Genomic DNA, 57,671 nt, shown 5'->3' on the forward strand with positions numbered 1-57,671 from the left:
CATGCCGATGCCGATCATCACCCGCATCACGGCGCGAAGCCGGGCGGGATGAGATCGGATGAACGTGAGTGAGTTGAGAGCAGAAGGGGTGACGTCATGTGGCGTGAAATGAAGACGCGAGAGCTGACCGCGACGGCTTTGATGCTGATCGCGTGCGCAGCCCCCGCCGCGGCGCAGGACGACGGCATGCCGCAGGGCAAGCGTCCGACCGTGTCGCGCGACGCGCCGCCATCGTCGAATGCGACGGTCAACCTGATCAACCTGCTCGTGAAGCAGGGCACGCTGACCGAGGAGCAGGCGGCGACGCTGGTCAAGCAGGCCGACGACGAGGCCTATGTCGCCCGCCAGGCCACGCGCGATGCGGCGGCCAAGGCGGAAGGCGCGGAGAAGAAGGCCACCACCGCCGCCGATGCAGTCTCGCCGCCCGGCACCAAGCGCGTCACGTACGTGCCCGAGATCGTCAGGAAGCAGCTCCGCGAGGAGATCCGGGCCGAGGTGATGGACCGCGCGCATAAGGAGGGCTGGGCCTCGCCGGGAAAATATCCGGAATGGGCGCAGCGGATCAGGTTCTACGGCGATATCCGCGCGCGGTATGAGGGGGACTATTTCCCGGCGGGGAATGGTGCTCTCCAAAATTTCAACGCCATCAACACCGGCAGTCCATTCCTGGAGGAAAACACCAACGCTCCCACCAATCCGTACTTCCCACCTAGCTACAACACCACACAGGATCGCAGTCGTTTTCGCTTCAGGGCTCGGCTCGGAGCTGACGTCGATCTGTTCGACGGCTTCACTGCCGGTTTGAGGATTGCGACTGGAGAAAGCAGTTCGCCGGTCTCGACCAATCAGACATTCGGGGGTAACGGCGGAAATTTCTCGAAATATGCGCTCTGGTTGGACCGCGCCTTTATTAGATATCAGCCGGTGCAGGACTTCGTCGGCTCGGTCGGCCGGTTCGATAACCCGTTCTGGTCGCCGACAGATCTGGTCTGGTACAAGGATCTTGGCTTTGACGGCTTCGCGATCCAGGCCAAACAGGAGGTTGCCGATGGGTTTACGCCGTTCTTCGTTGGCGGTGCATTCCCGGTCTTCAATACTGACCTGAATGCCGGCCTCAACACGGCGGATATAAACCTTCCCGCGCCCGCCAAGGTCCCCAGCCGGGACAAATGGTTGTTCGGCGCGCAAGGTGGCTTCGGTGCGAGAATCGACTCCGACACCATGCTCACCGTGGCAGTCGCGTACTATGATTTCACCAACATGCGCGGCAAGCTGTCGAGCTCTTGCTATGTCGTTGCCGCAAGCGACCTCTGCGATACGGATTTGTTGCGCCCGCTCTTTGCACAGAAGGGCAATACCTATATGCAGCTTCGCAATATTCCCGTGGTCCTCTCGCCCGAACCGAGCCTGAACTACCAATACTACGGTCTGGCCAGTGATTTCCGCCCCGTAGTCGCGAGCGCCCAGCTGGACCTCACGCAGTTCAATCCTATTCACGTCATCCTGGATGCGGAATACATCTGGAACACTGCGTTCAATCGTGCGGCAGTTTCTGCCGTTGCGGTCAATAATTTCGCACCAACGGCAGATCCAAACGTGCAAGGCCCCTTCAACGGCGGCAACCAGGGCTGGCTCGCGCGTCTCACCGTTGGCAACAAGGAGATCAAGCATCTCTGGGACTGGAATGCGCATGTCGGCTACAAATATCTCGAGTCCGACGCGATGGTGGATGCGTTCGTCGATTCCGACTTCGGACTCGGCGGCACCAACCTCAAGGGCTACTTCATCGGCGGCAATGTCGGTCTCGGCGAGAATATCTGGAGCTCCGTGCGCTGGATGAGCGCGAACAGTATCGCTGGCATGCCGTACAGGGTCGATATCGTCCAGTTCGATCTCAACGCGAGGTTCTGACCATGCGCTTGTTGCGTCTGTCGTCCATTGCCGCATTGGCGCTGATGATCTCGTCGGCCGCCCAAGCGGATCAGGAAAGCGACCGCCTGCGCGAGGCGCTGCGCAGCGCCACCGCGCAGGCCCGTGCCGCCGAAGACCAGCGCGCTGCGGTTCAGGCCAAGCTGACCGCGGCCGAGCAGGAGCGGGACCGCTTGCGCAAGCAGAACGAGGCCTATCGCGCCCAGGTCAAGGAAGCCGAGCAGGCCTATCGCCAGGCCGTGAAGGATTTCAACGAACGCATCGCCGAGCGCGACGAGTCCCTTGAGAAGTGGAAGGCCGCCTATGGCGAGGCGGCTGGCGTGGCGCGGACCAAGGATGCCGAGCGTTCCAAGTTCGAGGGCGAGGCGACCACCTGGAAGGCGAGCACCAAGGCCTGCGAGGCCAAGAACGTCCGCCTCGTCAAGATCGCCGACGATGTCGTCAAGCAATACGAGAGGATGGATCCGTTGGAGAAGGTGATGCACCACGACCCCGTGATCGGGTTCAAGCGGGTCGAGCATCAAAACGCCGCCCAGGACTTCCGCGACCAGATCATCGAACAGAGGGCGAAGCCATGACGTACAGAATTTTCACGCTCGCGCTGCTGGCCGGCACGCTGTACGCCGCGGTAGCGTCGCCTGCGATGGCGCAGACGCGCAATCCGCCTCAGCCCGCAGCCCCGCGCGCAACGCCGGCGCCGGCAGCTCCCGCCGCGGCCCAGCCGGCTCCCGCAACGCAGGACAATGCGGCGGTGAAGGGCGGCGAGATCATCGCTCGGGTCGGTGACAGCGAGGTCACGGCGGAGGAGGTGCGTGCCACCATTCAGCTGCTCGAAGCACGCCAGCAGGCGGCGATGGCGCGCGATCCGGCGCTGCTGAGCCAGACCGTGCGCGCCATCCTCGCCAACCGCCTGGTGCTCAAAGAGGCTGCGGCCAAGAAGTGGGACCAGCAGCCCGCGGTGGTGACGCAGCTTGCGCGCGCCCGCGACACCTTGATCGTCGAAACCTATCTGCAATCGGTCACGGCGGTGGGCGACAGCTATCCGAGCGAGGCCGACGTCAAAGGCGTCTACGAGGCGAACGCCAGCGCGTTTCTCGTTCCTCGCCGTTTCCGTCTGGCCCAGATCCTGGTCAACCTCGCCAAGGATGCGGACAAGGCTGCCGAGGACACGGCGCGCAAGAAGCTCGATGACATCGTGCGGAAGATCAAGCAGCCCGGCGCCGAGTTCGGTGCGATCGCGAAGGCATCGTCAGAGGATACCGCGAGTGCAGGGCGGGACGGGGAGATCGGCTGGGTCGCAGAGCCCGATCTGCGCACCGAAATCCGCGGTCAGGTGACAGGCCTGCCGAAGTCGGGCATCACCGACCCGATCCGGCTCGAGGACGGCTGGCACATCCTGAAGCTCATCGATACCGAAGCGTCGCACACGCGGCCGCTGGCGGACGTGCGGGAGGCGCTCGTGCAGCGGATGCGGGCCGAGCGCGTCGAGGCCAACCGGCGCGCCTATGTCGCGGAGCTCTTGAAGCAGACGCCGCCCGTGGTCAACGAGATCGCGCTGTCCAGATTGCTCGAGTCCAGGTCCGACGCGAAGCCGGACGCTGCGCCGTCGCGCTAAGGTGCGGCGGATTGCAGATTCATGACCGTTCAATGACGGCGCGGATGCGCCGTCACGCATCCGCGATACATTGGTTAATCAACAATAAAGTATCATAATTATGGTACAATGCCCGTGATATCGGGGTCGCGACACCGATCCCGGGGGCGAATTGTGACCGACCTGACCAATGCGGGTGAATCGACCTCGTCATTCGAAAGCCGGTCGCGCGTCCGCCTGGCCATCCCGTTCAGCCTGATCGAGCCCCTGTTCGCGGCCGTCGACTGCTCGATCATCGTCGCAGCGGGTGCCGTCGGCGGCATCGCCTATCAGCGTGCGCTCGGCGGCACCGGCGAGGACGCCTCCTTCTATGCCGGCCTGGGACTGGTGGCGAGTTTCGCCTATGTCCTGGTCGCGCACTTCCTCGGTCTCTACCGATTGAACCAGCTCCTGGATGACGAGCTCGACGGCGGGCGGGTCTGGGCCGGCTGGTGCCTCGCCGCGCTCGTGCTCGTGGTCGTGCTGTTCTTGTTCAAATCCGGCGGCGACACATCGCGCGGCTCGGTCGTCTGTTTCTTCGCGATCGGCGGTGCCGGCCTTCTGCTGGCGCGCTGGCAGGGCAAGCGGCGCCTTCGTTCGGCACTCGTCGCTGGCACGATCCGCGGCCGGCGCGCGGTGGTGATCGGAACGCAAGGCGAGCTGGCGCAGTTCGCCCGGGCCGACCTGCTTGCCAGATTTGGCCTGCATGAGGTCGAGCGCATCACCTTGCCAAGGGATGACGCCGCAAGGCTGCCTCTCTCGGGCTCGGTGCAGCACGGCGATGCGTTGATGAACCGCATAAGGCGGGCGGGGGCCGAAGAGATCGTGCTGGCGCTGTCCTGGTCCAGTCCGCAGGACATCGAGTCCCTGCTCGACCGGTTGCGCGTGATCCCGCTTCCGGTGCGCCTGCTGCCCGATCTCGCGGTGTCGACGGTGCTGCGTCACCAGACCTCGATGCCGCAGCGGGTCTACATGGTGGAAGTTCAGCCGCCGCCGCTGTCGACCCTCGATCGCCTGACCAAGCGGCTGCTCGACGTGAGCGTCGCGGCGACGTCGCTGCTTCTGCTGTTGCCCCCGCTGATCGTCGTGGCGATCGCCATCAAGCTCGAGTCGAGGGGGCCGGTGATCTTCCGGCAGCGCCGCCACGGCTTCAACGGCAAGCCTTTCGTGATCTACAAGCTGCGCAGCATGAGCGTGCAGGAGGACGGCGGCGCGGTGGTGCAGGCGACGAAGCAGGATCCGCGCGTGACCCGGGTCGGACGCCTGATCCGGCAGACCAGCATCGACGAGCTGCCGCAATTGCTCAACGTGCTCCAGGGCCACATGTCGATCGTCGGACCGCGGCCGCACGCGCTGGTGCACGACTACGAATATGGCCGCATGATCGCGAACTACGCGTTCCGTCATCACGTCAAGCCGGGCATCACCGGCTGGGCCCAGGTGCATGGCTACCGGGGCGGCACGCCGCAGCTCGAGCTGATGAAGCAGCGGATTGCGCTCGATCTATGGTATATCGATAACTGGAGCCTGATGCTCGATATCCATATCATGTTCAAGACGGCAGTCGAGTTGATCCGGCCGCGTAACGCCTACTGATGTGATCCGCAAGGCGCGCCGCGTCTCGAAACGATACAGGATCACCGGCGCCTGGACTCTCCTGTCTCCGCCTTCCCGCAACAGTTGGCAGCGGGCACAATTGCTCGTCCGGGAAAAGTTGGAAGAGGGCGTCGGGAGGCCTATTGAAAAGGTTCACGATTCGCGCTTACTAGACCCGGGCGGGCGCAGTTCGGGCCTGAGGGGACCGGTATGGTTGGCAAGAGGCATGCCTCGGAGGAGATTTCGGCCAAGCTTGCGCAGGCCAATGAACTCGCGGCCAAGGGCAAGACCCAGCGCGAGATCTCCAAGGCGCTCGGCGTTAGCATCATGACTTACCATCGCTGGAAGAAGATGCTCAAATCGTCTCCGCCGGCCATGGATCATGAGCGTCGCGTGATCGAAAGCGTCCCGCGCGCGGCATCAGCCGATGCGAGTTCCGAGGAGACGATCAAGCGGCTGGAGTTCGAGAACGCCCAGTTGCGGCGTCTCGTCACCGACGTGCTGCTTGAAAAGCTGAAATACGAAGAGGAGCTGCGGGCGCGGCAGGGGACGCGGATGCGTCGGCCCGACAACGGCTGATACGCCGCGGTCTGCTTCAGCCGCCTCTCATATAATATCCGTTCTGGTAGATGCCGGGCTGCTCGAACCGTTCGAGCATCCGCAGATTCGCCTTGTTCAGGACCACGCCGAGCAGGCGGTCGTGAAGCTCGGTCTCCGCCAGCAGGTGACGCCGCACGGTCTTGACGCTGGTCGCGCCCCATTCCACCACGAAGACGAAGGAGTCGATCGCCGGGACGATGGCCCGGACGTCGACGACGGGCGCGAGCGGCGGCAGGTCGACGATGATGTAATCGTAACTCTGGCGCAGCCGCTCCAGAAGGTCGCGGAATCCCTGCGAGGCCAGGACCTCGTCGGAATGAACGGGCGCCTCGGTCAGGAGTAGCGGCAGCAGCGCCAGTCCGGTCGTCGGCTCCCGGCCGGTGGCCTGCGCGAGGTCGAGCTTGCCGCTCATGACCTCCAGCCATCCCGCCTGCGGGCGCGGGGTCAGCGAGCGGGCGAGTGTCGGGTTGCGCAAGTCTGCGTCGATCAGGACCACGCGCCGGCCGGCATCGGCCATCAGCGCCGCAAGGTTGGCGGCGACGGTGGACTTGCCTTCGCTCGGGAGGGTGGAGGTGATGCCGATCACCTTGTTCTCGCGGACATTGGCCTGGAGCCACGCGCTCACCTTGATGGCGCGAAACGCCTCGGTGAAGACGGAAATGGGATCGTCGACCGCGCGCCGTTTCAGCGAATCGCTGAACGCGTAGCGTTGCTCCTCCGTCACCGCAGGCTCCAGCGCGCCTTGCGGCGGGGGAAGGGCGGCAAGATCCGGCGGATCGGTCACCATCGCGGCGCCGGATCGCGGCAGCACCGGCGAGGCCGACGCGGAGGCAAGCGGAATCACGGACAGACAGCGCGCGCCGAGCTCCTGCTCGGCCTGCCGCGCCGTGCGGAACACGCCGTCCACGGCCTCGCGCAGCGCCGCGATGCCGACGCTCGCCATCAGCCCCAGCGAGAGCGCGATGGCGAGAACCAGCGACGTCACCGGCTTGCTCTTCTTCGTCGGTGCGACCGCGGGGCTGATGATGCGCGCGTCCGTGATCGGGAACGATTGTTGCTGGATCGCCTCCATGTAGCGCTGGAGGAAATTGTCGAACAGCGTGTGATAGACCTTGGCGGAGCTCTCGAGCTCGGCCAGGCCGAGCTTGTCGCGATTGGTGAGCTGTCCCTCCGACACCAGCGTGGCCAGTGACCGCTCGAGATTCTCCTCGCGCGTCCTGGCGATCTCGTAGTCGCTCCGGTAGCTGCCGGCGATCCGTCCAAGCTCCGCGCGGATGTTGCGGCGGAGCTCTTCCATCTGATCGCGCAGGTTCGCCGCGGCCGCATGGTCCGCGCCGTAGCGTCCCGAAATATTGGCCTCGCGCGCGGAGAGGTCCATGTACTGGTTGCGCAACCGGGTGATGACTTCGTTCTTCAGCGTGTCCGCGACGGCGCCTTCGCTCACGTCCATCTTGCGGACCTGCTCGATGCGGTCGAGGCGTGCCTTGGCCTCGCTGGTTGCGCCGCGCGCGGTCGCGAGCTGACTGTTCAGCTCGTAGAGCTGCTGCTCGCCGATCAGCCGGCTGAACGTGTTGGCACCGGCCGCCGATGTGCCGGCGCCGCCGAGGTCGACGATGTTGTTCTTTTCCTTGAAGTCCAGCACCGCGCGGTCGGCGGCCGCCGCCTTCGACTTCAGCTCGTTGATGCGGTCCTGCAGCCACGCGCCGGCGCGGGTGACCGTCTGGTATTTGGCGCCGAGCTGGTCGTCGATATAGGCTTCCGCGATCGCGTTGGCGATCTTTGCCGCGGTCGCGGCGCTCTTCGACGTATAGGAGATGTTCAGGGCATAGGTCTTGTCGGCGCGCGCGATGCTGCGATGGGCGAGAAACTCGTCGAGCGCGTGCTGCTCGCGATCCTCCGTCGCGCCGGAGGATGCGAACGGATTCCAGCTGCCCGCTCCCGCGAACTCCGGATCGTCGGCAAGATGGAGATCCCTCACGACGGCGAGGCCCAGCTTGCGCGAGGCCAGGATCTCGACCTGCGATCCCACCTGGAGCGTGTCGAGCGGGACGTCGCCCTGCGGCTGGAGCTGGTTCTGGAGCACCCGCAGCGTGGTGCTGTCGATCAGCAGCGTGGTGGTGGCGGTGTATTGCGAAGGCGTGACCAGCAGATAGAGCAGGCCGATCGCGAGCGCCACGGCGGGCACGATGATGAAGACCCGGTATTGCCGCCGGGCGAGACCGGTGACCTGGTCGATCAGGGCGGACATCGAGCCCGAGGCCTCGTCCCGCCCATGGTCGACATGCGTTCTGCGCACCAGCATATCCATCGTCGATCAGATCCTCGGCGCCTGGCCCGGCCGGCACATGTGACTCAATCCTTCCCGCCGCGCGGACGGCGACGGCGTGAACTGGTCGGACCGGCAGCCTGGAGGAAACGGCATGGCCTCGGTTTTGGGCGCGTTTCAACCGCGCCGTCAGACCGGGGCCTTCACGCTCGTCGCGTTACCTGTAACGAAGAAATAATACACAATTGCAACAGGCGGTAAGGTCAAGAGCTCCGGCAATCGCGTGATCCGATGCTTTAGGTGAATTGCAATATCATTCATTCACATGACGCCAGCCATTTGGCTCCGTCCGGATATTCCCGCAGTCGTTCGATGCGCCCGGGTTCCCCGGGGAGCACACGAGGCGTGACACCGGGACTGTTCCGGCCCGCCCAGCGTACCCGGCGGGCGCCAATCTCCCTCGCCCGCGATCGCGGCGGGGATATGGCGAAGGGAAAATCGACCTTGCTTCAAGCCAGACTACTCGGCGCAGAATAATCGGAACGTACACCGGCTAAAGTCGTTTAGCTGGTGTAAGTTTGGACCTGGCGCGTATCCATTGCTGATCGTCACGCGGCGCTGCGTTCGCCGCGCTTATGCTTCTGCCCGCCTATAGGAGGGACTCAACTATGCCTACCAAGCCTACCATCGCGCGCATCTGGCGCGGCCGCACCCGCCGTGACGTTGCCGACATGTACGAAAAATATGTGCGCACCGAGGGCATTCCGCCGCTCGAGAGGACGGCGCTCGGCGTGCAGTTGCTGCGCGAGGACCGCGAGGAGGAGACGTGGTTCACGACCATCTCGTATTGGCCCGACATGCAGGCGATGACCGCCTTCACCAAGGGAGAGCCCACCAAGGTCCATCACCTCGACCGCGATCCCGAACTTCTGATCGAGCTTCCCCAACGGGTCGAGATCCACCGCATCCTGGTCGATGAGCAGGGCCTGCGCTGAGCCTTGCCGCGATGGTGCATAACCTCGCCCTCTTCGCGGTGATGTCGTTGATCTGGGGGCTGACCTGGGCGGCCATCAAGGTCGGTCTCACCGAACTGCCCCCACTGCTGCTGGCTGCCGCAAGATACCTCTTGGCTGCCGCGCTGCTGGCGCTCGCAGTGCGCGGGGCCAGGGTCGCATTTAGCGAAGGGCGCGCCGCGCGAACGATAGTTTCAGCGCTGCTGGTCAACACAGGCACCTACGGCTTGCTGTTCTGGGGAATGCAGCACGTTCCCTCAGGGCTGTCGGGCTTGGTCAACCTGGCCCTGATCCCGGTTTTGCTGTTTGGCCTTGCCGCGCTCTCCGGCGAGGAGCAGCCAACCTGGCGCCACGCCGTAGTGCTCGCGATAGGCTGTGCCGGCCTCGTCGGGCTGTTCTGGACGCGGCTCGGCGTTGGGAGCAGTGCGAGCGGCGTCGGACTAGCGGCGATCGTCGTTGGGACCGCCAGCTACTGCGTCGGCAGTGTGGTCGCGCGTCCATTGATCGGTCCGGTTAAGCCACTCGCGTTGACGATGGTCCAGGCGGCGATCGGAGGTGCGGCACTCCTTGGCTTGTCGCTGGCGCTGGAGCCGATATCGATATACATGCTCGACGCTTTCCTCACCCCGGCGGCAATCGGCAGTCTGTTGTTCCTGGCGCTGCTCGGCACGATGGTCGCCTTTACTATCTATCTCGTGTTGCTGCGCGAATGGGGTACCATGCGCGCGGGGTTCTATGCCTTCGTGTCGCCGATCGTCGCACTCGGCGCCGGCGTGTGGTTCTTCGGAGAAGCAGTCGGCTGGGTCGAGGCGGCCGGTGCTGCCCTCATGCTGGTGGCGGCCGCGGTGACGCTGCTTCGGCCCCTGGAAAAGAGCCTCGGATGAAGCGTTTGCGCAGTATGGAACATCGGCCGCCCCTGCCTCGCCGCATCGCGGGAAATCTGGCACTCGATTTCGCCAATACGATCAGCTGGCGAGGTACGGACCGCGAGGTCGATCACCTAGGCGACGCTGAAGGAATGCTGGCTTGGGCGAAGGATGCTGGACTTGTGGGCGCGGACTTCTCGGTCAACGCAACCAAGCGGGCGGTGTTGGTCGACGACGGTCGGCGTCTGCGCAGAGCGATCGACGAAGTGGGCGCTGCGATCGCGAGTGGCGGGGGACCGGCGGCGCGGGGCTTGGCGGTGATCCACGATCTCGCGGCCCGCACTTTCGCGGCCGCAACCCTGACCGGCACACCAGCCAACATCGAGTTCGCTCATGGCGATCGGATCATTGGCCCGATTGCCTGGGCCGCGGTCGACCTGCTGCGCAGCGGCGAGCTCGGTCGATTGAAGCGATGTCCGCCGCAGGACTGCCGCTGGCTGTTTATCGACCGCACCAAAAATGGATCGCGCCGCTGGTGCGAGATGGCGACCTGCGGAAACCGCGCGAAATTGCGATTGAGGCGGTAAGGCGCCCGCCGCCTCTAAGCGATACCGGGGACACGACCAGGAAAGGTTGGTTTGCCAATCGCTGATGAGTAGGGGTGAGCTCATTCATCGATGAGCCGTGATGAAGTTGCACGGCTCGCTTCGCGGGTTGCTCCCGCGAACGGCCGCCGCGCGCCCATGGCACGCAGGTGACCGCCTCATGGGCCAAGTCTTGTCGCCCGTCTTACGCGGGCCTTTCCAGGAACCATCGCTGGAAGCGTGAGTTGGCCGGTCGGGCAGGGCGAAAAGTCACACGAGGCCGACCGTGCAGCAGGACATGCGCGTGCGTTCCACCGCGCAAATCGCAGGCCATCCGATTCATCCGATGCTGGTGCCGATACCGATCGTGTGCTTCATCGGAGCACTGCTGACCGACATCGCCTATGTCGCCAGCGCCGAGATGATGTGGGCCGATTTTTCCGCCTGGCTTCTGGTCGTCGGAGTCACCTTCGGCGTGCTGGCGGCGATCGCAGGTCTCATCGATTTCCTCGGCAACCGCCTGGTGCGGGCGCAGACGCCGGCCTGGCCGCACCTGATCGGCAACGCCGTGGTGCTGATCCTGGCGATTGTCAATCTGCTGATCCACACCCGTGATGCCTGGACCTCGGTGTGGCCGACCGGGCTCGTTCTTTCGGCGATTACCGTGCTGATCCTGCCTGTGACCGGCTGGCTCGGCTGGGCCATGGTGTATCGCCACGGTGTGGGAGTTGCGCGATGATATCGAGATTTGCCCGCGCGCTGTTGTGCTCTTCGCTGCTGTGTCTGGCCGGCTGCAATGACGGCAGCGGCGATCCCAGCGCGCAAGTCGGCGCCAACCCGGTACTGCCCGACATCCAGCAATATCTTCTGCCGCCGGTGCACATCGCCCGCATCGTCGGCTGGAAGAAGGACGAGACGCCGACCGTTGCGCAGGGTCTGCAGGTCAAGGCCTTTGCAACCGGCTTGCAGCATCCGCGATTCCTCTATGTGCTTCCCAACGGGGACGTGCTGGTGGTCGAATCCAAGGCGCCGAAGGGCGCCCCGATCAAGCGGCCGAAGGAAATCGTGATGGGCTACATCGAGTCCTGGGCGACTTCCGGCGGCGATACCGGGGCCAGCAACCGCATCACGCTCTTGCGCGACAGCAATGGCGACGGCGTGCCGGACACGCAAAGCGTCTTCCTCGACCATCTCAACTCGCCGTTCGGCGTAGCCCTCGTCGGCAATGATCTCTACGTCGCCAATACGGATGCGATCGTGAAATATCCCTACACCGAGGGGGACACCAGGATCACGGCGCCCGGCACTGTCCTGACACCGCTGCCGGGCGGGCCGATCAATCATCACTGGACCAAGAGCCTTGTCGCAAGTCCCGATGGCTCGAAGCTTTATGCCGGCGTCGGCTCCAACAGCAACATCACCGAGAACGGCATGGAGGCCGAGCACAATCGCGCCGCGATCCTCGAGGTCGACCGGGCCAGCGGCCGCTGGCGCATCTTCGCGGGCGGCCTGCGCAATCCGAATGGCCTCAGCTTCGAGCCGCAGACCGGCGCGCTGTGGACCGTGGTGAACGAGCGTGACGAGCTCGGCCCCGATCTCGTCCCGGATTACATGACCTCCGTGAAGGACGGTGGGTTCTACGGCTGGCCCTACAGCTATTGGGGCCGGCACGTCGATCCCCGCGTCAAGCCGGAGCGGCCGGATCTCGTCGCCAGCGCGATCGTGCCCGACTATGCGCTGAGCTCGCACGTCGCGCCCCTTGGGCTGGCCTTCTACACCGGCACCAGCCTGCCGGGCGCCTATCGCGGTGGCGCCTTCGTCGGTGAGCATGGCAGCTGGAACCGGCAGGTGCTGAACGGCTACAAGGTCGTGTTCGTGCCGTTCGCCGACGGCAAACCGAGCGGTCCGGCGCAGGACGTGGTCACCGGCTTCCTCAATAGCGACAACCAGGCGCGCGGCCGCCCCGTCGGCGTCGCCATCGACAAGACCGGCGCGCTGCTGGTGGCCGACGACAGCGGCAATACGGTGTGGCGGGTGAGTGCGGCGCATCCGCAGCTCACGCAACGTTAAGCTCGCCGGCGCGTTGTCTGGCAGACGATCTCTGAACGCCAAGTCAGGAGTGGACAATGGGTCTTGCTCAATACGCCATCGTGCCGGTGCAGGACGAGTGGGGCGTGCTGCATGACGGCGACGTCAAAAGCAAATACGCCACCAAGGAAGCCGCCTTCGAGTCGGCGGTCGCCGCCGCCTCGCTGGCACTTCGTCAGGGACACGAGGTTCATGTCAGCGTCCCGGGCCGCGAGGCGGGAGAGACCGCGCTGGGAAGCTAGCTTCGTCATACGATCAGCCGCCTCGCGCGATACGCGCCATTTCGCGCTGACCTTCGATCCGCCAGATTGATTTCCTGCGGACCGGCTCGCGAGCCGGTCCGCACGCATGACCGCGGCCGGCGCTTGGAGCCCCCGGGCGCCAAATAACATCATGTTAGGTTTATTGCATAACTGGGTAATTGTGTTAGCCCGGCGAAAGCCTATTGTCGCGACCAATCAGACATCAATCGGCAGTGACGAGCGCGCGGAAACTCCGCAGAGCGCCCGGAGATTGCTGCCCAATTTTCGACGAAGCCCGCCAACGGGACACCGACAAACTAGGTTGGAGGAATTGCCGAGATGGTCACGACCCGCGCTATCAACGACATGAGTCAGTCCAGGAAGGCTGCAGCAAGCGGCTGGATCGGGTCGGCTCTCGAATATTATGACTTCTTCATCTACGCGACCGCCGCGTCTCTGATCTTCCCGCAGATCTTCTTTCCGTCCGACAATCCCACCGTCGCAATCGTCGCATCGCTGGCGACATATGGCGTTGGTTATGTGGCCCGCCCGATCGGCGCCTTCGTGCTCGGACATTGGGGCGACACCCACGGCCGCAAGACGGTTCTCATCGTCTGCATGTTTCTGATGGGCATCTCGACGATGGCGGTGGGCTTTCTGCCGACCTATCAGCAGGTCGGCATTCTGGCGCCGATCCTGCTCGTCATCCTGCGCCTCGTGCAGGGATTTGCCGTGGCCGGTGAAATCTCCGGTGCGAGCTCGATGATTCTGGAGCACGCGCCGTTCGGTCGGCGCGGCTTCTATGCAAGCTTTGCCCTTCAGGGCGTGCAGGCCGGACAGATCCTCGCGGCAGCCGTCTTCCTGCCGCTGGCGGCCTATATGCCGGTCGAGGCTTTCAATAGCTGGGGCTGGCGGATTCCCTTCCTGCTCAGCTTCTTCGTCATCGTCGCGGGTTACGTCATTCGCCGCGAAGTCGACGAGACCCCCGTCTTTGCCCGCGAGGGCGAGCGGGGAGAGACGCCGAGGGCGCCCATCGTCCAGGCCATCAAGCTGAGCTGGCGCGACATGCTCAGGGTCATCTGCATGGCGCTGATGAACGTCATTCCGGTCGTTGCGACCATCTTCGGCGCGGCCTACGCGGTGCAGCCGGCCTATGGCATCGGCTTTGCCAAGGACGTCTATCTGTGGATCCCGGTGCTCGGGAACATGCTGGCCGTGTTCGTCATTCCCTTCGTGGGTCATCTCTCCGACAAGATCGGTCGCAAGCCACCGATCATCGTCGGTGCGCTTCTGTCCGGCTTGCTCGCCTTCGGCTACCTCTATGCCATCAGCATCAGGGACGTGCCGCTTGCGATCCTGCTGTCGCTGCTGATGTGGGGCGTCGTCTATCAGGGCTACAATGCGGTCTTCCCGAGCTTTTACCCGGAGCTGTTTCCGACCCGCACCCGTGTGTCGGCGATGGCGATCTCGCAGAACATCGGCACGACGATCACCGCGTTGCTTCCGGCCCTGTTTGCCACCGTGGCGCCTCCCGGCGCGGCCAACATTCCCTTGACGGTCGGGGCGATCGCCTTCGGCATCACGGTCATCGCGGCGCTGGCGGCCGTCACGGCCCGGGAAACCTATCGGACCAGCATCGATGATCTCGGTAACCCCAAGGCCGTTCCGATGGCGCGGGCCGACTATGAGCGGCAGCGCGCGGCTGCGGCGAGCGGTGCGGCCGCAATTCCCACCTGACGCGGATGCAGGAAAAGCCGTGCCGCTGCGATCGATGATGTTTGCACCGGCATGGCTCGTCGCGCTACGTAATCGTCTGGTCGAATTCGGTGCGCGTGAGCGCGATCATCATGAGGTTGCAGGATGAACCCCGTCGTCGTTGCTGTCGCTATCACCGGCTCCGTTCCGCGCAAGAAGGACAATCCCGCGGTCCCGATTCTGCCGTCCGAACAGATCGAGTCGACGCACGAGGCCTTCGCAGCCGGTGCCACGCTTGCCCATATCCATGTTCGCAACGATGACGAGACGCCGTCCTCCGATCCGGAGCGTTTCGCCCGGGTGCAGGAGGGGATCAGGAAGCATTGTCCGGGGATGATCGTTCAGTTCTCGACCGGTGGGCGGGGCCGCGATCCCTCGGCGCGGGGATCATCGCTCTACCTGAAGCCCGACATGGCTTCGCTCTCCACCGGGTCGGTGAACTTTCCGACGATCGTCTACGAGAACAGCGCCGCCCTGGTCGAGACGCTCGCTACAAGCATGAAGGCGGATGGCATCCGGCCGGAAATCGAGATCTTCGATCTGTCGCATCTGCATGGTGCCCGTCGCCTGATCGAGACGGGGCTGATCGACGCGCGACCGCACGTGCAGTTCGTCATGGGCGTCAAGAACGCGATGCCCGCCGACGAGCACGTTCTCGACATCCTGCTGGGAGAGCTGAGGCGGCTGATCCCGAAGGCGACGTGGACCGCGGCCGGGATCGGGCGCCACCAGGCCGAGGTCATGGGTTGGGCTCTCGCGCGGGGGGCCGACGCCGTTCGCACCGGGCTCGAGGACAATATCAGGATCGACAGGACGCGCCTGGCTCGCAGCAATGCGGAGCTCGTGACCATCGCCGGCGAGGCTGTCGCGCGCCACGGCCGGCGCGTCGCGACCGCAGCCGAGGCGCGATCCCTGCTCGGGATCGCGGGGTAGGGACGGCCGTCGTCCGATTGACATGCTTCCCGCCGACTTCTGCCATTCGGCAGCCGGCATTCCCGTGCGCCAAGACTCCCGCTATCAATGCTCCCGCTATGACGTGTCTGTGCGCAGGCATGCAGCAGGGGCAGGCGACGATCGGAATGCGGTTCTTGAAATCTGACGGCAGGCTCATCGGAGTCCTGCTGGTGCTTGCGGTCACCCAACTCATCGGCTGGGGTACGATCGGTCTTCCGCCCATTGTCGGCCGTGACCTCGCGGCCGATCTCGGCATGAGCCTGCCGATGGTGTTTGCCGGCACCTCCACGCTTTATGTCACCATGGGGCTCTGCGCGCCCTGGCTCGCCAGGGCGTTTGCGCGGCATGGTGCGCGCAAGGTGATGATGGTGGGCACTGTCGTGGCCGTGCCAGGTTTCGTCGCTCTGTCGCTTGCCCACGAGCCGATGCTCTATTTCGTGGCATGGGTCATTCTTGGCATGAGCGGAAGCGCCACGCTGTCGACCGGCTCCTATATCATGCTCAACGAGGTCGCCGGGCGACAGGCCAAGAGCGCCATTGGCGCGCTCATGCTGGTGACGGGGCTGTCCGGCAGCATCTTCTGGCCAACCACCTCGTTCCTGAGCGGTCATTTCGGTTGGCGCGGCACCTGCCTCGTCTACGCCGCAATGCTGATCCTCGTTTCGCTTCCGCTTTATGCTTTCGCAACTCCGCGCCGGGCCGTCGCGAAGGAGGGGGGCACCGTTCCCGCAAAGCGAGCCAATGCGCTGTCGATTCCGCGGAGCACGTTCGGCCTCGTCGTTGCCGCGATCACCGTCAATGCCTTCGTCACTTTCGGCCTGAGTGCCGTCTTCATCGAACTGCTGCGGGCCGAGGGACTGGCGCCGGCGCAGGCGATCGCCTTCGGCTCGATGCTGGGCGTGATCCAGGTCAGCGCCCGCGGGCTCGATTTCCTCGGCGGCGGACGGTGGGACGGCATCACGACCGGGCTGGTCGCCGGCACGGCGCTGCCGGTGGCCATGCTGATCCTCATGGTGAGCGAGGGCGCGACCTGGGCTGTTGCGACCTTCATCCTGCTCTACGGCGCCGGCAGCGGCGCGATGGCGGTGGCGCGGGCGACGATACCGCTCGTGTTCTACGATCAGGCCGAATTCGCCAAGGCGTCGTCGATGATCGCGCTGCCGCTCAATCTCGCTTCCGCCGTCTCGCCGCCCGTTCTTGCCGGCCTGCTCACCCAGTTCGGCAGCCGCGGCGCGCTCGGTCTCACCTTTGTCTGTTCCTGCGCGGCCGTGATGATCCTGGTTCTGCTCAGCCGCCGCCGTCCGCAGGTAGCCGCAGCTGCCGCGACCTGACCGGCTAATATTCGCAGAGCGGAAATTGGCCGGCGCGGGCGGCCTCGCTGCCGGGCAGGGGATGGCCGTATGCCCGGAGTGCAGTGCTCAGTGCATCAAAATGGTGTATCCGCAGAGAGCGCGTCCCGCGATATCGCCGCCGCGCCAAGATCAGCTCTAAGATCCAGTTCCCCGGAGGAAACCTACATGTCGGCCTTGCCGCTTTCAGGCATCAAGATCCTTGACCTCACGCGTGTGCTCGCCGGGCCGTTGTCCGCCCAGATGCTGGGCGACCTCGGTGCGGAGGTCATCAAGATCGAGCGGCCGGGCACCGGCGACGACGCGCGCGCCTTCGGCCCGCCTTATCTCGCAGATCCCGACGGCAAGGCGAACAACAACAACTCGTTCTACCTCTGCGCCAACCGCAACAAGAAGTCGGTCACCGTCAACATCGCCAAGCCCGAGGGGCAGGCGATCATCCGCGAGCTCGCCAAGGACGCCGACGTCTTCATGGAGAACTACAAGGTCGGCGATCTCAAGCGTTACGGTCTCGACTACGAGTCGATCAAGGCGATCAATCCCGGCATCATCTATTGCTCGGTGACCGGCTTTGGCCAGACCGGGCCTTACGCGCCGCGCGCCGGCTATGACGCGATCCTCCAGGCCATGGGCGGCCTGATGAGCGTCACCGGCCATATCGACGGCGAGCCCGGCGAGGGCCCGATGAAGGTCGGCCCCTCCATCGTCGACTACATGACCGGCATGAACTCATCGATCGGGATTCTCTCCGCGCTCTACCATCGCGACGCCAATGGCGGGGAGGGACAGCACATCGACGTCTGCCTGTTCGACACCGTCATCGCATCCCTGTCGCACTGGCTCCAGATCTACCTCGTCAACGGCAAGACGCCGCCGCGCCGCGGCACCTGGGGCAATGGCGGCATGCCGGCCGGCGTGTTCCGCTGCACCGACGGCGAATTGATGCTGGTGGTCGGCAATGACGGCCAGTTCCAGCGCACCTGCGCCGTGCTCGGCGAGCCCGAACTCGCCAGTGACAAGCGCTTCGTCAAGAACAACGACCGCGTCGTGCACGGCAAGGAGATCATGGCGATCTTCGCCGGCCTGTTCCTGAAGAAGCCGGTGGCCTATTGGCTGGAGAAGCTGGAGGAGGCCGGCGTGCCATCGGGGCCGATCAACAATTTCGAGCAGGTGTTTTCCGATCCACACGTCCAGTCGCGCGGCATGCGGGTGAAGGTCAACCATCCCTTCGAGCCCGATCTCTCGCTGGTTCGCAACGCGCTCACCCTCTCGCAGACCCCGATCAAGGACTACCGCGCCCCGCCGCTGCTCGGCGAGCACACAAGGGAAGTTCTCGGCGGCAAGCTCGGCTATGATGCCGGGAAGATCGAGGCGCTGAAGCAGCAGGGTATCATCTAGCTGGTTCCGGCCCTCTGCCGTTGTCCAAGGGGAGGGCGCTCGCGGCGCGTTGCACTGGGGACTGCGCATAGACTGGTGACGGAAGCATGACCTTCGCGCGGCTTGCGCGAGGCTTGCGCGCAATCCCCAGATAAACCCGGTCCGTAGTCGCACAGGCTTCCGCTTCGCGCGCGACTCTGATTCGATCCCGCCACTGGGTTCGGGAGGGAAGCGAATGTCCTACACCATCGGGTTTCAGGCCAAGGACCAGAAGGCAATTCTGGCGACCGAAGCGGCCACGGCCAATCAGGCCGTCGCCATCATTGCCGCGCTGCGGCAAAGCGCCGACGAAATCAAGTTCATCCGCTCGCCGCAGGAAGGCGAGATGGGCATCGAGATGCTGCTGCTGCTCGCCAAGGAAGAGGCCGAGGAGATGCCGCAGCGGGTCTAGAGCATGATCCGGAAAAGTGTGCAGCGGTTTTCCGGCAAGATCATGCTCAAACGATAAGCTGCGGCGATCATGCTTCGATCAAAAGCGAAACATGCCGGCTACGGAATAATGTAGTCAGCGGTCAGTCTCGCTCGAACCGAAGGTGGCCGCCATGAAACGCGAAGCGCTCCGCGTCGAACCGATCTCGACATTCCTCGACCGCTGGAAGGCACCGACCTCGCCGGTGACGCGCGCCGGCAACATGATCTTCGTCTCAGGCCTGCCGCCATTCGATCCCGAGACCGGCGAGATTGCTTCCGCGCCGATCGAGCGGCAGAGCGAGATCGTCATGGAGCAGATGAAGCTGTGCCTTGAGACGGCCGGCGCCTCCCTCGACAACGTCATGAAGTGCAACGTCTATTGCACGTCGACGAAGCACTTCGCCGCCTTCAACGCGGTCTATGCGCGCTACTTCCCGCTCGATCCGCCGGCACGGATCTTCGTCTGCACGCCGGAATGGTTCGCCCCCTTCGACGTCGAGATCGACTGCATCGCGATGATGTGAGGGGCTAACCCGCGTCTCTCGCCAGCGCGCGCGCCGGCGCCTTGGCCGCCTTTCCCGCCGTCAGCGCCATCGTCGCGACGCTGACGACGCGCGCGACCACGTCCTCGACGTCGTCGAGGTCGCATTTGCCTTCCGACAGTTTCGTCAGCCGTTCGCTCTCGCGGATGGTGTGATGCGCCATGGCGAGCGCGAAGTTCAGGCCCCAGTAGATCTCGACGTCGCTGCGGTCGGGCAGGGACCTCCGCATCGCACCGGCAAATTTCCGTAAGTGGTCGATCTCGCGGTTCTTGATGCGGCGGATCGGCGGCACGGATTCGATCGAGGCGCGGATCATGAAGCGCGCCGCGGTGGAGCGCTGGTTCTCCGGGCCGAGGCAGCCGCGCAAGGTGGGGCCGACGAGGGCGCGCAGGATCACCTCGATCGGTGCGCGCCCGCCGCCTTGTTCTTCCGCCGCCTTCAGTTCGCGCAGGCGCTCGCGGTTGGTCGCGATCGAGCGAGTGACGAACAATTCCGCGATCAATTCGTCCTTCGAGCCGAAATGATAGTTCACCGCGGCCAGGTTGACATTGGCCTCGGCGACGATGTCGCGCAGCGTCACGTCGCCGAAGCCGCGATCGGCATAGAGCCGCTCGGCGGCGGCGAGAATGGCAGACCTTGTATGATCGCTGGCCATGGTTTCGGACCTCGTCATTCCGGGGCGCGACGATAGTCGCGAACCCGGAATCTCGCACCACAACTTCGGGATTCCGGGTTCGACGCTTTGCGTCGCCCCGGAATGACGTGCAGGGCGCGCAAGGCGGTCGAGGGTTGCAATTCAAACAGTTGTATGAAACTATCGTTTGAAGGCCGGAAAATGTCAATCCGCAATCGGGACTCGTTCGCAACTGCGGTCCGGTTCCCAGTCCGCGAGGCTCGCGCATTCGGGCTTGCGGGCCATGCTCTGTGGCAGGACAGTCCGGCGCAAAAGCGATTTGCGAGAGAGAAACGAGGAGCGTCCCATGGATTTCGATCTGTCCCCCAAGCAGAAGGAATGGCTCGATCGCGTGCGGTCCTTCATGGCCAAGCACGTGCGGCCGGCGGTGCCGGTCTATGACGAGCAGGATCACAGCGGCGAGCGCTGGAAGGTGATCCCGGTGCTCGAGGACCTGAAGAAGAAGGCGAAGGCCGAAGGCCTCTGGAACCTGTTCATGCCGCCGTCCGAGCACGAGGACGACGAATTCCACGGCGCGGGATTGACCAATCTCGAATACGCGCTGCTTTCCGAAGAGATGGGCCGCATCACCTGGGCCTCCGAAGTGTTCAACTGTTCCGCCCCCGACACCGGCAACATGGAAGTGTTCATCCGCTACGGCACCAAGGAGCAGAAGCGCAAATGGCTGCGTCCGCTGATGGACGGCGAGATCCGTTCGGCCTTCCTGATGACGGAACCGGCGGTCGCCTCGTCCGACGCCACCAACATCGAGACCCGCATCGAGCGCGACGGTGATCACTACGTCATCAACGGCCGCAAATGGTGGTCGTCGGGCGTCGGCGATCCCCGCTGCAAGATCGCGATCCTGATGGGCAAGACTGACCCTTCGGCCGCCAAGCACCAGCAGCAGTCGCAGATCCTGGTTCCGCTCGACACCCCCGGCATCAAGGTCGAGAAGATGCTTCCCGTGTTCGGCTTCGACGACGCGCCGCACGGTCACGCCCAGGTGCTGCTCGAAAATGTGCGCGTGCCGAAGGAGAACATCCTGCTCGGGGAGGGGCGCGGCTTCGAGATCGCGCAGGGCCGCCTCGGTCCCGGCCGTATCCATCACTGCATGCGCACCATCGGCAAGGCCGAGGAGGCGCTGGAGAAGATGGTGAAGCGGCTCGCCTCGCGCACCGCGTTCGGCAAGAAGATCATCGAGCATTCGGTGTGGGAGCAGCGCATCGGCGAGGCGCGCACCGACATCGAGATGAACCGCCTCTTGTGCCTCAAGGCCGCCGACATGATGGACAAGGTCGGCAACAAGACGGCGCAGCTCGAGATCGCCATGATCAAGGTCGCAGGCCCCAACATGGCGCTGAAGATCATCGATCAGGCGATCCAGGCCTTCGGCGGCGCCGGCGTGTCCGACGAAGCGGGCCTCGCCAAGGACTACGCCCACATCCGTACGCTCCGTCTCGCCGACGGTCCGGACGAGGTGCACAATCGCGCCATTGCCAGACTTGAACTTCGGAAGTATGCAAACTCTCCAAGTCACTAAGAACGGTGGAGAGTGCATCTCGTGCTCTCCTCACCGTCATTCCGGGGCGATGCGTAGCATCGAACCCGGAATCTCGAGATTCCGGGTTCGCCTCTTCGAGGCGCCCCGGAATGACGGAAAATAAAAAGAGGGAGCGTCATCGTGGCTGACGGCGTCAGGAAAGACGAGGAGTTCTCGGGCACCAAGCCGGTCGAGGAGCGGCATCGTTTCGACGAGCTGCGCCTGGAAGCCTGGATGCGCGAGCATGTCGAAGGCTATGAGGGCCCGCTCGTCGTCCTCCAGTTCAAGGGTGGCCAGTCCAATCCGACCTACCGCCTGAACACGCCGAAGCGTTCCTACGTGATGCGCAGAAAGCCGTTCGGCAAATTGCTGCCGTCGGCGCATGCGGTCGATCGCGAATACCGCGTGATTGCGGCCCTTGGAAAACAGGGCTTTCCGGTCGCGCACGCCTACGCGCTGTGCCAGGACGACGGCGTCATCGGCGCCGCCTTCTACATCATGTCGATGGAGGAGGGGCGGGTGTTCTGGGATCCGACGCTGCCGAGCCAGGATGCCGATGCGCGCCGCAAGATCTTCACCAGCAAGATCGAGACGCTGGCCAAGCTTCACATGTACGATCCCGTCGCGATCGGCCTCGGCGACTTCGGCAAGCCCGGCAATTATTTCGCGCGCCAGATCGACCGCTGGACCAAGCAGTACCGGGCGTCCGAGACCCAGCACATTCCTGAGTTCGAGAAGGTCGCCGAATGGTTGCCCAAGACGGTGCCGGAGCAGGCGCGCGTCTCGATCGTCCACGGCGACTATCGCCTCGACAACATGATTTTCCACGCGACGGAACCGCGCGTGCAGGCGGTGCTGGACTGGGAGCTGTCGACGCTTGGCGATCCCATGGCCGACTTCACCTATCTGTTGATGCAGTGGATCATGCCGGGCTTGCACGGCGTCGACCTCAAGGCGCTCAACATCCCGAGCCTGGAAGAGGCTGCGCAGATCTATTGCAATGCGACCGGGATGAGCGTGCCTGATCTCAACTGGTATTTTTCGTACAATCTCTTCCGCCTCGCCGGCATCACGCAGGGTATCGCCGGCCGCATTCGCGACGGCACCGCCGCCAACGCCAAGGCGCTCGAATCCGCCAAGCGCACCGTGCCGCTGTCACAGGCCTCATGGGACTACGCGCAGAAGGCGGGCGCGGTGTAGGGACGACGAAGGCGTGGCCGATGTGGCCGCGCCTTTTGTTTTGTGCTTCGTAGCCCGGATGAGCGTAGCGATATCCGGGGAAAGTGGTCCCGCATGTCGCTGTGCTGATGCGGGCTACGCGCCGGGACACACGGCGATGAGAGAGCCAACCACATGATCGACCACGCCACACTCATCACCTACGTCCTCATCGTCCTCGGCTTCGTCTTCATTCCCGGGCCAGCGACCTTGCTCACCATGGCGCGCGCCGCGAGTTCGGGAACGAAGGTCGGCATCGCGACGGGCGCCGGGATCGCGGCTGGCGACGTGATCCACACCAGCATGGCAATCATCGGCCTCTCGGCGATCATCGCCACCTCGGCGCTGTTGTTCAGCGTCATCAAGTATGCAGGCGCGGCCTATCTCATCTACCTCGGCATTCGCGCTCTTATGGAGAACGGCCCCGGCGAGTTGACGAAGTGCACGCCACCGATCAGCGCCGGCCGGGCATTCCGGCAGGCGATCCTGACCGAAGTGCTCAATCCCAAGACGGCGCTGTTCTTCCTCGCCTTCCTGCCGCAGTTCGTCCATCCCGAGCACGGCGCGACCGCGCTTCAGCTCGCCATCCTCGGCATCGTCTTCGTGCTGCTCGGGCTCGTCAGCACGATCGTGTTCGCCGTCGGCGCCGGCCGTCTCGGCAATTTGCTGCGCCGTCACCCGGCGGTCGTGAGGTGGCAAGGCAAGGTCGTCGGGGTCATCTACTGCGCAGTCGGCGTAAGGCTCGCCTTGCAGGAGCGCTGAGGCGTGATCCCGTAGCCCGGATGAGCGCAGCGATATCCGGGAACGGTGGTCCCGCATGTCGCTTCGCTCATGCGGGCTACAGATGTCCCCGCACGCCTCGTCATTGCGAGCCAAGCGAAGCAATCCAGAATGTTTCCGCGGCGGCAGTCTGGATTGCGTCGTCGCCAGTGCAAAATTGCTTCGCAATTTTGTCACGGGCTCCTCGCAATGACGACGAGACGCTCTACGCCTTCGCGCAATGTGCGATCAGCTTCTCGACAAACCCCGCGCACTTCTCCAGCTCCGCCATCTCGACGAACTCGTCCGGCGTATGCGCCTGCGCGATTCCGCCCGGTCCGATCACCACCGAGGGGACGCCGGCCATGCTGGCGAACAGGCTCGCCTCGGTGCCGAAGGCAACCTTGGCGTGGTCGTTGCGCCCCGCGAGGCTCTTGGCCAGCGTGACGATGGCGGCATCGGCAGCCGTGTCGAGCGCGGGATAGTCGAGGATCTCCTCGAAATCGATGCCGCACTCCGGATGCCTCGCCTTCATCGTTGGCTCGAGCTCGGCCTTGGCCCAGGCGACGATCGCATCCGTCACCTCCCTGGACTCGGTGATGCCGATGCCGCGGCATTCGAAGTCGACCGTGCAGGTATCGGGCACGATGTTCAATGCGGCGCCGCCATGCACGATGCTGGTGAGCAGCGTCGAGTGCGGCACGTCGTAGAGGCTGCCGCGCTCGGCCTCGCTTGCAAGCTTCACCGCACGGCGGCGGATCTCGACGATCAACTCGGCCGCGTATTCGATCGCGTTGACGCCGTCGGGTGCGATCGACGAATGGCGGGCGAGGCCGCGAAAGGTCGCGCGCACGCCGTGCTTGCCCTTGTGGCCGATGATGACCTTCATTTCGGTCGGCTCGCCGATGAAGGCGCCGAGCGGCTTCACTTTCTTCTTCGCGACCTCACGGAGCATCGGCCGCACGCCGACGCAGCCGATCTCCTCGTCATAGGAGATCGCGAGATGAATTGGTGTCTTCAGCTTCGCCTCCAGCATCTCCGGCACCATCGCAAGGCACACCGCCACAAAGCCCTTCATGTCGGTGGTGCCGCGGCCGTAGAGCTTGCCGTCGCGCTCGACCAGCTTGAACGGATCGTGGCTCCAGTCCTGGCCGACGACGGGCACGACGTCGGTATGGCCCGACAGCACGAGACCGGGGTGATCCTCCGGCCCGATCGTGACCCAGAGCGAAGCCTTCTGCCCGGTCTCGTCGGTGATGCGCTCGCCCTTGACGCCGAGGGCGGCGAGATAGCTTTCGATATGGGCGATCAGCGGCAGGTTGGTGCGGTCGCTGACAGTGTCGAAGCCGACGAGGTCGGCGAGCAGCTTGCGGATACGGTCGGGTCTTGAATTTGGCATGAGATCACGGAACAGAGGAGGTTTGCCGGCGGCGCCAGCATAGCAACAGCTTCTCCTGACGGGCAAATGTCAGCGTCTGGGCTTGCCCGCGACTTGGTCCACGGCAGCGAGATCGCGCGGCAAAATCTGCTTGAACAGCGCCAGAGACCGGCGGCTTTCGGATGGCGGCAGCACGATCGCATGGCGCACCGCGGCTGCGATCAGCACCATCGTCAATTGTGAGAAGGAGGCGAGGGCGGCCGCCGGAACGTTCGGCGCAACGTGCTTCAACGCGTCGCTGAGCAGACCGGCGAGAAATGCGACGTCGTCCTCGTCGATCTTCTGCAAGCTTCGGTCGGCTTGCGTCGCCTGCCAGATGTGATGCGCCACGGGATGCTCGCGGAACATCTGCTCATAGCCGTCGGTGATGCGGCACAGCGCGGCGTGCAGGTCGGGCAGATTCTTCATCGCAGCGAGGTCGCGCTGGACGCAGTCGCGTCCGATGGCATTGCAGCGCTCGGCCAGAGTCCCGATCACGGCGCTCTTGTCCGGAAAATATTGATAGAGCGAGCCGAAGGCGATGCCGGTGCGCTCGACGATATCGCTCATCCGGAAGGCCTCGCTGCCTTTTTCCGTCAGTATCTCGGCCGCTGCGGCCAGGATGCGGTCGAAGCGCTCCCGGCTCCGTTCCTGCGTCGGCACCAACGGCGTCCGCCGTCCGGCCGCCTGCGTCGCTTTGCCCGTCCTGTTCTTCTGTTCCGGCATCCTGGTTCCCGTCATCAGCGCTTGACGTCAGGAATAAGAGAGTTTATCGCATTTATCAAATATGAGAAGTTATCGTATTTCGAGGAGGCGCGGCATGCGGCAGGTTTTCACGACCGGGCTTCTGTGGTTTTCGGCGATCGGCTGCGGCCTCATCGCCGGAATCTATTTCGCCTTCTCGACCTTCATCATGACTGCGCTCGGTCGGCTCGATCAGGCCGCCGGCATCGCAGCGATGAACGCGATCAATGTCGACATCGTGCGCTCGCTGTTCATGCCGCTGTTCCTTGGCACGACGGTGGCGGGTGCGGCGCTGGTGGTGATCGGCGCGTTGCGCGTCAGCGAGCCGGGTGCAGTGAGCATGATCGCCGGTGGTGGTCTCTATGTCGTCGGCATGTTCGTGGTGACGATGGTGTTCAACGTCCCGCTCAACAACGCACTCGCTGCGGTGCAGCCATCCGCTCCGGAGGCGGGCGCGGTGTGGGCAACGTATCTGAAGGACTGGGTGTTCTGGAATCATGTGCGGACGGCGGCGTCGGTCGTGGCGAGCGCGTTGTTTATTGCGGCGCTCGCCGTGTAGCCGCGGTTCGCCTCGTAGCCCGGATGGAGCGCAGCGAAATCCGGGGCCGCTGTGTCTGCCGGCGAGAACCCGGATTACGCTTCGCTCCATCCGGGCTACAAGGTCTTCGCGCTACAACACCTTGCGTTGCCGTCGGGCAAAACACCCAAATTGCAGGTCAACGCGCGCGATCGAAAATATTCCACTTTACCGAAATTCGGAAACGGCGTAGTTGTCGCCTCGCTCCGGCCCGAGGAAGAGGGGCGTATCGCGATCGTCACGAACGCGGGCCGGGCGGCGGTGGACGCTTGTTGCATCGGCGCGAACGGCTTCGCAGGGCGGGCAACCGTGAGCGAGGGCCTCGCGCATTCGACCGGTGCGATCAGCGTACGGCCAAATCGTGTGGTCCTGGCGCCCGGGGTCTGTGCGCCAAGTGTTGCGGTGATACGTGCGGCCCGACCGGGTCCGCGCATCAGCCATCCGCAAGGCGACGGGGGCAATAGTGCATCGCTCCCCGGGGAGAGCACGACATAAGCCGTTCCAACCACTGCGCAGGGAAGGCCGGGATGTCCTGGCTACACCTGTATGCCGCTGTGCAGATTTTCTGACTGCAACTTCGCACAGTGGACCGCGGGTGCCAGCGGGCTCCCGGCCTTCCCTGCGCCCTCTTTCATTGGGGGTGAGGCTTCAAGTCAAAGCTCGGGCGAATGAGCCGCGAGGATGCAAATGTGTGTCTGCAATGAAGACGCGAAATGAAAGCGCGACGCCGTCAACCACACACTCCGTCATTGCGAGCGCAGCGAAGCAATCCAGAAATGTATCCGCGGAGGGACTCTGGATTGCTTCGCTGCGCTCGCAATGACGGTGTTGATGCAGCCGTGCGAGCTATCTCCGCGCTGTCGTCCCGGCGAACGCCGGGACCCATAACCCCAGGAAGTAGTTTGGCGAAGACTCGTTGTCAGGTACTCCGATCGTTCCCGCTTGATAGATTCCGCGGTATGGGTCCCGGCGTTCGCCGGGACGACAATGAGGGTGTGGCGGCGCTGAAGACAACGGCGCGAGCGTCGTTAAACCGGCTGGCCCGTATACGGCATCGACGCGGTGAGACCGCCGTCCACCGGGAACGCCTGGCCGTTGACATACGAGGCTTCGTCGCTGGCCAGGAACAGCCCCATCGCCGCGAGCTCGTGCGGCTGGCCGGGGCGCTTGAGGGGATTGAGCTGGCCGATCTTGTCTTGGGTGCCGCGCTCCTTGGCGCGGTCGAAGATCGGCTTGGTCATGCCGGTTTCGATCAGGCCGGGGCAGACGGCATTGATGCGCACACCGGTGCCGGTGAGCGAATAGGCCGTGGTCTGCACCAGGCTGATCACGCCGGCCTTGCTTGCCGCATAGGGATGACCGCTCGCGCCGGCCTTGAGGCCCGCCACGGACGCCGTCAGCACGATCGCACCGGACTGCTGCTTGACCATGTGCGGCATCGCATACTTCACCGCGAGGAACGGCCCGATCAGATTGACGCGCAAGATCTCCTGCCAGTGCTCCACCGTCTGCTCGGCGAGCGGGACGAGGCCGCCGGAGACGCCGGCGTTGGCCCAGATCACGTCGAGCCGGCCGTGGGTCTTCACGGCCTTGTCGATCACGGCGATGACGTCCTTTTCGGAGCCCGCATCCGCGACCATGGCCTCCGCGACACCGCCGGCTTTCCTGATCTCCTCGACGGTCTCCTTCACTGCCTCGGTGCGATCGACGGCGATCAGCTTGGCGCCTTCCCTGGTGAACAGCAGCGCGGCCGCACGGCCGATCCCGCTGCCGGCGCCGGTGATGATGACGGATTTGCCTTGCAGGCGGCCCATGCGTTTCTCCCTTTTTGCTCGCGCGCAGCGCTTGCCGCGCGACGGAATTTCAAACAGAATTTCAAACGGTAAAGTGTCTTGAGACACGTTCACTACTCACGTACAGCGACATCAAACGGGATGGAAGGGTTTCGATGGCAGGCGCAGACAAGCCGAAGGTGATCACGACACGCTGGTGGTGGGTCCGTCATGCGCCGGTGCGCAATGATGGCGGCAACATCTACGGCCAGAGCGATATCGCCTGCGACACCAGCGACACCTACGTGTTCAACGCTGTTGCCAAGGTGCTGCCACGCAAGGCGGTCTGGTATTCGAGCAATTTGATGCGCACGCACCAGACCGCCGAAGCGATCTGGGCGGCCGGTTTCCCAAGGCCTGCATCGATGAAATGGGAAGCCGACCTCGCCGAGCAAAACCTCGGCCGCTGGCAGGGCATGAACCGTGCCGAGTTCGTCGCGAGCCGCCCCGTCGGCACCAGCTGGTTCGCCGACATCAACGAGCCCGCGCCCGGTGGCGAAAGCTTCATGGACCTCTACAACCGCACGCGCCGCACCATCGAGCGGATCAACGTCGAGGCGGCCGGGCAGGACATCATCGCAGTTGCGCATGGCGGCACCATCAAGGCCGCGGTCGGCCTCGCGCTCGGCGATTTGCCGGAGCAGGGGCTCGGGTTCGATATCGACAATGTCTCGGTGACGCGGCTCGACCATTTCGCAAGCCCCGAGCGCACGGTCTGGCGGCTGCCGATGGTGAACCAGCAGCCGTGGATCGCCGACGATGCGCACGCGGCGATGCATCAGCCGGCGGGACCGGAAGTCAAGAAGCTCGCGTAGAGCCGTTGCCCGCTCGCGGGGACGCGGCGTAAGCTTCGAGCCAAATCAAATCGCACTCTGGGAGAGAAACATGACCTTGTTCGACATGAAGGGGAAAGTCGCCGTCATCACCGGCTCGACGCGCGGCATCGGCCTTGCGATCGCCGAGCGCATGGCCGAGCACGGCGCCAAGGTCGTGATCTCCTCGCGCAAGGCCGATGTCTGCGACGAAGTCGCCAAGGGCATCAACGGTAGGTTCGGCAAGGGCACCGCGGTCGCGATTGCCGCCAACATCTCCTCGAAGGAGAATCTGCAAAACCTCGTCGACGAGAGCAACCGCGCCTTCGGCAAGATCGACGTGCTGGTCTGCAACGCCGCATCGAATCCGTATTACGGTCCGCTCGCCGGCATCTCAGACGATCAGTTCCGAAAGATCCTCGACAACAATATCGTCGCCAACAACTGGCTGATCTCGATGGTGGTGCCGCAGATGATCGAGCGCAAGGACGGCTCGATCATCATCGTCTCGTCGATCGGCGGCCTGAAGGGCTCGACCATTCTCGGCGCCTACGCGATATCGAAGGCCGCCGACATGCAGCTCGCGCGCAATTTGGCTTGCGAATACGGCAAGGACAATATCCGCGTGAACTGCATCGCGCCGGGCCTGATCAAGACCGATTTTGCCAAAGCGCTGTGGGACAACCCGGAGAACCTGAAGGCCTCGACCTCGCGCTCGCCGCTGCTCCGCATCGGCATCCCCGACGAGATCGCCGGCGCTGCGGTGTTCCTGGGCTCTGCGGCCGGCGACTTCATGACCGGCCAGACCATGGTGATCGACGGCGGCGCGACGATCAGCTGAGGTGCGAGGGAAGGGGCACGCAAGCCCACTCCAACATCGGTGTCATCGCCCGCGAAAGCGGGCGATCCAGTACTCTGCGGCCGAAGTGGTGTGAACAAACTGCCGCCGCGGAGTACTGGATGCCCCGGTCAAGCCGGGGCATGACAGTGAGAGTGTGGACGGGGCGTCGCGACTAGCGCGCCGCCCCTCAATCCACCGCCGCGTAAACCAGATCCCGCACCAGCGTCCGCGTGTAGTCGCGCTGTCCCGGGCCCTGGCTCATGAACACCGCGAACAGATCCTCCGTCGGGTCGATCCAGAAGAACGTCCCGGCAATGCCGCTCCAGAAATACTGGCCGACGCTGCCCGGGAAGGGCGCGATGCCGGCGTCGCGGCGTACGGCGAAGCCGAGGCCGAAGCCGTGGCCTGGCGAGAGCAGGGTGCCGTTGATCGTCACGCCGGGGCCGAGATGGTCGGACGCCATCAGTTCCAGCGTCTTGCGGCCGATGATCCTGTTGCCGTCGAGCGTGCCGCCATTGCGCAGCATCAGGCAGAAGCGCGCATAATCCATCGTGGTCGAGACGAGGCCACCGCCGCCGGATTCCATCACCGGCTGCTCGAGCATGTTGAAGAGCGCGACCTTGTCGCCGGTCCAGGGATCGGCCGCAAAGGGTTCGGCGAGCCGGCCGGCATTGGCCTCGGCTGTCGCAAAGCCGGTCTCGGCCATCTGGAGCGGAGCGAGGATGCGCTCTGTCAGGAACCCGCCGAGCGATTTGCCGCTGACGACCTCGATGATGCGGCCGAGGATGTCGGTGGAGCGGCTGTAGTTGAATTCGTCGCCGGGGTGGCAGACGAGGGGGAAGCTCGCCACCAGCGCGGCGTGCTCGGCATTGGTGATCTTGCGGCTGCGGACGCGGGACTCCTGGTAGAGCTTGTGCACGGGGCCATCGCCCTGGTGCTCGTAGGTCAGGCCGGAGGTGTGGCGGAGCAGGTCCTGCACCGTCATCGGCCGCCTGGGCGGAACCAGTTCCAGCTTGCCGCCGCTGACCATGCCGACCTTTTGCTGCGCGAACTCCGGGATGAATTTCGCGGCGGGATCGTTGAGGAGGAGATGACCGTCCTCGACCAGCGCCATGATGCCGACCGACACGATCGGCTTGGTCATCGAGAAGATGCGGAAGATCGAATCAAGCGCCGTCGGCGCTGATCCGGTCGGGCTCTGCCTGCCGAGCGCCTCGAACCAGCCGATCTGGCCGCGCCGCGCCACCAGCACGGTCACCCCGGGAACGGTTCCCTTGTCGATCTCGCGCTTGAACGCGTCCGACATCGCCTGGAGGCGGGGGCGCGACAGGCCCAGCGTTTCCGGCTTGGCCTCGGGCAAAGAGGGCGTTTTCGGCGCGGTCGTTGGGCGAGGGGCGGCTGCGGTCGTCATGGGCACTCCCGGCTGTTCTTGATTATCGGGAACAGACTGTGGCCCAGAAGGCGCGGCACAAACAAGCGAAGCCAGCGCGCTTCACCCTTGCAATCCGTCCTTGCAAACTAGCCGTCCCCTGTGCTTGAAAGCGCCCCTGATCCGAAGCGGCAACGTGACGGTCCGTAGGAGTGTAGCTCAATTGGTAGAGCACCGGTCTCCAAAACCGGGGGTCGCAGGTTCGAGCCCTGCCACTCCTGCCAGCTCATCTTAAGTCAATCAGGATCGACAGGCAGGATTGCGGCGAGCGAAAGCTCGGACGGCAGATCATGTGGACCGGGTAAGCCCTTGATCCGGATCAGGTCCGCAAGGCCCGGCCGCGAGCCGGCCGGCCAGCCCACACCTTGACCTTTGGCTCCATCCGCAGTATTTACCCCGCACTCGCAGCCGGCCCGTTGAGATGCGGATATCCGGCGCGGCTTTGAAATCCCCGAACAATCGAGCCCGGTTTCCGGCTCATCCTTCGCGACAGAGGGCTGGGCCAACGGCGGCTGTTCGGATCCCTGAAATTCATTCGCGTCCGGCGACGGACGTTGGACATCATTCGATGGCAGTCAGCCCGTTCAAGTTCTTGCAGGAAGTGCGCTCGGAGACCGCCAAGGTCACCTGGCCGACCCGTCGTGAGACCACGATCACCACCATCATGGTGTTCGTCATGGTCGCCGTGGCCTCGATCTTCTTCTTCGCCGCCGACCAGATCATCCGCTATCTCATCACCTTCCTTCTGGGCATCCACTGATGGCAACAGCAACCGCTCAATTGTCTGACAAGCGCTGGTACATCGTCCACGCCTATTCGAACTTCGAGAAGAAGGTCGCCGAATCGATCCGCGAGCAGGCCAAGCAGCGCGGGCTCGAGGAGCTGTTCGAGCTGGTGCTGGTTCCGACCGAGAAGGTCACGGAGGTGCGCCGCGGCCGCAAGATCGACGCCGAACGCAAGTTTTTCCCCGGCTACGTGCTGGTGAAGATGAAGCTGACCGACGAGGCGTTCCATCTGATCAAGAACACGCCGAAGGTCACGGGCTTCCTCGGCGCGGAAAACAAGCCGATGCCGATCTCGGAGGCCGAGGCCATGCGCATCCTGCACCAGGTGCAGGAGGGCGTGGAACGGCCGAAGGCGTCGGTGTCGTTCGAGATCGGCGAGAACGTGCGCGTGGCCGACGGCCCGTTCGCCTCGTTCTCGGGTGTCGTCGAGGAAATCGACGAGGCGCGCTCGCGCGTGAAGGTCGCGGTGTCGATCTTCGGCCGCGCCACGCCGGTCGAGCTGGAATTCGGTCAGGTCGAGAAGGTCTGATCGGGTACGCGTGAGACCTCGGTCTCACGCAAAGAGAGGCCGTGGGAGGGAGAGGGCGGTTGCCAGCCGCCTCCGACCCAGACCACGAACCTGAAACCGCCGGCCTGGCCGGCACAACAGGAGTGATACATGGCAAAGAAAGTGACCGGATACCTGAAGCTTCAGGTCCCGGCCGGTGCGGCGAATCCTTCGCCCCCGATCGGTCCCGCGCTCGGTCAGCGCGGTCTCAACATCATGGAGTTCTGCAAGGCGTTCAACGCCCAGACCCAGAAGGAAGAGAAGAACACCCCGATCCCGGTGATCATCACCATCTATGCGGACCGTTCCTTCACCTTCGAGATGAAGACGCCGCCGATGTCCTACTTCCTCAAGCAGGCTGCCAAGATCCAGTCCGGCTCGAAGGCGCCGGGCCGCGACAAGGCCGGCAAGGTGACCAAGGCGCAGGTGCGCGAGATCGCCGAGAAGAAGATGAAGGACTTGAATTGCGACACCATCGAATCGGCCATGAAGATGGTCGAGGGCTCCGCCCGTTCGATGGGTCTGGAAGTTGCGGGGTAAGCGGTCATGGCAATCGGAAAGCGTTTGAACAAGGCCCGCGAAGGCATTGACCGCGAAAAGCTTTACCCGCTCGCTGACGCCATCAAGATGGTCAAGGAGCGCGCCAAGGCGAAGTTCGACGAGACCATCGAGGTCGCGATCAATCTCGGCGTCGATCCCCGTCACGCCGACCAGATGGTCCGCGGCGTCGTGACCCTGCCGAACGGCACCGGCCGTACGCTCCGCGTCGGCGTGTTCGCACGCGGCGCCAAGGCCGACGAGGCCAAGGCTGCGGGTGCCGACGTCGTCGGCGCCGAAGACCTGGTCGAGAAGGTGCAGAACGGCTCGATCGATTTCGACCGCTGCATCGCCACCCCCGACATGATGCCGCTGGTCGGCCGTCTCGGTAAGGTGCTCGGCCCGCGCGGCCTGATGCCGAACCCGAAGATCGGCACCGTGACCATGGACGTCACCGGCGCGGTGAAGGGTGCCAAGGGCGGCTCGGTCGAGTTCCGCGTCGAGAAGGCCGGCATCCTCCAGGCCGGCGTCGGCAAGGCCTCGTTCACCGAGGAGAAGCTGGTCGAGAACATCAAGGCCCTGGCTGACGCCGTCACCAAGGCGAAGCCGGCCGGCTCCAAGGGCACCTACATCCAGCGCGTTGCGGTGTCCTCGACCATGGGCCCCGGCGTGAAGGTCGAGCCGGGTACCATTCTCGGCTAAGGTCTCGAAATTGCATGAGGCGAGGGGCGGAATTGGGCAACCGATTCCGCCCCTCGTCGTTTGTGGCGGCGCTCACCGGAAACAAGAACAATGGCTGACAAGGTCCTGATCTATTCGCGCTTTCCCAAGACGATGATGGCGCGTTTCGCCGAGCGGTTCGAACTGCTCGACACCGCCGGCAAGCCCGCGCGCGTGATGTTTCCAGCCGATGAGCTCAGCGGCATCCGAGCCATGCTGACTGCCGGCGGCACGCCGCTCGGTGCGGAGGCGATGGACCTGTTTCCAAAACTCGGCGCCATCGTCTGCTACGGCACGGGCTATGACGGGGTCGACCTGAAAGCGGCCGCCGCGCGCAACATCGCAGTCGGCCACAGCCCGGGTGCCAACGCCGCATCGGTCGCCGACATCGCGATGACGCTGATGCTGGCGACGACGCGGCGCATACTCGTCGCAGATCAGTATGTCCGCAGCGGCGACTGGGCCGCGTCAAAACCCTCGCCGATGATGCGGCCGCAGGCCGGCATGCCGGGCCGCCGCATCGGCATCTACGGGATGGGCGAGATCGGCCGCAAGATCGCAGCACGCTGCACCGCCTTCGAGAGCGAGGTCGGCTATTTCAGCCGCACCACATACGATCTGCCGTATCAGTATTTCCCGTCTCTGGAAGAACTGGCCGGCTGGTGCAGCGTGCTGATGATCGCGGTTCGGGCCGGCGCCGAGACCCGGCACGTCGTCAATGCGGACATTCTCAAGCGCCTCGGCGCGGACGGCTATGTCGTCAACATCTCCCGCGGCTCGGTGATCGACCAGAAGGCCCTGGTCGCGGCGCTCTCCGACAAGACCATCGCCGGCGCCGGCCTCGACGTCTTCGACAAGGAACCGCACGCGCCCGATGCGCTGACCGCGCTCCCCAACGTGGTGTTCGCCCCGCATATCGGCGGCCACACCCTGGATTCGCACGTCGCCATGCAGAACTGCGTGCTGGCCAACCTGACCGCCTTCTTCGCAGGCAAGTCGCTGCCTTATGGGGTCAAAATGGCCTGAATCGGCCCCTTGTCGGCTCGCCTCAAACCCTGCCGGCAACGGATTGGAACTGGTGTGAATTTTGCTCTTGGCAAGCCGGCCGAGAGCGGTTAAAGAACCGCTTCCGAACGTGCCGGCCTCGGCTGGTGCGTTCGTGCACGCATTCCGAAAACCCGACAGACAGGAGATCATTCCTTTTCAGGACGTCCGTAAGGATTTGCCGGAAAAGGAAGGAAAATCCATCGGTTGGTGGGAATGCGGGCAGAGGTCGGGCGGTTCGCCGGCTGACCTTGTCCTGTCCAAGACTGCAGGCGCCCGCGGGGAATTTCGATTTCTCAACGGCTTAATCGCATGGCCTGCATAGACGGGTGAAGACCGGATTTTACTTCGCATCCAGCTTGAAGGGCTGGCTTGCGGAAAGGTCTGGTTCGGACCTCGACACGCCGTGGGCCCAAGGGCTTCCGGAGGGCAGGCTTTGAATTGTCGTCTTGCCCGGCGTGTCCGATGGGTTTTGACCCGGAGGTTCAGGTTTGGGCGGGACGATGGGTGCAACCCGGCGGTCCCGCTTTCGCGATGACCGCCAACCGGAGAGAGCTTGCTGTGGAACGAGCGGCAAAAAAGGAAGCGGTCGAACAGCTCAATGAGGTCTTCAAGACCACGAGCGTCGCGGTCGTTGCTCAATATTCCGGCCTCACCGTCGCCCAGATGCAGAAGCTGCGCCAGCAGATGAAGCAGGCGGGCGCTGCGGTGAAGGTCTCGAAGAACCGTCTCGCCAAAATTGCTCTTGAAGGCACTGACGTCGTTGCCATCGGCCCCATGCTGAAGGGACCGACCGTGATCGCCACTTCGAACGATCCGGTAGCGGCGCCAAAGGTCGCCATCGAATTCGCCAAGGCGAACGAAAAGTTCGTCATCGTCGGCGGCTCGATGGGGAAGACCGTCCTGAATGTCGACGGCGTGAAGGCGCTTGCCTCGCTGCCGTCGCTTGACGAACTGCGCGGCAAGATCGTCGGCCTCATCGTGGCCCCGGCGACCAAGCTGGCCCAGCTCGCCAACGCGCCCGCGGGCAAGCTCGCGCGCGTCATCCAGGCTCATGCCTCAAAGGGCGAAGCGGCCTGACGCCCTTCGCAAAACTCAAACCCGAACCAGACTTACACTCAAGGAAACTGAACAATGGCTGACTTGCAGAAGATCGTTGACGACCTCTCGAGCCTCACCGTGCTCGAGGCTGCCGAACTCGCGAAGCTCCTCGAAGAGAAGTGGGGCGTTTCGGCTGCCGCGGCTGTCGCCGTGGCCGGCCCGGCTGCTGGTGGCGGCGCTGCCGCTCCGGCGGAAGAGAAGACCGAGTTCACGGTCGTTCTCGCCAGCGCCGGCGACAAGAAGATCGAGGTCATCAAGGAAGTCCGCGCCATCACCGGTCTCGGCCTGAAGGAAGCAAAGGACCTCGTCGAGGGTGCTCCGAAGCCGCTGAAGGAAGGCGTGAACAAGGAAGAAGCCGACAAGATCAAGGCCCAGCTCGAGAAGGCTGGCGCGAAGGTCGAGCTCAAGTAAGCAACGCTTACTGGCGGGATCCCGGGCGGGCATCAAGCGAGGCCCGGGATCCTGGTCCGCTCCTCAAGGGGTGGACTGGATGCAAAAGGCGTGCGACGGAACGTCCTGACGCGGGCCGAACACGAAAAAGTGTGGGGATTTGAGGGTTTACCCCTCGAATCTCCACTATTGTCGCCCCATATCGGGTCGGCAGCACGAAAGCGCGGTGGGCAGGGATGCCGGATTTCCCTGTAAGCCGTTGGGAGAGCAGGCTATTTCGGGCTTTTGCAGTCCGTGAAGACAATCGTTGTGACGGGCGGGCGCGCTTCTGCGCCCCGCGCGTCGTTTTGCGTTTTGAAGGTCTGAAGAACAGATTCAGGACATTCCTGCCTGAAACTGAGCTTCCGGCCCACAAGACGGGTTCGAAAAATTCAACCCGGGGAGCGGCGGCAGCCGCGTTCCGGACGGCGCGCCCAGAGCGGGCGACGAAATGAGAGGCCACGATGGCGCAGCAGACATTCACCGGTCGCAAACGCGTTCGCAAGTTCTTCGGACACATCAAGGAAGTCGCCGAGATGCCGAACCTCATCGAGGTTCAGAAGGCGTCCTATGACCAGTTCCTGATGGTCGACGAACCCCAGGGTGGCCGTCTCGACGAGGGCCTCCAGGCGGTGTTCCGCTCGGTGTTCCCGATCTCCGATTTCTCCGGCACCTCGATGCTGGAATTCGTCCGCTACGAGTTCGAGCAGCCGAAATATGACGTCGACGAGTGCCGCCAGCGCGGCATGACCTTCGCAGCTCCCCTCAAGGTGACGCTGCGCCTCATCGTGTTCGATATCGACGAGGAAACCGGCGCGAAGTCGGTCAAGGACATCAAGGAGCAGGACGTCTACATGGGCGACATCCCGCTCATGACGATGAACGGCACCTTCATCGTCAACGGCACCGAGCGCGTCATCGTCTCGCAGATGCACCGTTCGCCCGGCGTGTTCTTCGACCACGACAAGGGCAAGACCCACTCCTCGGGCAAGCTGCTGTTCGCTGCCCGCGTCATCCCGTATCGCGGCTCCTGGCTCGACATCGAGTTCGACGCCAAGGACATCGTCTATGCGCGTATCGACCGTCGCCGCAAGATTCCGGTGACGTCGCTGATGTTCGCCCTCGGCCTCGACGGCGAGGCGATCCTGTCCACCTTCTACAAGAAGATCCTCTACAAGCGGACCAAGGAAGGCTGGCGCGTTCCGTTCGACGCCAACCGTTTCCGCGGCTACTCGACCATCAACGACCTGATCGACGCCGACACCGGCAAGGTCGTGCTCGAGGCCGGCAAGAAGCTCACCGTCCGCGCCGCCCGCCAGCTCCAGGAGAAGGGGCTGAAGGCGCTGCGCATGGCCGATGAGGAGCTGGTCGGCAACTACGTCGCCGAGGACCTCGTCAACCCGAAGACCGGCGAGATCCACGCCGAAGCCGGCGAGGAGATCACCGACAAGCTGATGAAGGCGCTCAACGAGCAGGGCTACAAGGAGCTGCCGCTGCTCGACATCGACCACGTCAATGTCGGCGCCTACATCCGCAACACGCTCTCGGCCGACAAGAACATGACGCGCGAGGACGCGCTGTTCGACATCTACCGCGTGATGCGTCCGGGCGAGCCGCCGACGCTGGAATCGGCGCAGGCCATGTTCCAGTCGCTGTTCTTCGACGCCGAGCGCTACGACCTCTCCGCGGTCGGCCGCGTCAAGATGAACATGCGCCTCGACCTCGATGCGCCCGACACCCAGCGCACGCTGCGCAAGGAAGACATCCTCTCGGTCATCAAGACGCTGGTGGACCTGCGCGACGGCAAGGGCGAGATCGACGACATCGACCATCTCGGCAATCGCCGCGTGCGCTCGGTCGGCGAGCTCATGGAGAACCAGTACCGCATCGGCCTGCTGCGCATGGAGCGCGCGATCAAGGAGCGCATGTCCTCGGTCGACATCGACACGGTCATGCCGCAGGACCTGATCAACGCCAAGCCGGCGGCCGCCGCCGTGCGCGAGTTCTTCGGCTCCTCGCAGCTCTCGCAGTTCATGGACCAGACCAACCCGCTGTCGGAGATCACCCACAAGCGCCGCCTGTCGGCGCTTGGACCGGGCGGCCTGACCCGCGAGCGTGCCGGCTTCGAGGTGCGCGACGTGCATCCGACGCATTACGGCCGCATCTGCCCGATCGAGACGCCGGAAGGTCCGAACATCGGCCTGATCAACTCGCTCGCGACCTTCGCGCGCGTGAACAAGTACGGCTTCGTCGAGACGCCGTACCGCAAGGTCAAGGACGGCCGCGTCACCGACGAGGTCGTGTACCTCTCGGCAATGGAGGAGGGGCGCTACACGGTCGCGCAGGCCAACGTGCCGCTCGATCCGAAGGGCCGCTTCACCGAAGATCTCGTGGTCTGCCGCCATGCCGGCGAAGTCTTGCCGGTGACGCCGGACAAGGTCGACTACATGGACGTGTCGCCGAAGCAGCTCGTTTCGGTCGCAGCAGCCCTGATCCCGTTCCTCGAGAACGACGACGCCAACCGCGCGCTGATGGGCTCGAACATGCAGCGCCAGGCGGTGCCGCTGGTTCGCGCCGAGGCGCCGTTCGTCGGCACCGGCATGGAAGGCGTGGTCGCGCGTGACTCGGGTGCCGCGATCGCGGCGCGCCGCTCGGGCGTGATCGACCAGATCGACGCCACCCGCGTCGTCATCCGCGCCACCGAAGATCTCGATCCGACCAAGTCGGGCGTCGATATCTATCGCCTGATGAAGTACCAGCGCTCCAACCAGTCGACCTGCATCAACCAGCGTCCGCTGGTGAAGGTCGGCGACGTCGTCAAGAAGGGCGACATCATCGCCGACGGTCCGTCGACCGATCTCGGCGAGCTCGCTCTGGGTCGCAACGTGCTGGTCGCGTTCATGCCGTGGAACGGCTACAACTTCGAAGACTCGATCCTGCTCTCCGAGCGGATCGTGAAGGAGGACGTCTTCACCTCGATCCACATCGAGGAGTTCGAGGTGATGGCCCGCGACACCAAGCTCGGTCCGGAGGAAATCACCCGCGACATTCCGAACGTCTCGGAAGAAGCGCTGAAGAACCTCGACGAAGCCGGTATCGTCTACATCGGTGCGGAAGTGCGCGCCGGTGACATCCTGGTCGGCAAGATTACGCCGAAGGGCGAGAGCCCGATGACGCCGGAAGAGAAGCTCCTGCGCGCCATCTTCGGCGAGAAGGCCTCCGACGTCCGCGACACCTCGCTGCGCGTTCCTCCGGGCGTGCAGGGCACCATCGTCGAAGTGCGCGTGTTCAACCGCCACGGCGTCGACAAGGACGAGCGTGCGCTGGCGATCGAGCGGGAAGAGATCGAGCGTCTGGCCAAGGACCGCGACGACGAGCAGGCGATCCTGGACCGCAACGTCTACAACCGTCTTGCCGAGCTGCTCGAGGGGCGGCAGGGCATAGCGGGTCCCAAGGGCTTCAAGAAGGACACCAAGATCACCCGTGCGGTGCTCGAGGAGTACCCGAAGTCGCAGTGGTGGCTGTTCGCTTCGCCGAACGACAAGCTGATGGCCGAGATCGAGGCCATGCGGAAGCAGTACGACGAGTCGAAGAAGGGGCTGGAACAGCGCTTCCTCGACAAGGTCGAGAAGCTTCAGCGCGGCGACGAATTGCCGCCCGGCGTGATGAAGATGGTCAAGGTCTTCGTCGCGGTGAAGCGCAAGATCCAGCCCGGCGACAAGATGGCCGGCCGCCACGGCAACAAGGGCGTGGTGTCGAAGATCGTGCCGATCGAGGACATGCCGTTCCTCGAGGACGGTACGCACGCCGACATCGTGCTCAATCCGCTCGGCGTGCCCTCGCGCATGAACGTCGGACAGATCCTCGAGACCCATCTCGGCTGGGCCTGCGCCGGCCTCGGCAGGCGTATCGGCCAGACGGTCGATGCTTATCTGTCGAAGCAGGACATCAAGCCGCTGAAGGAAACCTTGAAGAAGGTCTACGGCGAGGACGAGACGATCAAGTCGCTCAACGACAACGAGCTGCTTGAACTCGGCCATAACCTCAGCCGCGGTGTGCCGATCGCGACGCCGGTGTTCGACGGCGCCAAGGAAGCCGACATCGAGGAGATGCTGAAGCTCGCCGGTCTCGACGCTTCGGGTCAGTCGACCGTCTATGACGGCCGCACCGGCGATCCGTTCGATCGCAAGGTGACGGTGGGCTACATCTACATGCTCAAGCTGCACCATCTCGTCGACGACAAGATCCACGCGCGTTCGATCGGTCCGTACTCGCTCGTCACCCAGCAGCCGCTGGGCGGCAAGGCGCAGTTTGGCGGCCAGCGCTTCGGCGAAATGGAGGTGTGGGCGCTCGAGGCTTATGGCGCGGCGTACACGCTCCAGGAAATGCTGACGGTGAAGTCGGACGACGTCGCCGGCCGTACCAAGGTGTACGAGGCGATCGTGCGCGGCGACGACACGTTCGAGGCCGGTATCCCGGAATCGTTCAACGTGCTGGTCAAGGAAATGCGCTCGCTCGGCCTCAACGTCGACCTGCACAACTCCAAGATGGGACCGGCGCCGACGTCGGAAGCGGCCGAGTAATTCGACCTTTCGTGCCCGGCCTTGAACGGCCGGGCATTGGCGCCCTTCCCGAGGTCTTGAGGGCAGGGCGCCCCGCTTGAGTGATTTTCGAATTTGCGGCCGGAGGCGACCGGCACGCGAGGAGAAGACGATGAACCAAGAAATTATGAATCTCTTCAACCCGACGACGCCGGCTCAGGTCTTCGACCAGATCCGGATTTCGATCGCGTCTCCAGAGAAGATTCTGTCCTGGTCCTACGGCGAGATCAAGAAGCCGGAGACCATCAACTACCGCACCTTCAAGCCCGAGCGCGACGGCCTGTTCTGCGCCCGCATCTTCGGGCCGATCAAGGACTACGAGTGCTTGTGCGGCAAGTACAAGCGCATGAAGTACAAGGGCATCATCTGCGAGAAGTGCTCGGTCGAGGTCACGCTGTCGCGCGTCCGGCGCGAGCGCATGGGCCATATCGAGCTCGCAGCCCCCGTCGCCCACATCTGGTTCCTGAAGTCGCTGCCCTCGCGCATCGGCCTCCTGCTCGACATGACGCTGAAGGATCTCGAGCGGATCCTCTACTTCGAATACTACGTCGTGCTGGAGCCGGGCCTCACCGCGCTGAAGGACCGTCAGCTGCTGTCGGAAGACGAGTATCTGAAGGCCCAGGACGAGTACGGCCAGGATTCCTTCACCGCCATGATCGGCGCGGAGGCGATCCGCGAGCTGCTCAAGGGCATGGACCTCGAGAAGCTCGAGGCCTCCTTGCGCATCGAGATGCAGGAGACCGACTCCGACATCAAGCACAAGAAGCTCGCCAAGCGCCTGAAGATCGTGGAAGCGTTCCGCCACTCCGGCAACAAGCCGGAATGGATGATCATGACTGTGGTCCCGGTGATCCCGCCGGACCTGCGTCCGCTGGTGCCGCTGGACGGCGGCCGCTTCGCAACCTCGGACCTTAACGACCTCTACCGCCGCGTCATCAACCGCAATAACCGCTTGAAGCGGCTGATGGAGCTGCGCGCGCCTGACATCATCATCCGCAACGAGAAGCGCATGCTTCAGGAAGCGGTCGATGCGCTGTTCGACAACGGCCGCCGCGGCCGCGTCATCACCGGCGCCAACAAGCGTCCGCTGAAGTCGCTCGCCGACATGCTCAAGGGCAAGCAGGGCCGCTTCCGTCAGAACCTGCTCGGCAAGCGCGTCGACTATTCGGGCCGTTCGGTGATCGTGGTCGGTCCCGAATTGCGCCTGCATCAGTGCGGCTTGCCGAAGAAGATGGCGCTCGAGCTGTTCAAGCCGTTCATCTATTCGCGGCTTGACGCCAAGGGCCTGTCCACCACGGTGAAGCAGGCGAAGAAGCTGGTCGAGAAGGAACGGCCCGAGGTCTGGGACATCCTGGACGAGGTGATCCGCGAGCATCCGGTGCTGCTCAACCGCGCACCGACGCTGCACCGCCTCGGCATCCAGGCGTTCGAGCCCGTGCTGATCGAGGGCAAGGCGATCCAGCTCCACCCGCTGGTCTGCTCCGCGTTCAATGCCGACTTCGACGGCGACCAGATGGCCGTGCACGTTCCGCTGTCGCTCGAAGCGCAGCTGGAAGCGCGCGTCCTGATGATGTCGACCAACAACATCCTGCATCCGGCGAACGGCCAGCCGATCATCGTGCCGTCGCAGGACATCGTGCTCGGCCTCTACTATGTCTCGATCATGCGCGAAGGCCTGCCCGGCGAGGGCAAGATCTTCGGCGACATGGCCGAGCTCGAGCACGCGCTGCACGCGAAGGTCATCCACCTCCACACCAAGATCAAGTACCGGTGGCAAGGCATGGACGAGACCGGCAAGGTCTCGACGCGCTGGATCGAGACCACCGCGGGCCGCGTCATGCTGGGCAACCTGCTGCCGAAGAACCCGCGCATCTCGTACGAGATCATCAACAAGCTGATGACCAAGCGCGAGATCTCCGGCGTCATCGACCAAGTCTACCGCCACTGCGGCCAGAAGGAGACGGTGATCTTCTGCGACCGCATCATGGCGCTCGGCTTCTACAACGCGTTCAAGGCCGGCATCTCGTTCGGCAAGGACGACATGGTCGTGCCGCACGGCAAGTGGAAGATCGTCGACACCACCCGTACGCTGGCGAAGGATTTCGAGCAGCAGTACAACGACGGCCTGATCACCCATGGCGAGAAGTACAACAAGGTCGTCGACGCCTGGTCGAAGGCGACGGAAGAAATCGCCAAGGCGATGATGAAGGAAATCTCCGCCACCAAGAAGACGGCGAGCGGAGCCGATGCCGACATCAACTCGATCTACATGATGGCTCACTCCGGTGCCCGCGGTTCGCCGGCCCAGATGCGCCAGCTCGCCGGCATGCGCGGCCTGATGGCCAAGCCGTCGGGTGAGATCATCGAGACGCCGATCATCTCGAACTTCAAGGAAGGCCTCTCGGTGCTCGAGTACTTCAACTCGACCCACGGCGCCCGCAAGGGCCTCGCGGACACGGCGTTGAAGACCGCGAACTCCGGCTACCTGACCCGTCGTCTCGTCGACGTCGCGCAGGACTGCATCATCACGCAGAGCGACTGCGGCACCAAGCTCGGCATCAAGATGCGCGCCATCGTCGATGCCGGCACCGTGGTGGCTTCGCTCGGCTCGCGCATCCTCGGACGCACGGCCTGCGAAGACGTGCGTGACAGCTCGGGCAAGGTGATCATCAAGCGCGACACGCTGATGGAAGAGAGCCATCTGGATGCCATCCAGCAGGGTGGTGTGCAGGAGGTGAAGATCCGCTCGGCACTGACCTGCGAGCTCGTCAACGGCATCTGCGGCAAGTGCTACGGCCGCGACCTCGCCCGCGGCACGCCGGTCAACCACGGCGAAGCGGTCGGCGTCATCGCGGCGCAGTCGATCGGCGAGCCGGGCACCCAGCTCACCATGCGCACCTTCCACATCGGCGGTGCGGCGCAGCTCAACGAGCAGTCCTTCGTCGAAGCCAACTTCGACGGCAAGATCGTGATCAGGAACAAGGCGATCGCCCGCAACAGCGAAGGTCACCTGATCGCGATGGTGCGCAACATGGTGGTGGCGATCGTCGATGCCGACGGCACCGAGCGTGCGACGCACCGTGTCCAGTACGGCTCGCGCCTGCACGTCGACGAGGGCGACAACGTCAAGCGCGGTCAGCGCATCGTCGAGTGGGATCCCTACACCCGTCCGCTCCTCACCGAAGTCGAAGGTACCATCGGCTTCGAGGATCTGGTCGAAGGGCAGTCGATCTCGGAAACGCTCGACGAGGCCACCGGTATTGCCAAGCGCGTAGTCATCGACTGGCGCTCGACCCGCGGCGGCTCGGACCTGCGTCCGGCCATCGTGGTCAAGGGCAAGGACGGCAAGGTGCTCAAGCTCGCCCGTGGCGGTGATGCCCGCTACATGCTGTCGGTCGACGCGATTCTCTCGGTCGACGTCGGAGCCAAGGTCAATCCGGGCGACATCCTCGCCCGCGTCTCGACCGAAAGCGCCAAGACGCGTGACATCACCGGCGGTCTGCCGCGGGTGGCGGAGCTGTTCGAGGCACGGCGTCCGAAGGATGCGGCGATCATCGCCGAGATCGCGGGCACCATCCGGTTCGGGCGCGACTACAAGAACAAGCGTCGCATCTCGATCGAGCCGATGGACAAGACCGAGGAGCCGCGCGAGTACCTGATCCCGAAGGGCAAGCACATCCACCTTCAGGACGGCGACGTCGTCGAAAAGGGCGACTTCATCGTCGAAGGCAACCCGGCGCCGCACGACATCCTTGCGGTCAAGGGTATCGAGGAGCTCGCGGCCTATCTGGTCAACGAGATCCAGGAGGTCTACCGGCTCCAGGGCGTGCTCATCAACGACAAGCACATCGAGGTGATTGTCCGTCAGATGCTCCAAAAGGTGGAAGTCACCGACCAGGGCGATACGGACATGATCTCCGGCGAGCAGGTCGACAAGATCGAGTTCGACGCGCTGAACGAGAAGGCCAAGGAAGAGGGCAAGAAGCCCGCCACGGGTACGCCGGTTCTGCTCGGCATCACCAAGGCGAGCCTCCAGACCCGCTCGTTCTTCTCGGCGGCCTCGTTCCAGGAGACCACCCGCGTCCTCACGGAAGCGGCGGTCAACGGCAAGGTCGATCCGCTCGAAGGCCTGAAGGAGAACGTCATCGTCGGCCGGCTGATCCCGGCGGGCACCGGCGCCTCCATGGCCAAGATCCGCGAAGTCGCCATGAAGCGCGACAAGCTGATTCTGGACGAGCGCGAGAAGCAGGCGTCCGTTGTGCCGCCGGCACCGGAAGCGGAGCCGATGGCGCTGCCGCCTGCGGAATGATCGTTCATCCGTAGGAATACCGAGGACAATGAAAAGGCCGGCGAAAGCCGGCCTTTTTGCTGCTTGCTTTCCTTGCTGCGATGCAGGATCAACGTTTGTTCATCTTTCCTTCAGACGCAAAAGAGCTTCTGCTAGGGGAGCTTAGACCGGTGGATCCCGTGACGGGGGCTGGGCCGGAGACCACGGAACTCACATGCTTGATCTCGCAATCGTAGGTGGCGGCCCCGGCGGGCTGATGAGCGCCTGGTATCTGAAGCGCAAGCTCGGCGACCTCTGCCGCGTCACCATCTTCGAGGCGTCCGACCGGCTCGGCGGCAAGATCGTCACCCGCAAGTTCGATTCCGCACCGGCGATGTATGAGGCCGGCGTTGCCGAGATCTACGATTACTCGATGACGGGTCCGGATCCGCTGCGCGAGTTGATCCAGCATTTCGGACTGCAGACCATCCCGATGGATGCCGAGCAGGTGCAGTTCGGCGGTGAACTCCTCAACGACGTGCCGGGCATGCGTCGCAAATACGGCGCCAGGACCGCGGACGCCATCGAGGCGTTCCGCAAGCGCTGCACTGAAGTGATGTCGCCGATCGAATATTACGAGGGCGTCGGCGCGCACGACAACGAGAATCCCTGGGCCTACAAGACCGCCGAGCAGGTGCTTGACGAGGAGGTCGAGGACGAGACCGCGAAGCGATTCTTCAAGGTGATGGCGCGCTCGGACATCGCGACCGAGAGCCACAACACCAACGGCCTCAACGCGCTCAAGAACTACCTGATGGACGTCGACGGCTATATCGGCCTCTATTCCATCCAGAACGGCAACGAGCAGCTGATCGAATGCCTCCAGTCTGAGGTCAATGCCGACATCCAGCTCAATCACCGTGTGCTCACCGTCGGCAAGGCGTCGACCGGCCGCTATCAGCTCAAGATGATGAACGGCAAGGGGCCGGAGACGCGCGACTTCGATCTCGTGCTGGTCTGCCTGCCGCATTCCTGGCTCGCCACCGTCGGCTGGGAAGGCGAGCAGCTGCGCAAGTCGATGGTCAAGCACGTCTCCTATTTCGACCGTCCCGCGCATTACCTGCGCGTCTCGATTCTGTTCGACACGCCGTTCTGGGGCGAGAAGATTCCCGGCGCCTGGTTCATGTCGGAAGCCTTCGGTGGCTGCTGCGTCTACAACGAGGGCGCGCGCCACGACGTCGGCAAGCACGGCGTCCTGAACTGGCTCATTCCCGGCTCCGACGCGCTGGCCTTCGCCAATCTGTCGGACCAGGAGCTGATCGACGCTGCGCTGAAATCGCTGCCGGCTTCGCTCGGCGATGCGCGTGCGCATTTCATGGAAGGCAATATCCACCGCTGGCTGTCGTCGGTGAACGCGATTCCCGGCGGTCTGCCGGTGCGCGACGTCATGACCAATCACCGGCCGGAGCCGAAGGAGCATCCCGGCATCGTCGTGGTCGGCGACTATCTGTTCGACTCGACGCTGAACGGCCTGCTCGATTCCTCGGACGCTGCGACCGACATCATCCTGACCGAGATGATGCGGCTGCGCCGCGAGCGCGCGCAGGAGGACAAGCCGCTGTCCGACAAGATCGATCGCGACTATTTCGCGAACTATCGCGGCCTCGGTCCCTATCACGAGGCCTGGCACCACTTCACCGATCCCGACTACCTGACCAGGCTGATCGGCATCGTCTGGGGCAGCGCGAAGGGCGCCAGGCTGCTGGTTGCGGGCTCCGCCAGCGGCGAGCTGGTCGGTGCGCTACGCGAGCGCGGCATCGATGCATGGGGTATCGAGAACAACCGCGCCATCCACGCCAAGACGCCGAAGGCGCTGAAGAAGTACAACAAGCTCGGCTCGATCACCGACATGCCGTTCAAGGACGGCTCCTTCGACTTCGTGTTCGAGACCAGCCTCTGCCACATTTCCCCCAAGCAGGTGGCTCGCGCGATCCGCGAGCTCAACCGCGTGGTCAAGACCGGTCTCGTGTTCGGCTCGATCACCTCGGACATGGCGCCGGCACTGATCGACCGCTACGACCTCCTGCGCGGGGTCAAGAAGCTTGGCACCTGGTGGGAATGGTCCGAACTGTTCTTCGGCAATGGCTTCGATCTGTCGATGCACCGCAAGGACTGCACCTACACGCTCTGGGAGGCGACGCTCGCCGCCAACAAGGGCCCGGGCCAGTGGTACGCCGACGCCGACTCCTTGCGCTATTCCTTCTTCGACAAGGTCGAGGACGAGGAGGACGACTAGCCGCAGAACTACGTGAATTCGCCAATTGTTTTGCCGAATTCATCATGATCGCATAGAATCGGCGCAATAGCGGTTGCCGCTATGTCCTGCTTTCTCTGCGGTCATGCCGGCCGTCAGCATCGGTTGGTTTCATGGCATCCAAGCCACTCTCGCCCGACAAACAGAAGCTCGCCGCGGAAGAGGCGGCCGAGCTCGACGACAAGCTCGCCGCCGCCGCCGCGCCGGACCTCGAAGACGACGAGGACGACGAAGACGAGGCGGATGACGAGCTGGAGCTCGATGACGACGATGAGGACGAGGACCTCGTTGTCTTCACCGCACGCGAAGCCGCCGGCGCGCTCGCGACGATCCTGGGCTTCGTCAAGCCGTATCTGACCAACTACAAGCGCATGCTGTCATACGTGGCGTTCGGCGTCGTCGTCGAGACGTTGTTCAACGTCATCATGCCGCTCAGCCTGAAGTTCCTGATCGATGACGCGCTCGGCGAGGAGGACTTCCAGGCGCTCTACAAGATCCTCGGCGTGCTCGCGGCTGCCGGCATCTTCACCTCCATCGTTGCGGTCTGGTACGAGCGCTGGGACGCGCGGCTCGCTGCCTGCATCATCTCCGACGTCCGCAAGCGCCTGTTCGAGCACGTCCAGGACCTGCCGGCCGCCTATTTCGGCCGCACCAGGCGCGGCGAGATCCTGTCGCGATTCTCGGTCGATCTCTCCGCCTTCGAAGGTTCGGTCAAGACCTTTGCCAACAGCGCGGCGCTGCCGTTCCTGGAACTGATCGCCGGCATCATCCTGATGGTGTTCCTGAACTGGCAGCTCGCGGTGGTCGCGTTGCTGGTATTTCCGATCACGCTGATCGGCCCGCGAATCCTCACCCCGAAGGCGGTGCAGGCCAATTACGAGCAGAAGCAGAACGAGAGCGCGCTGCTCGGCATGGTGCAGGAGAACGTGGCGGCGCAGGCCGTGATCAAGGCGTTCAGCCTGCAACGCAAGATGTTCGGCTTCTTCACCTTCCGCAACGACGAGACGCGCAACAAGATCGCCGCCGCGGCGTTCCTGTCGACCATGGTGGAGCGGACGGTCACCATCTCGGTCTTGCTGCTACACTTGGTGGTGCTCGCGATCGGCGCCTATCTCGCGACCAAGGGTCAGATCACCATCGGCACCTTCGTCACCTTCGAGAGCGCGTTCTGGGAGGTCTCCTACAACATCGCCCATGTGATGCATTTCATCCCGGTGTCGATCTCGTCGGCCGCCGCCATCCGTCACATTCAGGAGCTCCTCGACGAGCCGACGCGCGGCGCCGATCGCCCGGGTGCGCCCGACCTGCCGCGCGTCACCCACGACATCACCTTCGACCGCGTGACGTTCCAGTACGAGGGCAGCCAGACGCCGGTGCTGGACAATCTCAGCCTCAAGCTCAATGTCGGCAAGAGCATTGCCATCGTCGGTCCCTCGGGCTCCGGCAAGAGCACGCTGCTCAATTTGATCCTGCGGCTCTACGTGCCCGACGAGGGCCGCGTCACCATCGACGGCGTCGACGTCCGCAAGGTGACGCTGGATTCGCTGCGCCGGAGCATGGCGGTGGTGTTCCAGGAGAACATGCTGTTCAACATGTCGATCCGCGAGAACATCCGGCTCGGCAAGGAGGGCGCGACCGACGAGGAGGTGGAGGAGGCGGCCAAGAAGGCCGAGATCCATCGCTTCATCATGAGCCTGCCGCAGCGCTACGACACGCCGGTCGGCGAGCGCGGCGATACCCTGTCGGGCGGCCAGCGCCAGCGCATCGCGATCGCGCGCGCGATCATCCGCAATCCCTCCGTGCTGCTGCTGGACGAAGCGACCTCGGCACTCGACCAGACCACGGAAGCCGCGATCAACCGCACGCTGCTGAAGGTCGCCAAGGGGCGCACCATGATCTGGTCGACCCACCGCCTGACCTCGGTGGTCGAGATGGACGAGATCATCGTGATTTCAGGGGGCAGGGCGATCGAGCGCGGCTCGCATGCCGAACTGCTCGCGAGGAACGGCACCTATCGTAAGCTGTGGAACGACCAGATCCACCAGCCCCATGGCGTGGCGGCGCACGCCGATGACGACAGCGACGATGACGACGACCTCGAGGACGATGAGGACGAGGACGACGAGGAGGAGGAGTGACCGAGGAAGGTCGGCTCCGGATGCATGGCCTCTCCGAGCGGTCCCTGATTCTGCGATTCCGGTCCTCGGGAATCGCTCGGCCTGCAGGTGATCGCTGAGTTTTTCGACTCGAAAATCCGCCGGATAGCTCTCATGCGGATCGATCAGCGCCGTAGAATTGCCGGTGCGGCCGAGCATCGCGGCGGCGGTCGAGCCGGACAGTCCCCCCGCCGACATCGACGTACCGGATGGCGCTGATCTCTGCCGCAGGCGTCAGAATGACGCATGAACACGAGAAAAGCCTTGGTGCGGGTCATAAAAGTACATTTCTCCCGGATATAAATAGCCGCAGGGGTGGCGAAGGGGGCACTTCGTTCCCATATCGGGGAGGCGCGTGAGCGCGGCAAACGGGCGATTTCCTCAGGCGCGAGAAGCGCTTTTCGCCTGTCGTTTCGCCTTGACTTGACCGATTCTCACTTATAGAAAGCGCCTCACTTAACGACAGGCGGTGAGCATCGCCAACGTCGGAACGGGCCACCCGTTTGATCCCCAGGGACTTGATCCCGAGGGATCGCTAAAGACGGGCACCAACCTCGACGAATGCCGCTCAAACGCTGTCGATCATAGCTAGGCAATGCCAGTGCGATTTTAGTTCTCTTGAGCACGTTCTCTTGAGACAGAATTCGGATGCATGACCTCAGTGCGCGGGCCGCGGCTTTGAGCTGATCGGTCTCAATACTGCGGTCCTCTGTGGCGTCGAAGCGCTTTCCGCTCGTTGATGGAGCGGTTGGCGCAATTTCGCTTTGTGCGGATTGTTCCGTGCAGTGCGGCCTCGTCGGGTGGGTAGCTCGAAAGAATTTGCGGTCCCGGCAACGGGCCGCGGCAAGACAGCGGATCCGGAAGGGTTCGCGACAGAACAAAGGGTAAGGCCAGGATGCCGACGATCAACCAGCTGATCGCTCAACCGCGTGAAGTGCAGAAGTCGCGCAAGAAGGTGCCGGCGCTGCAGCAGTCGCCTCAGAAGCGTGGTGTTTGCACCCGCGTCTACACCACGACCCCGAAGAAGCCGAACTCGGCGCTTCGTAAGGTCGCCAAGGTGCGCCTGACCAACGGCTTCGAGGTGATCGGCTACATCCCCGGCGAGGGCCATAACCTCCAGGAGCACTCGGTGGTCATGATCCGCGGCGGTCGCGTCAAGGACTTGCCCGGCGTGCGCTACCACATCCTCCGCGGCGTTCTGGACACCCAGGGCGTCAAGAACCGTAAGCAGCGTCGTTCGAAGTACGGCGCCAAGCGTCCGAAGTAAGCGGGAACCAGCTCAATGTCTCGTCGCCACTCAGCGGAAAAGCGCGAAGTTCTTCCCGATCCGAAGTTCGGGAACATCGTCGTCACGAAGTTCATGAACTCGGTGATGTACGCCGGCAAGAAGTCGGTCGCCGAAGGCATCGTCTACGGTGCGTTCGGGATCATCGAATCCAAGACCAAGCAGAACCCGCTCGGCGTGTTCGAGCAGGCGCTCGAGAACGTCATGCCGACGATCGAAGTGCGCTCCCGCCGCGTCGGCGGCGCGACCTATCAGGTTCCGGTCGAGGTTCGTTCGACTCGCCGTCAGGCCCTGGGCATTCGCTGGCTGATCTCGGCTGCGCGCGAGCGCAACGAGAAGACGATGACCGAGCGGCTCTCGGCGGAGCTGCTGGACGCCTCGAACAACCGCGGCAACGCCGTCAAGAAGCGTGAGGACGTGCACCGGATGGCGGAAGCCAACCGCGCCTTCTCGCACTATCGCTGGTAACGGCGAAACACGGAATCTAAGGAACAGCCCATGCCTCGCGTTCATGCCATAGAGAATTACCGCAATTTCGGTATCATGGCGCATATCGATGCCGGCAAGACCACGACCACCGAGCGCATCCTCTATTACACCGGCAAGAGCCACAAGATCGGCGAAGTGCACGAAGGTGCCGCGACGATGGACTGGATGGAGCAGGAGCAGGAGCGTGGCATCACGATCACCTCCGCTGCAACCACCGCGTTCTGGAACGGCAAGCGCCTGAACATCATCGACACTCCCGGCCACGTCGACTTCACCATCGAAGTCGAGCGTTCGCTGCGCGTGCTCGACGGCGCCGTCTGCGTGCTCGACTCGAACCAGGGTGTCGAGCCCCAGACCGAGACCGTCTGGCGCCAGGGCGACAAGTACAAGGTTCCGCGCATCGTCTTCGCCAACAAGATGGACAAGACTGGCGCCGACTTCTTTAAGTGCCTGGCCGACATCGTCGACCGCCTCGGCGCCAAGCCGATCGCGATCCAGCTTCCGATCGGTGCCGAGAACAACTTCAAGGGTCTCGTCGACCTCGTGAAGATGCAGGGCATCATCTGGAACGATGAATCGCTCGGCGCGAAGTTCGACTATGTCGACATTCCGGAAGACATGGTCGACCAGGCCAAGGAATACCGCGAGAAGATGGTGGAAGCCGCCGTCGAGCTCGACGACGATGCCATGGCCGCCTATCTCGACGGCAAGGAGCCGGACGAGGCGACGCTGAAGCGCCTGCTCCGCAAGGCGGTGCTGACCGGCGCGTTCTATCCCGTGCTGTGCGGCTCGGCCTTCAAGAACAAGGGTGTGCAGCCGCTGCTCGACGCCGTCGTCGACTATCTGCCGTCGCCGATCGACGTGCCCGCGATCAAGGGCACCGACGATGTCGGCAACGAAGTCGTGCGCAAGGCCGACGACAAGGAGCCGCTCGCGCTGCTCGCGTTCAAGATCATGGACGACCCGTTCGTCGGCACCATCACCTTCTGCCGCATCTATTCCGGCGTCCTGCAGAGCGGCACCGGCGTCGTGAACTCGACGCGCGAGAAGAAGGAGCGCATCGGGCGCATGCTGCTGATGCATGCGAACAACCGCGAAGACATCAAGGAAGCCTATGCCGGCGACATCGTTGCGCTGGCAGGTCTGAAGGAAGCGCGCACCGGTGACACGCTGTGCGATCCCGACAAGCAGGTGATCCTGGAGAAGATGGAATTCCCCGAGCCGGTCATCGAGATCGCGATCGAGCCGAAGTCCAAGGCCGACCAGGAAAAGCTGGGCGTGGCGCTGGCGAAGCTCGCTGCGGAGGATCCGTCCTTCCGCGTCTCGACCGACCAGGAGTCCGGCCAGACCATCCTCAAGGGCATGGGCGAACTCCATCTCGACATCAAGGTCGACATCCTCAAGCGCACCTACAAGGTCGACGCCAACATCGGCGCGCCGCAGGTTGCGTTCCGTGAGCGCGTCACCAAGAAGGCCGAGGTCAAGTACACCCACAAGAAGCAGACCGGCGGTACCGGTCAGTTCGCGGAGGTGTCGATCGTGGTCGAGCCGAACGAGCCCGGCAAGGGTTACGAGTTTGAGTCCAAGATCGTCGGCGGAGCGGTTCCGAAGGAATACATCCCCGGCGTCGAAAAGGGCCTCAACAGCGTGATGAGCTCTGGTGTCGTCGCGGGCTTCCCCGTGGTCGACGTCAAGGTTCAGCTCGTCGACGGCAAGTATCACGACGTCGACTCGTCGGCGCTCGCCTTCGAAATCGCATCGCGCGCGGCATTCCGCGAAGCGCTGCAGAAGGGCAAGTCCGTCCTGCTCGAGCCGATCATGAAGGTCGAGGTGGTGACGCCGGAAGACTACACCGGCTCGGTCATCGGCGACCTGAATTCCCGGCGCGGCCAGATCCAGGGCCAGGACATGCGCGGCAATGCCAACGTCATCAATGCGATGGTGCCGCTCATGAACATGTTCGGTTACGTGAACAACCTGCGCTCGATGAGCCAGGGTCGCGCGACCTTCACCATGCAGTTCGATCACTACGCAGAAGCGCCGGCCAACGTGTCGGCAGAAGTCCAGAAGAAGTTTGCCTGATTGTCGTCGGTCTCAAACTGACGATTGAACGGAGAGTCAAATGGCCAAAGCAAAGTTTGAACGTAACAAGCCGCACTGCAACATCGGCACCATCGGTCACGTCGACCATGGCAAGACGTCGCTGACCGCGGCGATCACCAAGGTTCTCGCCGAAGCCGGCGGTGCGACGTTCACCGCGTACGACCAGATCGACAAGGCGCCGGAAGAGAAGGCCCGCGGCATCACCATCTCGACCGCACACGTCGAGTACGAGACGCCGAACCGCCACTACGCCCACGTCGACTGCCCCGGTCACGCCGACTACGTGAAGAACATGATCACCGGCGCAGCCCAGATGGACGGCGCGATCCTGGTCGTGTCGGCCGCTGACGGCCCGATGCCGCAGACCCGCGAGCACATCCTGCTCGCCCGCCAGGTCGGCGTGCCCGCGCTCGTCGTGTTCCTCAACAAGTGCGACATGGTCGACGATCCGGAGCTGCTCGAGCTCGTCGAGCTCGAAGTCCGCGAGCTGCTCTCCAAGTACGAATTCCCGGGCGACAAGATCCCGATCATCAAGGGTTCGGCGCTCGCCGCTCTCGAAGATTCGGACAAGAAGCTCGGCCACGACGCCATCCTCGAGCTGATGAAGAACGTCGACGAGTACATCCCGCAGCCGGAGCGTCCGATCGACCAGCCGTTCCTGATGCCGGTTGAAGACGTGTTCTCGATCTCGGGCCGCGGCACCGTGGTGACCGGCCGTGTCGAGCGCGGCGTCGTCAAGGTCGGCGAGGAAATCGAGATCGTCGGTCTCCGCGCCACCCAGAAGACCACCGTCACCGGCGTCGAAATGTTCCGCAAGCTGCTCGATCAGGGTCAGGCCGGCGACAACATCGGCGCTCTGCTCCGCGGCACCAAGCGCGAGGACGTCGAGCGCGGCCAGGTTCTGGCCAAGCCGGGTTCGGTCAAGCCGCACACCAAGTTCAAGGCCGAGGCCTACATCCTCACCAAGGAAGAGGGCGGTCGCCACACCCCGTTCTTCACCAACTACCGTCCGCAGTTCTACTTCCGCACCACCGACGTGACCGGTGTCGTGCACCTGCCGGAAGGCACCGAGATGGTGATGCCGGGCGACAACATCGCGATGGAAGTGCACCTGATCGTGCCGATCGCGATGGAAGAGAAGCTCCGATTCGCGATTCGCGAAGGCGGCCGTACCGTCGGCGCCGGCGTCGTCGCCTCGATCATCGAGTAACAAGCGAATAGGGAATGGTGAGTGGCGAATAGGGGATTCTATTCGCTACTCGCTACTCGCCACTCACTAAAGAAAGCACGGCAATGAACGGCCAAAACATTCGTATCCGTCTCAAGGCGTTCGACCATCGTATCCTCGATACGTCGACCCGCGAGATCGTGAACACGGCGAAGCGCACCGGCGCGCAGGTCCGCGGACCCATTCCGCTGCCCACCCGCATCGAGAAGTTCACCGTCAACCGTTCGCCCCACGTCGACAAGAAGAGCCGCGAACAGTTCGAGATGCGCACTCACAAGCGCCTGCTCGACATCGTCGATCCGACCCCGCAGACCGTCGATGCTTTGATGAAGCTCGACCTGGCCGCCGGTGTCGACGTCGAGATCAAGCTCTGAGCAAGACCCCGAGAAGTGGGCAACGGTTTTCGGACCGGGTCTTGCTCACAACGAAGATTAGCTAGTCCGCAAGGACAGAAAGAACAGGAAGCAAGCCGATGCGCTCCGGAGTGATCGCACAAAAGGTCGGGATGACGCGGGTCTTCACGGAGGCCGGCGAACATATCCCCGTGACCGTGCTGAAGCTCGGCAATTGCCAGGTCGTAGGCCACCGCACCGAAGAGAAGAACGGTTACGTCGCGCTCCAGCTCGGTTCTGGCAGCCGCAAGACCGTGTACATGCCCAAGGCGGAGCGCGGCCAGTTCGCGGTCGCCAAGGTCGAGCCGAAGCGCCGGGTCGAGGAATTCCGCGTCACCGCGGATGCCATGATCCCGGTCGGCGCCGAGATCCAGGCCGATCACTTCGTCGTCGGCCAGTTCGTCGACGTCACCGGCACCTCGGTCGGTAAGGGCTTCGCCGGCGGTATGAAGCGCTGGAACTTCGGCGGTCTGCGCGCCACGCACGGTGTGTCGATCTCGCACCGCTCGATCGGTTCGACCGGCGGCCGTCAGGACCCCGGCAAGACCTGGAAGAACAAGAAGATGCCCGGCCACATGGGTGTCGATCGCATCACCACGCTCAACCTTCGTGTCGTCCAGACCGATGTCGAGCGCGGCCTGATCCTCGTCGAAGGCGCCGTTCCCGGCTCCAAGGGCGGCTGGATCCGCGTGCGCGACGCCGTCAAGAAGCCGCTGCCGAAGGAAGCTCCGAAGCCCGGCAAGTTCAAGGTTGCTGGCGACGCGGAAGCCGCTCCGGCTGCGCAGGAGGCGTGAGATGGAATTGAAGGTCACCACCCTCGAAGGTAAGGAAGCCGGCTCGGTCCAGCTCTCCGACGCCATTTTCGGCCTCGAGCCGCGCGAAGACATCATCGCGCGCTGCGTGCAGTGGCAGCTCAACAAGCGCCAGGCCGGCACGCACAAGGCCAAGGGCCGCGCCGAGATCTGGCGCACCGGCAAGAAGATGTACAAGCAGAAGGGCACCGGCGGTGCTCGTCACGGCTCGGCCCGCGTGCCGCAGTTCCGCGGCGGCGGCCGTGCCTTCGGTCCGGTCGTGCGTTCGCACGCCACCGACCTGCCGAAGAAGGTCCGCGCGCTGGCGCTGAAGCATGCGCTCTCGGCCAAGGCCAAGGACGGCGATCTCGTCGTGATCGAGAAGGCCGCGCTCGAGACCGCCAAGACCAAGGCGCTGCTCGGCCACTTCTCGGGCCTGGGGCTCACCAACGCGCTGATCATCGACGGCGCCGAGCTCAACAACGGCTTCGCGTCGGCGGCCCGCAACATCCCGAACATGGACGTGCTGCCGATCCAGGGCATCAACGTCTACGACATCCTGCGCCGTCAGAAGCTCGTTCTGACCAAGGCCGCCATCGATGCGCTGGAGGCGCGCTTCAAATGACGAAGAACATCGAGCCTCGCCACTATGACGTGATCCTGTCGCCGGTCGTGACCGAAAAGGCGACGATCGCCTCGGAGCACAACAAGGTGCTGTTCAAGGTGGCCGCGAAGGCGACCAAGCCGCAGATCAAGGAAGCGATCGAGAAGCTGTTCGACGTCAAGGTCAAGAGCGTCAACACGCTGGTCCGCAAGGGCAAGGTCAAGGCCTTCCGTGGCAATCTCGGCTCGCAGTCGAACACCAAGCGCGCGATCGTGACCCTCGAAGAGGGCCACCGGATCGACGTCACCACCGGTCTGTAAGGTCGTACGACGATGGCACTGAAGACATTCAATCCCACGACGCCCGGCCAGCGCCAGCTGGTCATGGTCGATCGTTCGGCCCTCTACAAGGGCAAGCCGCTGAAGGCGCTCACCGAAGGCAAGAAGTCCTCGGGCGGCCGCAACAACACCGGCCGTATCACCGTGCGCTTCCGCGGCGGCGGTCACAAGCAGACGCTGCGCACCGTCGACTTCAAGCGCGAGAAGGTCGACGTTCCCGCGACGGTCGAGCGGCTCGAGTATGATCCGAACCGCACCGGCTTCATCGCGCTGATCAAGTACCAGGACGGCGAGCAGGCCTACATCCTGGCGCCGCAGCGCCTGGCCGTGGGTGACACCATCATCGCCGGCAACTACGTCGACGTGAAGCCGGGCAACGTCATGCCGCTCGGCAACATGCCGGTCGGCACGATCATCCACAACATCGAGGTCAAGATCGGGAAGGGCGGCCAGCTCGCCCGTTCGGCCGGCACCTACGCCCAGCTCGTCGGTCGCGACCAGGACTACGTGATCATCCGCCTGAACTCGGGCGAGCAGCGCCTGGTGCACGGCCGTTGCCGCGGCACGATCGGCGCGGTGTCGAACCCGGACCACATGAACACCTCGATCGGCAAGGCCGGCCGCAAGCGTTGGATGGGCCGCCGCCCGCACAACCGCGGCGTCGCGATGAACCCGATCGACCATCCGCACGGCGGTGGTGAAGGTCGTACCTCGGGCGGTCGCCACCCGGTCACCCCGTGGGGCAAGCCGACCAAGGGCAAGAAGACCCGTACCAACAAGTCGACCAACAAATTCATTCTCCTAAGCCGCCACAAGCGGAAGAAGTAAGG

50 protein-coding genes, 1 tRNA gene and 1 pseudogene (1 of these 52 only partly in view) are annotated in these 57,671 nt (G+C 63.9%); 45 read left to right on the plus strand and 7 right to left on the minus strand.

Annotation, left to right across the window (positions count from 1 at the left end; all coding sequences use genetic code 11):
- The 6 genes from GPL20_RS08570 to GPL20_RS08595 form a co-directional block, all read left to right on the plus strand.
- Positions 1–52: the final stretch of an energy transducer TonB family protein gene (locus GPL20_RS08570; RefSeq protein WP_157329174.1), read on the plus strand. 668 nt of this gene lie to the left of the window's left edge; 52 of the gene's 720 nt are visible here — the last part of the coding sequence; its start codon lies off the left edge, out of view; it ends in the stop codon at positions 50–52.
- 44 nt (positions 53–96) lie between these two features.
- Positions 97–1,911 (plus strand): putative porin, encoded by a 1,815-nt coding sequence (locus tag GPL20_RS08575; protein WP_157329175.1) that lies wholly within the window; start codon positions 97–99, stop codon positions 1,909–1,911.
- Between the two features lie 2 nt (positions 1,912–1,913).
- The gene (locus GPL20_RS08580; RefSeq protein ID WP_157329176.1) at positions 1,914–2,507 is read left to right on the plus strand and encodes a hypothetical protein; all 594 of its coding nucleotides are present in this window, start codon (positions 1,914–1,916) and stop codon (positions 2,505–2,507) included.
- Positions 2,504–3,544, plus strand: a complete 1,041-nt coding sequence (locus GPL20_RS08585) for a peptidylprolyl isomerase (protein ID WP_157329177.1) — start codon at positions 2,504–2,506, stop codon at positions 3,542–3,544. The genes GPL20_RS08580 and GPL20_RS08585 overlap by 4 nt, the downstream gene beginning before the upstream one ends.
- A 153-nt stretch (positions 3,545–3,697) precedes the next feature.
- On the plus strand, positions 3,698–5,158 hold the full coding sequence (locus tag GPL20_RS08590) for an undecaprenyl-phosphate glucose phosphotransferase (protein ID WP_157329178.1): 1,461 nt from the start codon (positions 3,698–3,700) through the stop codon (positions 5,156–5,158).
- A gap of 210 nt (positions 5,159–5,368) precedes the next feature.
- Positions 5,369–5,737 carry a helix-turn-helix domain-containing protein gene (locus tag GPL20_RS08595; RefSeq protein ID WP_157329179.1) on the plus strand — a complete coding sequence of 123 codons (369 nt, stop codon included), beginning with the start codon at positions 5,369–5,371 and terminating at the stop codon, positions 5,735–5,737.
- 16 nt (positions 5,738–5,753) lie between these two features.
- Here the strand turns inward: GPL20_RS08595 and GPL20_RS08600 are convergent, their stop codons facing one another.
- Positions 5,754–8,054: a polysaccharide biosynthesis tyrosine autokinase gene (locus GPL20_RS08600; protein WP_205751146.1), complete on the minus strand. Its 2,301-nt coding sequence runs from the start codon at positions 8,052–8,054 to the stop codon at positions 5,754–5,756.
- Between the two features lie 638 nt (positions 8,055–8,692).
- Here GPL20_RS08600 and GPL20_RS08605 point away from each other — a divergent pair.
- The 12 genes from GPL20_RS08605 to GPL20_RS08660 all read left to right on the plus strand — a co-directional run bounded on the left by GPL20_RS08605 (position 8,693) and on the right by GPL20_RS08660 (position 19,247).
- Complete coding sequence (locus GPL20_RS08605; RefSeq protein ID WP_157329180.1) at positions 8,693–9,019, plus strand: hypothetical protein; 327 nt, start codon at positions 8,693–8,695, stop codon at positions 9,017–9,019.
- Positions 9,020–9,030: 11 nt separating this feature from the next.
- Positions 9,031–9,921 (plus strand): DMT family transporter, encoded by an 891-nt coding sequence (locus tag GPL20_RS08610; RefSeq protein ID WP_157329181.1) that lies wholly within the window; start codon positions 9,031–9,033, stop codon positions 9,919–9,921.
- The gene (locus GPL20_RS08615; protein WP_157329182.1) at positions 9,918–10,490 is read left to right on the plus strand and encodes a CGNR zinc finger domain-containing protein; all 573 of its coding nucleotides are present in this window, start codon (positions 9,918–9,920) and stop codon (positions 10,488–10,490) included. The genes GPL20_RS08610 and GPL20_RS08615 overlap by 4 nt, the downstream gene beginning before the upstream one ends.
- A 283-nt stretch (positions 10,491–10,773) precedes the next feature.
- Positions 10,774–11,226, plus strand: coding sequence for a DUF2231 domain-containing protein (locus tag GPL20_RS08620; protein ID WP_254125100.1), 453 nt, complete (start codon positions 10,774–10,776; stop codon positions 11,224–11,226).
- Positions 11,223–12,557: a PQQ-dependent sugar dehydrogenase gene (locus tag GPL20_RS08625; protein ID WP_157329183.1), complete on the plus strand. Its 1,335-nt coding sequence runs from the start codon at positions 11,223–11,225 to the stop codon at positions 12,555–12,557. The genes GPL20_RS08620 and GPL20_RS08625 overlap by 4 nt, the downstream gene beginning before the upstream one ends.
- Positions 12,558–12,613: 56 nt before the next feature.
- Positions 12,614–12,817, plus strand: a complete 204-nt coding sequence (locus tag GPL20_RS08630; protein ID WP_157329184.1) for a hypothetical protein — start codon at positions 12,614–12,616, stop codon at positions 12,815–12,817.
- Positions 12,818–13,156: 339 nt separating this feature from the next.
- Complete coding sequence (locus GPL20_RS08635; RefSeq protein ID WP_157329185.1) at positions 13,157–14,554, plus strand: MFS transporter; 1,398 nt, start codon at positions 13,157–13,159, stop codon at positions 14,552–14,554.
- A 123-nt stretch (positions 14,555–14,677) separates the two neighbouring features.
- Positions 14,678–15,505 (plus strand): 3-oxoadipate:acetyl-CoA acetyltransferase, encoded by an 828-nt coding sequence (locus tag GPL20_RS08640; RefSeq protein WP_157329186.1) that lies wholly within the window; start codon positions 14,678–14,680, stop codon positions 15,503–15,505.
- A gap of 146 nt (positions 15,506–15,651) precedes the next feature.
- Complete coding sequence (locus GPL20_RS08645; protein ID WP_157329187.1) at positions 15,652–16,857, plus strand: MFS transporter; 1,206 nt, start codon at positions 15,652–15,654, stop codon at positions 16,855–16,857.
- Between the two features lie 186 nt (positions 16,858–17,043).
- Positions 17,044–18,273 carry a CaiB/BaiF CoA transferase family protein gene (locus GPL20_RS08650; protein WP_157329188.1) on the plus strand — a complete coding sequence of 410 codons (1,230 nt, stop codon included), beginning with the start codon at positions 17,044–17,046 and terminating at the stop codon, positions 18,271–18,273.
- Positions 18,274–18,487: 214 nt separating this feature from the next.
- The gene (locus tag GPL20_RS08655) at positions 18,488–18,703 is read left to right on the plus strand and encodes a hypothetical protein (RefSeq protein ID WP_014494475.1); all 216 of its coding nucleotides are present in this window, start codon (positions 18,488–18,490) and stop codon (positions 18,701–18,703) included.
- 151 nt (positions 18,704–18,854) lie between these two features.
- Positions 18,855–19,247, plus strand: coding sequence for a RidA family protein (locus tag GPL20_RS08660; protein WP_157329189.1), 393 nt, complete (start codon positions 18,855–18,857; stop codon positions 19,245–19,247).
- Between the two features lie 4 nt (positions 19,248–19,251).
- Here GPL20_RS08660 and GPL20_RS08665 read toward each other — a convergent pair whose 3' ends face one another.
- The gene (locus tag GPL20_RS08665) at positions 19,252–19,920 is read right to left on the minus strand and encodes a TetR/AcrR family transcriptional regulator (RefSeq protein WP_157329190.1); all 669 of its coding nucleotides are present in this window, start codon (positions 19,918–19,920) and stop codon (positions 19,252–19,254) included.
- Positions 19,921–20,245: 325 nt separating this feature from the next.
- Here GPL20_RS08665 and GPL20_RS08670 point away from each other — a divergent pair, with 325 nt between their 5' ends.
- The 3 genes from GPL20_RS08670 to GPL20_RS08680 all read left to right on the plus strand — a co-directional run bounded on the left by GPL20_RS08670 (position 20,246) and on the right by GPL20_RS08680 (position 23,461).
- Positions 20,246–21,481 carry an acyl-CoA dehydrogenase family protein gene (locus tag GPL20_RS08670; RefSeq protein ID WP_157329191.1) on the plus strand — a complete coding sequence of 412 codons (1,236 nt, stop codon included), beginning with the start codon at positions 20,246–20,248 and terminating at the stop codon, positions 21,479–21,481.
- Positions 21,482–21,622: 141 nt separating this feature from the next.
- A complete protein-coding gene (locus GPL20_RS08675) occupies positions 21,623–22,681 on the plus strand; it encodes a phosphotransferase family protein (RefSeq protein ID WP_254125102.1) in 1,059 nt (352 codons plus the stop codon).
- A 153-nt stretch (positions 22,682–22,834) separates the two neighbouring features.
- Positions 22,835–23,461 (plus strand): LysE family translocator, encoded by a 627-nt coding sequence (locus tag GPL20_RS08680; RefSeq protein ID WP_157329192.1) that lies wholly within the window; start codon positions 22,835–22,837, stop codon positions 23,459–23,461.
- Between the two features lie 223 nt (positions 23,462–23,684).
- Here GPL20_RS08680 and argE read toward each other — a convergent pair whose 3' ends face one another.
- Together argE and GPL20_RS08690 are read right to left on the minus strand one after the other, a co-directional pair.
- On the minus strand, positions 23,685–24,857 hold the full coding sequence (argE, locus tag GPL20_RS08685; RefSeq protein WP_157329193.1) for an acetylornithine deacetylase: 1,173 nt from the start codon (positions 24,855–24,857) through the stop codon (positions 23,685–23,687).
- 69 nt (positions 24,858–24,926) lie between these two features.
- Positions 24,927–25,601 (minus strand): TetR/AcrR family transcriptional regulator, encoded by a 675-nt coding sequence (locus GPL20_RS08690; RefSeq protein WP_157329194.1) that lies wholly within the window; start codon positions 25,599–25,601, stop codon positions 24,927–24,929.
- A gap of 94 nt (positions 25,602–25,695) precedes the next feature.
- Here GPL20_RS08690 and GPL20_RS08695 point away from each other — a divergent pair, with 94 nt between their 5' ends.
- On the plus strand, positions 25,696–26,178 hold the full coding sequence (locus GPL20_RS08695; RefSeq protein WP_157329195.1) for an anthrone oxygenase family protein: 483 nt from the start codon (positions 25,696–25,698) through the stop codon (positions 26,176–26,178).
- A gap of 1,046 nt (positions 26,179–27,224) precedes the next feature.
- On the opposite strand, the gene GPL20_RS08700 is transcribed toward GPL20_RS08695, so the two are convergent.
- On the minus strand, positions 27,225–28,010 hold the full coding sequence (locus GPL20_RS08700; protein ID WP_157329196.1) for an SDR family NAD(P)-dependent oxidoreductase: 786 nt from the start codon (positions 28,008–28,010) through the stop codon (positions 27,225–27,227).
- Between the two features lie 134 nt (positions 28,011–28,144).
- On the opposite strand from GPL20_RS08700, the gene GPL20_RS08705 reads away from it, so the two are divergent.
- Positions 28,145–28,843, plus strand: a complete 699-nt coding sequence (locus tag GPL20_RS08705) for a histidine phosphatase family protein (protein WP_167532946.1) — start codon at positions 28,145–28,147, stop codon at positions 28,841–28,843.
- Between the two features lie 70 nt (positions 28,844–28,913).
- Positions 28,914–29,681 (plus strand): SDR family NAD(P)-dependent oxidoreductase, encoded by a 768-nt coding sequence (locus tag GPL20_RS08710; RefSeq protein ID WP_157329198.1) that lies wholly within the window; start codon positions 28,914–28,916, stop codon positions 29,679–29,681.
- Positions 29,682–29,868: 187 nt separating this feature from the next.
- Here the strand turns inward: GPL20_RS08710 and GPL20_RS08715 are convergent, their stop codons facing one another.
- Entirely contained in the window at positions 29,869–31,092 is a 1,224-nt protein-coding gene (locus GPL20_RS08715) for a serine hydrolase domain-containing protein (RefSeq protein ID WP_157329199.1), read from the minus strand.
- 166 nt (positions 31,093–31,258) lie between these two features.
- On the opposite strand from GPL20_RS08715, the gene GPL20_RS08720 reads away from it, so the two are divergent.
- The 12 genes from GPL20_RS08720 (at position 31,259) to GPL20_RS08775 (ending at position 49,593) form a co-directional block, all read left to right on the plus strand.
- Positions 31,259–31,334, plus strand: a tRNA-Trp gene (locus GPL20_RS08720).
- 344 nt (positions 31,335–31,678) lie between these two features.
- The gene (secE, locus tag GPL20_RS08725; protein WP_007611620.1) at positions 31,679–31,870 is read left to right on the plus strand and encodes a preprotein translocase subunit SecE; all 192 of its coding nucleotides are present in this window, start codon (positions 31,679–31,681) and stop codon (positions 31,868–31,870) included.
- Positions 31,870–32,424 (plus strand): transcription termination/antitermination protein NusG, encoded by a 555-nt coding sequence (gene nusG / locus GPL20_RS08730; protein WP_007602985.1) that lies wholly within the window; start codon positions 31,870–31,872, stop codon positions 32,422–32,424. The genes secE and nusG overlap by 1 nt, the downstream gene beginning before the upstream one ends.
- Positions 32,425–32,553: 129 nt before the next feature.
- Positions 32,554–32,982: a 50S ribosomal protein L11 gene (rplK, locus tag GPL20_RS08735; protein WP_011088164.1), complete on the plus strand. Its 429-nt coding sequence runs from the start codon at positions 32,554–32,556 to the stop codon at positions 32,980–32,982.
- Positions 32,983–32,988: 6 nt separating this feature from the next.
- The gene (gene rplA / locus GPL20_RS08740) at positions 32,989–33,681 is read left to right on the plus strand and encodes a 50S ribosomal protein L1 (RefSeq protein WP_157329200.1); all 693 of its coding nucleotides are present in this window, start codon (positions 32,989–32,991) and stop codon (positions 33,679–33,681) included.
- 90 nt (positions 33,682–33,771) lie between these two features.
- Positions 33,772–34,725 carry a 2-hydroxyacid dehydrogenase gene (locus tag GPL20_RS08745; protein ID WP_157329201.1) on the plus strand — a complete coding sequence of 318 codons (954 nt, stop codon included), beginning with the start codon at positions 33,772–33,774 and terminating at the stop codon, positions 34,723–34,725.
- A gap of 579 nt (positions 34,726–35,304) precedes the next feature.
- Positions 35,305–35,823, plus strand: coding sequence for a 50S ribosomal protein L10 (gene rplJ, locus GPL20_RS08750; RefSeq protein ID WP_025037001.1), 519 nt, complete (start codon positions 35,305–35,307; stop codon positions 35,821–35,823).
- 54 nt (positions 35,824–35,877) lie between these two features.
- A complete protein-coding gene (gene rplL, locus GPL20_RS08755) occupies positions 35,878–36,255 on the plus strand; it encodes a 50S ribosomal protein L7/L12 (RefSeq protein WP_157329202.1) in 378 nt (125 codons plus the stop codon).
- 482 nt (positions 36,256–36,737) lie between these two features.
- Positions 36,738–40,856, plus strand: a complete 4,119-nt coding sequence (gene rpoB / locus GPL20_RS08760; RefSeq protein WP_157329203.1) for a DNA-directed RNA polymerase subunit beta — start codon at positions 36,738–36,740, stop codon at positions 40,854–40,856.
- 130 nt (positions 40,857–40,986) lie between these two features.
- The gene (gene rpoC, locus GPL20_RS08765; RefSeq protein ID WP_157329204.1) at positions 40,987–45,183 is read left to right on the plus strand and encodes a DNA-directed RNA polymerase subunit beta'; all 4,197 of its coding nucleotides are present in this window, start codon (positions 40,987–40,989) and stop codon (positions 45,181–45,183) included.
- Between the two features lie 193 nt (positions 45,184–45,376).
- Positions 45,377–47,437 carry an FAD-dependent oxidoreductase gene (locus GPL20_RS08770; protein WP_157329205.1) on the plus strand — a complete coding sequence of 687 codons (2,061 nt, stop codon included), beginning with the start codon at positions 45,377–45,379 and terminating at the stop codon, positions 47,435–47,437.
- Between the two features lie 131 nt (positions 47,438–47,568).
- The gene (locus GPL20_RS08775) at positions 47,569–49,593 is read left to right on the plus strand and encodes an ABC transporter ATP-binding protein (protein WP_157329206.1); all 2,025 of its coding nucleotides are present in this window, start codon (positions 47,569–47,571) and stop codon (positions 49,591–49,593) included.
- Positions 49,594–49,638: 45 nt separating this feature from the next.
- On the opposite strand, the pseudogene GPL20_RS39320 reads toward GPL20_RS08775, so the two are convergent.
- Positions 49,639–49,809 (minus strand): annotated as a pseudogene (locus GPL20_RS39320) (FAD-dependent monooxygenase); the annotation flags it as partial.
- A 697-nt stretch (positions 49,810–50,506) separates the two neighbouring features.
- Here GPL20_RS39320 and rpsL point away from each other — a divergent pair.
- From rpsL to rplB, 9 genes are all read left to right on the plus strand, one after another.
- Complete coding sequence (gene rpsL / locus GPL20_RS08785) at positions 50,507–50,878, plus strand: 30S ribosomal protein S12 (protein WP_007603006.1); 372 nt, start codon at positions 50,507–50,509, stop codon at positions 50,876–50,878.
- A gap of 15 nt (positions 50,879–50,893) precedes the next feature.
- Positions 50,894–51,364, plus strand: coding sequence for a 30S ribosomal protein S7 (gene rpsG / locus GPL20_RS08790; RefSeq protein WP_157329207.1), 471 nt, complete (start codon positions 50,894–50,896; stop codon positions 51,362–51,364).
- Between the two features lie 30 nt (positions 51,365–51,394).
- Positions 51,395–53,467 (plus strand): elongation factor G, encoded by a 2,073-nt coding sequence (gene fusA / locus GPL20_RS08795; RefSeq protein WP_157329208.1) that lies wholly within the window; start codon positions 51,395–51,397, stop codon positions 53,465–53,467.
- A gap of 40 nt (positions 53,468–53,507) precedes the next feature.
- Positions 53,508–54,698 carry an elongation factor Tu gene (gene tuf, locus GPL20_RS08800; protein WP_074116743.1) on the plus strand — a complete coding sequence of 397 codons (1,191 nt, stop codon included), beginning with the start codon at positions 53,508–53,510 and terminating at the stop codon, positions 54,696–54,698.
- 83 nt (positions 54,699–54,781) lie between these two features.
- Positions 54,782–55,090 carry a 30S ribosomal protein S10 gene (gene rpsJ, locus GPL20_RS08805; RefSeq protein WP_002712302.1) on the plus strand — a complete coding sequence of 103 codons (309 nt, stop codon included), beginning with the start codon at positions 54,782–54,784 and terminating at the stop codon, positions 55,088–55,090.
- A 98-nt stretch (positions 55,091–55,188) separates the two neighbouring features.
- Positions 55,189–55,902, plus strand: coding sequence for a 50S ribosomal protein L3 (gene rplC / locus GPL20_RS08810; RefSeq protein ID WP_025036993.1), 714 nt, complete (start codon positions 55,189–55,191; stop codon positions 55,900–55,902).
- A gap of 1 nt (position 55,903) precedes the next feature.
- The gene (gene rplD, locus GPL20_RS08815) at positions 55,904–56,524 is read left to right on the plus strand and encodes a 50S ribosomal protein L4 (protein WP_157329209.1); all 621 of its coding nucleotides are present in this window, start codon (positions 55,904–55,906) and stop codon (positions 56,522–56,524) included.
- Positions 56,521–56,823 carry a 50S ribosomal protein L23 gene (locus tag GPL20_RS08820; protein ID WP_018647244.1) on the plus strand — a complete coding sequence of 101 codons (303 nt, stop codon included), beginning with the start codon at positions 56,521–56,523 and terminating at the stop codon, positions 56,821–56,823. The genes rplD and GPL20_RS08820 overlap by 4 nt, the downstream gene beginning before the upstream one ends.
- 12 nt (positions 56,824–56,835) lie before the next feature.
- Positions 56,836–57,669 (plus strand): 50S ribosomal protein L2, encoded by an 834-nt coding sequence (gene rplB, locus GPL20_RS08825; RefSeq protein WP_060736369.1) that lies wholly within the window; start codon positions 56,836–56,838, stop codon positions 57,667–57,669.
- The last annotated feature ends 2 nt before the right edge of the window (positions 57,670–57,671 follow it).

Source organism: Bradyrhizobium cajani, assembly GCF_009759665.1.
In the GTDB taxonomy this organism is placed as follows: domain Bacteria; phylum Pseudomonadota; class Alphaproteobacteria; order Rhizobiales; family Xanthobacteraceae; genus Bradyrhizobium; species Bradyrhizobium cajani.

Bases quoted from the DNA above. Each gene is read 5' to 3' on its own strand.
- GPL20_RS08690 (WP_157329194.1), bottom strand. From the start codon at position 25,601: ATGCCGGAACAGAAGAACAGGACGGGCAAAGCGACGCAGGCGGCCGGA.
- GPL20_RS08705 (WP_167532946.1), top strand. From the start codon at position 28,145: ATGGCAGGCGCAGACAAGCCGAAGGTGATCACGACACGCTGGTGGTGG.
- GPL20_RS08655 (WP_014494475.1), top strand. From the start codon at position 18,488: ATGTCCTACACCATCGGGTTTCAGGCCAAGGACCAGAAGGCAATTCTG.
- GPL20_RS08645 (WP_157329187.1), top strand. From the start codon at position 15,652: ATGCGGTTCTTGAAATCTGACGGCAGGCTCATCGGAGTCCTGCTGGTG.
- GPL20_RS08670 (WP_157329191.1), top strand. From the start codon at position 20,246: ATGGATTTCGATCTGTCCCCCAAGCAGAAGGAATGGCTCGATCGCGTG.
- GPL20_RS08680 (WP_157329192.1), top strand. From the start codon at position 22,835: ATGATCGACCACGCCACACTCATCACCTACGTCCTCATCGTCCTCGGC.
- rplA (WP_157329200.1), top strand. From the start codon at position 32,989: ATGGCAATCGGAAAGCGTTTGAACAAGGCCCGCGAAGGCATTGACCGC.
- rplD (WP_157329209.1), top strand. From the start codon at position 55,904: ATGGAATTGAAGGTCACCACCCTCGAAGGTAAGGAAGCCGGCTCGGTC.
- rpoB (WP_157329203.1), top strand. From the start codon at position 36,738: ATGGCGCAGCAGACATTCACCGGTCGCAAACGCGTTCGCAAGTTCTTC.
- rplC (WP_025036993.1), top strand. From the start codon at position 55,189: ATGCGCTCCGGAGTGATCGCACAAAAGGTCGGGATGACGCGGGTCTTC.
- rpsJ (WP_002712302.1), top strand. From the start codon at position 54,782: ATGAACGGCCAAAACATTCGTATCCGTCTCAAGGCGTTCGACCATCGT.
- GPL20_RS08695 (WP_157329195.1), top strand. From the start codon at position 25,696: ATGCGGCAGGTTTTCACGACCGGGCTTCTGTGGTTTTCGGCGATCGGC.
- rplL (WP_157329202.1), top strand. From the start codon at position 35,878: ATGGCTGACTTGCAGAAGATCGTTGACGACCTCTCGAGCCTCACCGTG.
- GPL20_RS08595 (WP_157329179.1), top strand. From the start codon at position 5,369: ATGGTTGGCAAGAGGCATGCCTCGGAGGAGATTTCGGCCAAGCTTGCG.
- GPL20_RS08635 (WP_157329185.1), top strand. From the start codon at position 13,157: ATGGTCACGACCCGCGCTATCAACGACATGAGTCAGTCCAGGAAGGCT.
- GPL20_RS08710 (WP_157329198.1), top strand. From the start codon at position 28,914: ATGACCTTGTTCGACATGAAGGGGAAAGTCGCCGTCATCACCGGCTCG.
- secE (WP_007611620.1), top strand. From the start codon at position 31,679: ATGGCAGTCAGCCCGTTCAAGTTCTTGCAGGAAGTGCGCTCGGAGACC.
- GPL20_RS08660 (WP_157329189.1), top strand. From the start codon at position 18,855: ATGAAACGCGAAGCGCTCCGCGTCGAACCGATCTCGACATTCCTCGAC.
- GPL20_RS08615 (WP_157329182.1), top strand. From the start codon at position 9,918: ATGAAGCGTTTGCGCAGTATGGAACATCGGCCGCCCCTGCCTCGCCGC.
- GPL20_RS08820 (WP_018647244.1), top strand. From the start codon at position 56,521: ATGACGAAGAACATCGAGCCTCGCCACTATGACGTGATCCTGTCGCCG.
- GPL20_RS08665 (WP_157329190.1), bottom strand. From the start codon at position 19,920: ATGGCCAGCGATCATACAAGGTCTGCCATTCTCGCCGCCGCCGAGCGG.
- GPL20_RS08625 (WP_157329183.1), top strand. From the start codon at position 11,223: ATGATATCGAGATTTGCCCGCGCGCTGTTGTGCTCTTCGCTGCTGTGT.
- GPL20_RS08640 (WP_157329186.1), top strand. From the start codon at position 14,678: ATGAACCCCGTCGTCGTTGCTGTCGCTATCACCGGCTCCGTTCCGCGC.
- rpsG (WP_157329207.1), top strand. From the start codon at position 50,894: ATGTCTCGTCGCCACTCAGCGGAAAAGCGCGAAGTTCTTCCCGATCCG.
- GPL20_RS08575 (WP_157329175.1), top strand. From the start codon at position 97: ATGTGGCGTGAAATGAAGACGCGAGAGCTGACCGCGACGGCTTTGATG.
- rplB (WP_060736369.1), top strand. From the start codon at position 56,836: ATGGCACTGAAGACATTCAATCCCACGACGCCCGGCCAGCGCCAGCTG.
- GPL20_RS08605 (WP_157329180.1), top strand. From the start codon at position 8,693: ATGCCTACCAAGCCTACCATCGCGCGCATCTGGCGCGGCCGCACCCGC.
- GPL20_RS08770 (WP_157329205.1), top strand. From the start codon at position 45,377: ATGCTTGATCTCGCAATCGTAGGTGGCGGCCCCGGCGGGCTGATGAGC.
- rpoC (WP_157329204.1), top strand. From the start codon at position 40,987: ATGAACCAAGAAATTATGAATCTCTTCAACCCGACGACGCCGGCTCAG.
- GPL20_RS08580 (WP_157329176.1), top strand. From the start codon at position 1,914: ATGCGCTTGTTGCGTCTGTCGTCCATTGCCGCATTGGCGCTGATGATC.
- GPL20_RS08715 (WP_157329199.1), bottom strand. From the start codon at position 31,092: ATGACGACCGCAGCCGCCCCTCGCCCAACGACCGCGCCGAAAACGCCC.
- GPL20_RS08700 (WP_157329196.1), bottom strand. From the start codon at position 28,010: ATGGGCCGCCTGCAAGGCAAATCCGTCATCATCACCGGCGCCGGCAGC.
- GPL20_RS08775 (WP_157329206.1), top strand. From the start codon at position 47,569: ATGGCATCCAAGCCACTCTCGCCCGACAAACAGAAGCTCGCCGCGGAA.
- GPL20_RS08585 (WP_157329177.1), top strand. From the start codon at position 2,504: ATGACGTACAGAATTTTCACGCTCGCGCTGCTGGCCGGCACGCTGTAC.
- GPL20_RS08610 (WP_157329181.1), top strand. From the start codon at position 9,031: ATGGTGCATAACCTCGCCCTCTTCGCGGTGATGTCGTTGATCTGGGGG.
- rpsL (WP_007603006.1), top strand. From the start codon at position 50,507: ATGCCGACGATCAACCAGCTGATCGCTCAACCGCGTGAAGTGCAGAAG.
- rplK (WP_011088164.1), top strand. From the start codon at position 32,554: ATGGCAAAGAAAGTGACCGGATACCTGAAGCTTCAGGTCCCGGCCGGT.
- GPL20_RS08745 (WP_157329201.1), top strand. From the start codon at position 33,772: ATGGCTGACAAGGTCCTGATCTATTCGCGCTTTCCCAAGACGATGATG.
- argE (WP_157329193.1), bottom strand. From the start codon at position 24,857: ATGCCAAATTCAAGACCCGACCGTATCCGCAAGCTGCTCGCCGACCTC.
- fusA (WP_157329208.1), top strand. From the start codon at position 51,395: ATGCCTCGCGTTCATGCCATAGAGAATTACCGCAATTTCGGTATCATG.
- GPL20_RS08650 (WP_157329188.1), top strand. From the start codon at position 17,044: ATGTCGGCCTTGCCGCTTTCAGGCATCAAGATCCTTGACCTCACGCGT.
- nusG (WP_007602985.1), top strand. From the start codon at position 31,870: ATGGCAACAGCAACCGCTCAATTGTCTGACAAGCGCTGGTACATCGTC.
- GPL20_RS08630 (WP_157329184.1), top strand. From the start codon at position 12,614: ATGGGTCTTGCTCAATACGCCATCGTGCCGGTGCAGGACGAGTGGGGC.
- tuf (WP_074116743.1), top strand. From the start codon at position 53,508: ATGGCCAAAGCAAAGTTTGAACGTAACAAGCCGCACTGCAACATCGGC.